Origin of the sequence: Mammaliicoccus sp. B-M6, assembly GCF_022386965.1 — a bacterium.
Lineage (GTDB): Bacteria > Bacillota > Bacilli > Staphylococcales > Staphylococcaceae > Mammaliicoccus > Mammaliicoccus sciuri_A.
Window position 1 is genome coordinate 1 of sequence record NZ_JAJNHJ010000004.1, and the last position, 57,671, is coordinate 57,671.

57 protein-coding genes and 1 rRNA gene (1 of these 58 running past the window's edge) are annotated in these 57,671 nt (G+C 32.1%); 15 read left to right on the forward strand and 43 right to left on the reverse strand.

Annotated features, from left to right (window positions below):
* Positions 1 to 293 (reverse strand): 16S ribosomal RNA (locus LQ693_RS02120); the annotation flags it as partial.
* Between the two features lie 485 nt (positions 294 to 778).
* Between LQ693_RS02120 and LQ693_RS02125 the strand changes: the two genes are divergently transcribed.
* A complete protein-coding gene (locus tag LQ693_RS02125; RefSeq protein WP_037590543.1) occupies positions 779 to 1,219 on the forward strand; it encodes a YgzB family protein in 441 nt (146 codons plus the stop codon).
* Between the two features lie 25 nt (positions 1,220 to 1,244).
* Here LQ693_RS02125 and perR read toward each other — a convergent pair whose 3' ends face one another.
* The 3 genes from perR to bcp form a co-directional block, all read right to left on the reverse strand.
* Positions 1,245 to 1,697 (reverse strand): peroxide-responsive transcriptional repressor PerR, encoded by a 453-nt coding sequence (gene perR, locus LQ693_RS02130; RefSeq protein ID WP_239743611.1) that lies wholly within the window; start codon positions 1,695 to 1,697, stop codon positions 1,245 to 1,247.
* A gap of 78 nt (positions 1,698 to 1,775) precedes the next feature.
* Positions 1,776 to 2,729, reverse strand: coding sequence for a phosphoglycerate dehydrogenase (locus LQ693_RS02135; RefSeq protein WP_107590906.1), 954 nt, complete (start codon positions 2,727 to 2,729; stop codon positions 1,776 to 1,778).
* Between the two features lie 5 nt (positions 2,730 to 2,734).
* The gene (gene bcp / locus LQ693_RS02140; RefSeq protein ID WP_037590541.1) at positions 2,735 to 3,193 is read right to left on the reverse strand and encodes a thioredoxin-dependent thiol peroxidase; all 459 of its coding nucleotides are present in this window, start codon (positions 3,191 to 3,193) and stop codon (positions 2,735 to 2,737) included.
* A gap of 84 nt (positions 3,194 to 3,277) precedes the next feature.
* Here bcp and LQ693_RS02145 point away from each other — a divergent pair, with 84 nt between their 5' ends.
* Together LQ693_RS02145 and LQ693_RS02150 are read left to right on the forward strand one after the other, a co-directional pair.
* Entirely contained in the window at positions 3,278 to 4,564 is a 1,287-nt protein-coding gene (locus LQ693_RS02145) for a glutamate-1-semialdehyde 2,1-aminomutase (RefSeq protein ID WP_107572617.1), read from the forward strand.
* A gap of 95 nt (positions 4,565 to 4,659) precedes the next feature.
* Positions 4,660 to 5,754, forward strand: a complete 1,095-nt coding sequence (locus LQ693_RS02150; RefSeq protein ID WP_103361888.1) for an FUSC family protein — start codon at positions 4,660 to 4,662, stop codon at positions 5,752 to 5,754.
* A 36-nt stretch (positions 5,755 to 5,790) separates the two neighbouring features.
* Here LQ693_RS02150 and LQ693_RS02155 read toward each other — a convergent pair whose 3' ends face one another.
* From LQ693_RS02155 to mutY, 4 genes are all read right to left on the reverse strand, one after another.
* On the reverse strand, positions 5,791 to 7,377 hold the full coding sequence (locus tag LQ693_RS02155) for an FMN-binding glutamate synthase family protein (RefSeq protein ID WP_119494904.1): 1,587 nt from the start codon (positions 7,375 to 7,377) through the stop codon (positions 5,791 to 5,793).
* A 66-nt stretch (positions 7,378 to 7,443) separates the two neighbouring features.
* Positions 7,444 to 9,183, reverse strand: a complete 1,740-nt coding sequence (locus tag LQ693_RS02160) for an ABC transporter ATP-binding protein (RefSeq protein WP_103360895.1) — start codon at positions 9,181 to 9,183, stop codon at positions 7,444 to 7,446.
* Between the two features lie 67 nt (positions 9,184 to 9,250).
* Positions 9,251 to 9,799, reverse strand: a complete 549-nt coding sequence (gene ntdP / locus LQ693_RS02165) for a nucleoside tri-diphosphate phosphatase (RefSeq protein WP_025907189.1) — start codon at positions 9,797 to 9,799, stop codon at positions 9,251 to 9,253.
* 79 nt (positions 9,800 to 9,878) lie between these two features.
* Positions 9,879 to 10,910, reverse strand: coding sequence for an A/G-specific adenine glycosylase (gene mutY, locus LQ693_RS02170; RefSeq protein ID WP_107596604.1), 1,032 nt, complete (start codon positions 10,908 to 10,910; stop codon positions 9,879 to 9,881).
* Positions 10,911 to 11,003: 93 nt separating this feature from the next.
* Between mutY and LQ693_RS02175 the strand changes: the two genes are divergently transcribed.
* Positions 11,004 to 11,978 (forward strand): metal-dependent hydrolase, encoded by a 975-nt coding sequence (locus tag LQ693_RS02175; protein ID WP_103360893.1) that lies wholly within the window; start codon positions 11,004 to 11,006, stop codon positions 11,976 to 11,978.
* 46 nt (positions 11,979 to 12,024) lie between these two features.
* On the opposite strand, the gene LQ693_RS02180 is transcribed toward LQ693_RS02175, so the two are convergent.
* The 5 genes from LQ693_RS02180 to sgtB form a co-directional block, all read right to left on the reverse strand.
* On the reverse strand, positions 12,025 to 12,795 hold the full coding sequence (locus LQ693_RS02180; RefSeq protein WP_239703051.1) for an ABC transporter permease: 771 nt from the start codon (positions 12,793 to 12,795) through the stop codon (positions 12,025 to 12,027).
* A 9-nt stretch (positions 12,796 to 12,804) separates the two neighbouring features.
* Positions 12,805 to 14,352 (reverse strand): ABC transporter ATP-binding protein, encoded by a 1,548-nt coding sequence (locus tag LQ693_RS02185; protein ID WP_107565626.1) that lies wholly within the window; start codon positions 14,350 to 14,352, stop codon positions 12,805 to 12,807.
* 12 nt (positions 14,353 to 14,364) lie between these two features.
* Positions 14,365 to 14,682 (reverse strand): YfhH family protein, encoded by a 318-nt coding sequence (locus tag LQ693_RS02190; protein WP_025905625.1) that lies wholly within the window; start codon positions 14,680 to 14,682, stop codon positions 14,365 to 14,367.
* Entirely contained in the window at positions 14,675 to 15,478 is an 804-nt protein-coding gene (gene recX / locus LQ693_RS02195) for a recombination regulator RecX (protein WP_107572622.1), read from the reverse strand. Before recX ends, LQ693_RS02190 begins: the two co-directional genes overlap by 8 nt.
* Positions 15,479 to 15,560: 82 nt before the next feature.
* A complete protein-coding gene (gene sgtB / locus LQ693_RS02200; protein WP_103360890.1) occupies positions 15,561 to 16,376 on the reverse strand; it encodes a monofunctional peptidoglycan glycosyltransferase SgtB in 816 nt (271 codons plus the stop codon).
* 161 nt (positions 16,377 to 16,537) lie between these two features.
* Between sgtB and LQ693_RS02205 the strand changes: the two genes are divergently transcribed.
* Positions 16,538 to 18,271 carry a pyruvate oxidase gene (locus tag LQ693_RS02205; RefSeq protein ID WP_119475432.1) on the forward strand — a complete coding sequence of 578 codons (1,734 nt, stop codon included), beginning with the start codon at positions 16,538 to 16,540 and terminating at the stop codon, positions 18,269 to 18,271.
* A gap of 438 nt (positions 18,272 to 18,709) precedes the next feature.
* Here LQ693_RS02205 and LQ693_RS02210 read toward each other — a convergent pair whose 3' ends face one another.
* From LQ693_RS02210 to LQ693_RS02225, 4 genes are all read right to left on the reverse strand, one after another.
* The gene (locus LQ693_RS02210; RefSeq protein ID WP_119475430.1) at positions 18,710 to 19,375 is read right to left on the reverse strand and encodes a nuclease-related domain-containing protein; all 666 of its coding nucleotides are present in this window, start codon (positions 19,373 to 19,375) and stop codon (positions 18,710 to 18,712) included.
* Positions 19,376 to 19,466: 91 nt separating this feature from the next.
* Positions 19,467 to 19,982 (reverse strand): type 1 glutamine amidotransferase domain-containing protein, encoded by a 516-nt coding sequence (locus tag LQ693_RS02215; protein WP_025905630.1) that lies wholly within the window; start codon positions 19,980 to 19,982, stop codon positions 19,467 to 19,469.
* 65 nt (positions 19,983 to 20,047) lie between these two features.
* A complete protein-coding gene (rlmD, locus tag LQ693_RS02220) occupies positions 20,048 to 21,409 on the reverse strand; it encodes a 23S rRNA (uracil(1939)-C(5))-methyltransferase RlmD (RefSeq protein WP_103360887.1) in 1,362 nt (453 codons plus the stop codon).
* A gap of 12 nt (positions 21,410 to 21,421) precedes the next feature.
* Complete coding sequence (locus LQ693_RS02225) at positions 21,422 to 21,583, reverse strand: SE1561 family protein (RefSeq protein ID WP_049320382.1); 162 nt, start codon at positions 21,581 to 21,583, stop codon at positions 21,422 to 21,424.
* A 136-nt stretch (positions 21,584 to 21,719) separates the two neighbouring features.
* Between LQ693_RS02225 and yfkAB the strand changes: the two genes are divergently transcribed.
* Complete coding sequence (yfkAB, locus tag LQ693_RS02230) at positions 21,720 to 22,847, forward strand: radical SAM/CxCxxxxC motif protein YfkAB (RefSeq protein WP_103360886.1); 1,128 nt, start codon at positions 21,720 to 21,722, stop codon at positions 22,845 to 22,847.
* 49 nt (positions 22,848 to 22,896) lie between these two features.
* Here yfkAB and LQ693_RS02235 read toward each other — a convergent pair whose 3' ends face one another.
* The 4 genes from LQ693_RS02235 to LQ693_RS02250 all read right to left on the reverse strand — a co-directional run bounded on the left by LQ693_RS02235 (position 22,897) and on the right by LQ693_RS02250 (position 25,190).
* Positions 22,897 to 23,409, reverse strand: a complete 513-nt coding sequence (locus tag LQ693_RS02235) for an acyl-CoA thioesterase (RefSeq protein ID WP_103360885.1) — start codon at positions 23,407 to 23,409, stop codon at positions 22,897 to 22,899.
* Between the two features lie 72 nt (positions 23,410 to 23,481).
* Entirely contained in the window at positions 23,482 to 23,661 is a 180-nt protein-coding gene (locus LQ693_RS02240) for a hypothetical protein (RefSeq protein WP_048540679.1), read from the reverse strand.
* Between the two features lie 77 nt (positions 23,662 to 23,738).
* Positions 23,739 to 24,968, reverse strand: a complete 1,230-nt coding sequence (locus LQ693_RS02245) for an aminopeptidase (RefSeq protein WP_107565622.1) — start codon at positions 24,966 to 24,968, stop codon at positions 23,739 to 23,741.
* A gap of 18 nt (positions 24,969 to 24,986) precedes the next feature.
* Positions 24,987 to 25,190: a DUF1128 family protein gene (locus LQ693_RS02250; RefSeq protein WP_025905159.1), complete on the reverse strand. Its 204-nt coding sequence runs from the start codon at positions 25,188 to 25,190 to the stop codon at positions 24,987 to 24,989.
* A 137-nt stretch (positions 25,191 to 25,327) separates the two neighbouring features.
* On the opposite strand from LQ693_RS02250, the gene LQ693_RS02255 reads away from it, so the two are divergent.
* From LQ693_RS02255 to LQ693_RS02270, 4 genes are all read left to right on the forward strand, one after another.
* A complete protein-coding gene (locus tag LQ693_RS02255; protein WP_103360883.1) occupies positions 25,328 to 25,693 on the forward strand; it encodes a PH domain-containing protein in 366 nt (121 codons plus the stop codon).
* 162 nt (positions 25,694 to 25,855) lie between these two features.
* Complete coding sequence (locus tag LQ693_RS02260) at positions 25,856 to 26,155, forward strand: YtxH domain-containing protein (protein ID WP_025905157.1); 300 nt, start codon at positions 25,856 to 25,858, stop codon at positions 26,153 to 26,155.
* A 72-nt stretch (positions 26,156 to 26,227) separates the two neighbouring features.
* On the forward strand, positions 26,228 to 27,295 hold the full coding sequence (locus LQ693_RS02265; protein WP_025905156.1) for a YihY/virulence factor BrkB family protein: 1,068 nt from the start codon (positions 26,228 to 26,230) through the stop codon (positions 27,293 to 27,295).
* Positions 27,279 to 27,848, forward strand: a complete 570-nt coding sequence (locus LQ693_RS02270; protein ID WP_103360882.1) for a beta-class carbonic anhydrase — start codon at positions 27,279 to 27,281, stop codon at positions 27,846 to 27,848. Before LQ693_RS02265 ends, LQ693_RS02270 begins: the two co-directional genes overlap by 17 nt.
* 39 nt (positions 27,849 to 27,887) lie before the next feature.
* On the opposite strand, the gene LQ693_RS02275 is transcribed toward LQ693_RS02270, so the two are convergent.
* The 5 genes from LQ693_RS02275 to map all read right to left on the reverse strand — a co-directional run bounded on the left by LQ693_RS02275 (position 27,888) and on the right by map (position 31,584).
* A complete protein-coding gene (locus tag LQ693_RS02275) occupies positions 27,888 to 28,517 on the reverse strand; it encodes a response regulator transcription factor (RefSeq protein WP_025905154.1) in 630 nt (209 codons plus the stop codon).
* A complete protein-coding gene (locus LQ693_RS02280; protein ID WP_037590451.1) occupies positions 28,507 to 29,550 on the reverse strand; it encodes a sensor histidine kinase in 1,044 nt (347 codons plus the stop codon). Before LQ693_RS02280 ends, LQ693_RS02275 begins: the two co-directional genes overlap by 11 nt.
* Positions 29,547 to 30,257: a cell wall-active antibiotics response protein LiaF gene (gene liaF, locus LQ693_RS02285; protein ID WP_025905152.1), complete on the reverse strand. Its 711-nt coding sequence runs from the start codon at positions 30,255 to 30,257 to the stop codon at positions 29,547 to 29,549. The genes LQ693_RS02280 and liaF overlap by 4 nt, the downstream gene beginning before the upstream one ends.
* A 15-nt stretch (positions 30,258 to 30,272) precedes the next feature.
* Entirely contained in the window at positions 30,273 to 30,683 is a 411-nt protein-coding gene (locus LQ693_RS02290) for a hypothetical protein (protein ID WP_233670693.1), read from the reverse strand.
* 145 nt (positions 30,684 to 30,828) lie between these two features.
* Entirely contained in the window at positions 30,829 to 31,584 is a 756-nt protein-coding gene (gene map, locus LQ693_RS02295) for a type I methionyl aminopeptidase (RefSeq protein WP_025905150.1), read from the reverse strand.
* A 97-nt stretch (positions 31,585 to 31,681) separates the two neighbouring features.
* Between map and LQ693_RS02300 the strand changes: the two genes are divergently transcribed.
* The gene (locus LQ693_RS02300) at positions 31,682 to 32,677 is read left to right on the forward strand and encodes an FUSC family protein (protein WP_239703052.1); all 996 of its coding nucleotides are present in this window, start codon (positions 31,682 to 31,684) and stop codon (positions 32,675 to 32,677) included.
* Positions 32,678 to 32,810: 133 nt separating this feature from the next.
* Here LQ693_RS02300 and gatD read toward each other — a convergent pair whose 3' ends face one another.
* Both gatD and murT read right to left on the reverse strand, forming a co-directional pair.
* Entirely contained in the window at positions 32,811 to 33,533 is a 723-nt protein-coding gene (gene gatD / locus LQ693_RS02305) for a lipid II isoglutaminyl synthase subunit GatD (RefSeq protein WP_025905148.1), read from the reverse strand.
* Positions 33,533 to 34,843 (reverse strand): lipid II isoglutaminyl synthase subunit MurT, encoded by a 1,311-nt coding sequence (murT, locus tag LQ693_RS02310; protein WP_103360879.1) that lies wholly within the window; start codon positions 34,841 to 34,843, stop codon positions 33,533 to 33,535. The genes gatD and murT overlap by 1 nt, the downstream gene beginning before the upstream one ends.
* Before the next feature lie 146 nt (positions 34,844 to 34,989).
* Between murT and LQ693_RS02315 the strand changes: the two genes are divergently transcribed.
* Positions 34,990 to 35,496, forward strand: coding sequence for a ferritin (locus tag LQ693_RS02315; protein ID WP_025905146.1), 507 nt, complete (start codon positions 34,990 to 34,992; stop codon positions 35,494 to 35,496).
* A gap of 144 nt (positions 35,497 to 35,640) precedes the next feature.
* On the forward strand, positions 35,641 to 36,195 hold the full coding sequence (locus LQ693_RS02320; protein WP_103360878.1) for a 3'-5' exonuclease: 555 nt from the start codon (positions 35,641 to 35,643) through the stop codon (positions 36,193 to 36,195).
* Positions 36,196 to 36,248: 53 nt separating this feature from the next.
* Here the strand turns inward: LQ693_RS02320 and LQ693_RS02325 are convergent, their stop codons facing one another.
* From LQ693_RS02325 to gatC, 10 genes are all read right to left on the reverse strand, one after another.
* Complete coding sequence (locus tag LQ693_RS02325) at positions 36,249 to 36,464, reverse strand: hypothetical protein (protein WP_048540669.1); 216 nt, start codon at positions 36,462 to 36,464, stop codon at positions 36,249 to 36,251.
* Between the two features lie 118 nt (positions 36,465 to 36,582).
* Positions 36,583 to 37,650 (reverse strand): DNA polymerase IV, encoded by a 1,068-nt coding sequence (gene dinB / locus LQ693_RS02330; protein ID WP_103360877.1) that lies wholly within the window; start codon positions 37,648 to 37,650, stop codon positions 36,583 to 36,585.
* Between the two features lie 69 nt (positions 37,651 to 37,719).
* Positions 37,720 to 38,265 carry a DUF3267 domain-containing protein gene (locus LQ693_RS02335; RefSeq protein ID WP_058591878.1) on the reverse strand — a complete coding sequence of 182 codons (546 nt, stop codon included), beginning with the start codon at positions 38,263 to 38,265 and terminating at the stop codon, positions 37,720 to 37,722.
* 95 nt (positions 38,266 to 38,360) lie between these two features.
* Complete coding sequence (locus tag LQ693_RS02340) at positions 38,361 to 39,485, reverse strand: PQQ-dependent sugar dehydrogenase (protein ID WP_107572627.1); 1,125 nt, start codon at positions 39,483 to 39,485, stop codon at positions 38,361 to 38,363.
* A gap of 106 nt (positions 39,486 to 39,591) precedes the next feature.
* The gene (rlmD, locus tag LQ693_RS02345) at positions 39,592 to 40,965 is read right to left on the reverse strand and encodes a 23S rRNA (uracil(1939)-C(5))-methyltransferase RlmD (RefSeq protein ID WP_103360874.1); all 1,374 of its coding nucleotides are present in this window, start codon (positions 40,963 to 40,965) and stop codon (positions 39,592 to 39,594) included.
* A 60-nt stretch (positions 40,966 to 41,025) separates the two neighbouring features.
* Complete coding sequence (locus tag LQ693_RS02350; RefSeq protein ID WP_025905139.1) at positions 41,026 to 41,991, reverse strand: diacylglycerol kinase; 966 nt, start codon at positions 41,989 to 41,991, stop codon at positions 41,026 to 41,028.
* A gap of 71 nt (positions 41,992 to 42,062) precedes the next feature.
* Positions 42,063 to 43,514: a helicase HerA-like domain-containing protein gene (locus LQ693_RS02355; protein ID WP_103360873.1), complete on the reverse strand. Its 1,452-nt coding sequence runs from the start codon at positions 43,512 to 43,514 to the stop codon at positions 42,063 to 42,065.
* Positions 43,515 to 43,786: 272 nt separating this feature from the next.
* Entirely contained in the window at positions 43,787 to 45,214 is a 1,428-nt protein-coding gene (gene gatB, locus LQ693_RS02360; RefSeq protein ID WP_037590579.1) for an Asp-tRNA(Asn)/Glu-tRNA(Gln) amidotransferase subunit GatB, read from the reverse strand.
* A 6-nt stretch (positions 45,215 to 45,220) separates the two neighbouring features.
* The gene (gene gatA, locus LQ693_RS02365; protein ID WP_107565481.1) at positions 45,221 to 46,687 is read right to left on the reverse strand and encodes an Asp-tRNA(Asn)/Glu-tRNA(Gln) amidotransferase subunit GatA; all 1,467 of its coding nucleotides are present in this window, start codon (positions 46,685 to 46,687) and stop codon (positions 45,221 to 45,223) included.
* Between the two features lie 3 nt (positions 46,688 to 46,690).
* A complete protein-coding gene (gene gatC, locus LQ693_RS02370) occupies positions 46,691 to 46,990 on the reverse strand; it encodes an Asp-tRNA(Asn)/Glu-tRNA(Gln) amidotransferase subunit GatC (RefSeq protein ID WP_025905135.1) in 300 nt (99 codons plus the stop codon).
* 165 nt (positions 46,991 to 47,155) lie between these two features.
* On the opposite strand from gatC, the gene putP (LQ693_RS02375) reads away from it, so the two are divergent.
* Positions 47,156 to 48,685: a sodium/proline symporter PutP gene (putP, locus tag LQ693_RS02375; protein ID WP_107565482.1), complete on the forward strand. Its 1,530-nt coding sequence runs from the start codon at positions 47,156 to 47,158 to the stop codon at positions 48,683 to 48,685.
* Between the two features lie 243 nt (positions 48,686 to 48,928).
* Positions 48,929 to 50,461 (forward strand): sodium/proline symporter PutP, encoded by a 1,533-nt coding sequence (gene putP / locus LQ693_RS02380; protein WP_025905133.1) that lies wholly within the window; start codon positions 48,929 to 48,931, stop codon positions 50,459 to 50,461.
* A 591-nt stretch (positions 50,462 to 51,052) separates the two neighbouring features.
* Here putP (LQ693_RS02380) and LQ693_RS02385 read toward each other — a convergent pair.
* From LQ693_RS02385 to LQ693_RS02405, 5 genes are all read right to left on the reverse strand, one after another.
* On the reverse strand, positions 51,053 to 52,240 hold the full coding sequence (locus tag LQ693_RS02385; RefSeq protein WP_025905132.1) for a CamS family sex pheromone protein: 1,188 nt from the start codon (positions 52,238 to 52,240) through the stop codon (positions 51,053 to 51,055).
* An 11-nt stretch (positions 52,241 to 52,251) separates the two neighbouring features.
* Positions 52,252 to 54,255: an NAD-dependent DNA ligase LigA gene (gene ligA / locus LQ693_RS02390; protein ID WP_025905131.1), complete on the reverse strand. Its 2,004-nt coding sequence runs from the start codon at positions 54,253 to 54,255 to the stop codon at positions 52,252 to 52,254.
* Positions 54,256 to 54,258: 3 nt separating this feature from the next.
* The gene (gene pcrA, locus LQ693_RS02395; protein ID WP_107565483.1) at positions 54,259 to 56,439 is read right to left on the reverse strand and encodes a DNA helicase PcrA; all 2,181 of its coding nucleotides are present in this window, start codon (positions 56,437 to 56,439) and stop codon (positions 54,259 to 54,261) included.
* 12 nt (positions 56,440 to 56,451) lie between these two features.
* Positions 56,452 to 57,135, reverse strand: coding sequence for a heptaprenylglyceryl phosphate synthase (pcrB, locus tag LQ693_RS02400; protein ID WP_107565484.1), 684 nt, complete (start codon positions 57,133 to 57,135; stop codon positions 56,452 to 56,454).
* 312 nt (positions 57,136 to 57,447) lie between these two features.
* Positions 57,448 to 57,671, reverse strand: the end of a protein-coding gene (locus LQ693_RS02405; protein WP_025905128.1) for a M15 family metallopeptidase. Its footprint extends 475 nt past the window's final position; the window shows 224 of its 699 coding nt (coding positions 476-699); its start codon lies beyond the right edge, outside the window; it ends in the stop codon at positions 57,448 to 57,450.

A 57,671-nucleotide genomic window follows, 5' to 3' on the forward strand; every position in this document is an offset into this window, starting at 1 on the left:
GTATCGTCGCCTTGGTAAGCCGTTACCTTACCAACTAGCTAATACGGCGCGGGTCCATCTATAAGTGACAGCCGAAACCGTCTTTCACTATCGAACCATGCGGTTCAAAATATTATCCGGTATTAGCCCCGGTTTCCCGGAGTTATCCCAGTCTTATAGGTAGGTTACCCACGTGTTACTCACCCGTCCGCCGCTAACATCAGAGAAGCAAGCTTCTCATCTGTTCGCTCGACTTGCATGTATTAGGCACGCCGCCAGCGTTCATCCTGAGCCAGGATCAAACTCTCCATAAAAGAAGTAAGCTTGATAAGCTCATTTTTGATTGGTTAAGCCAATCACTCTGAAGTACTTTCAGTACTCAATTATTGGAATTAACGTTGACATATTGTCATTCAGTTTTCAATGTTCATTTTAATCGCTACAAGAAACAATTATACTAGTTATTAAATATCAAGTCAAGTATTATTTTTAAAAAATAATAATTTGTTTTGTTCGGTTTGACTCAGCTTTTCAAGTGGTCGTTTCCGTTTCAATCAACTTGCATAATTTATATTACATTGTTATTTAGTTAATTTCAAGCGTTAAATTTACACTTTATTAACCTTTTTAACAATCGTTTTATTTTGCGATGTCTGTCTGTTTTGACGACTTTTATATAATATCAAGATATATACTATACGTCAACGATTTATATAAACAAAATTGTGTATTATTTCGCTTTATTAGGGACTATATATTTTAATAGAAATTATGCTATACTTTATCAGTATTAATAAGTATGGAGGGAATAGATTTGAAGCTATTTCGCAAAAAACCTACTAGTAAAATAAATAGAATTAGATCTTTTGCATTAGGATTAATCTTCTTAGGTATGATTGTTATGTACATAGGTGTATTCTTCTTTTACTATTTTAAGAGCCAAATTGTATTTAGTATATTCTTAGTTTTAGGAATGTTAGCTCTTGGTCTTTCATTTATAGTTTACTTTTGGATTGGCATGTTGAGTTCTCGGACTATACAAGTGCAATGTCCAAACTGTGATCATTATACAAAAATGTTAGGACGAGCAGATATTTGTGCTAATTGTAATCAACCTCTTACATTAGATAAGAATTTAGAGGGTAAAGCCTTTAATCAAGATTATAATAATAAGCGCAAATCTAAGAAACTAGAAGAGCAGCAAACTGAAGAACATACTGAAGAAAAGAAAAAAAGCTAAAGGCATCCGCCTTTAGCTTTTTGTTTTATTTATTCTTGTTTTGACATTCTGGACAAACACCATATATTTCCATTCTGTGGTGCGTTACTGAAAAACTAGTGACATGTTGTGCCAATTGTTCTACTTCATCTAATCGTGGATAATGAAAATCAGATATCTTACCACATTGATCACAGATAATATGATAGTGATTATGTGTTTCAAAATCAAAACGACTTGAAGCGTCACCGTATGTTAATTCTTTAACAAGCCCAGTTTCTTTAAAAACTTTTAAGTTATTATAAACTGTAGCAACACTCATATTTGGAAATTGTGGTGAAAGTGACTGATAAATTTCATCAGCAGTAGGATGACTATCTGTTTCGATTAAATATTGAAGTATCGATTGACGTTGTGGTGTAATTCTAACACCAGTACTTCTTAAAGTACCAATTGCATCGTCTAACATATGTTCAACATTCTCAATATTTTTTTGCATCCTTACACCCACCTTCTAATTTATAATGATTATTATTTATAATATATCCCTTTTAGTAGCATTTTGTCAAACAATTAATCAGTATCCCGCTTCTGAGTTAACAATGTTTATTAACTTATCTGACTCATCATTTTCAATATGTTTGAGATTTTCAATTAGAATATCTGTACTTCTCTTTAAATTGTTAAGATCATTACCTGTAATATGAGCTGTGATAAACACATTATCTAAATCATATAGTCTAGAATTTTCAGGTAATGGTTCCTCTTCAAATACATCTAAAGATGCATATCTAATTTCTTTACTATCCAATGCTTCATATAAGACACTTTCTGATACGACAGTACCTCTACCTACATTTATAAAATGTGTATCTTCATTCATATGTTTAAAGTCTTCTTTCTGTAATAAATGTATCGTATCTTCTGTTTCAGGTAATACATTCACAACAAAGTCAGCTTTATGATATACATGACGTCTTTCTTCTATAGAATAAACTTCATCAAACCCAGGAACATCATGTCCAGTTATATTTATACCAATAACCTTCATATTAAATGCTTTAGCAACTTCAGCAGTTCTTTGCGGAATCTTGCCTGTACCTAAAAATAGAATCGTCTTTTCATTTATTGAATCAGGTTTAAGCTTATGATTAAATTCACGTTTCTTTTGAGACTCATATGAAGTACTGAATAATTTAATATCATTTAGAATATATGCAAAAATAAATTCAGCGATTTGAATGGCGTGTACCCCTCTTGCATTAGTCAGTTTAATTCCTCTATCTTGAATATAACCTAGAGGTAATTGATTCACCCCTGTAGCAAACCATGTGATTAGTTTGATATTCTTACATTTATCTAAAAATGAAGGATTCACTTCTCCATGATAACTAACTAATACATCAACATCTTCTAAATCTTCATCACGTGCTTCATTCGGATGCTTATAAAATTTAAAATCTACATTAGGAAATGTTTCTTTTAGTCTCTCTTCTTGTTCTTTTAGCCTCATTAAAGTAACGACTTTCATTTATATCATTCCTTTATAAAGTTTTTTAAGTCTTCAATCTGAGTTTTAACTTTTACTTTGTCAATTTTATGTATGACAGTACCTTCTTCATCTAACACAAAAGTCGTTCTAACAATCCCCATTGATTCTTTACCAAATGATTTCTTCAATTGATATACCCCTACTTCTTCAGAAAGCTTATAATCTTCATCTACTAGTAAATCAAAATTCAAATTATGTTTATTAGAAAAATTAGCATGTTTCTTTTCACTATCTCCACTAATACCATAAACTTTCGTATTTAATTCATTAAAATCTTCTAAATTATCTCTAAAATCACATGCTTCTGTCGTACATGTCGGTGTGTTATCTCTAGGGTAAAAATAAACAACGACTTTAGATCCTTTTAAGTCCTCATTACTAATTAATTCACCATTTTGATTCTTTAACTTGAAATCCGGAAATTTTTCACCAATTTGTATCATATTTTACACTCCTTATAAACGATAGATGTTTAATTTTATGATACGATATAAATGAAAATAATTAAATTAAAAGAGGTTGATAATATGGAATTTACAAAAAGTGAGTACTTACAAACACTTTCAAATGAATATATTCTTGGTGGTGTCAATTCACCATCTCGTTCATATAAAGCTGTAGGTGGTGGCGCACCTTTAGTTATGCAAAAAGGTAAAGGTGCGTATTTTTACGATGTTGATGGCAATAAATATATTGACTATCTTCAAGCATATGGACCAATCATAGCTGGACATGCACATCCACATATAACGGAAGCTATAAAAGCTGCAGCTGAAGATGGTGTATTATTCGGTACACCTACTGAATATGAAATTACGTTTGCTAAAAAACTACGAAATGCTATTCCATCATTAGAAAAAATTAGATTTGTAAACTCTGGTACTGAAGCTGTTATGACAACAATTAGAGTTGCACGCGCTTATACTAAGCGAGATAAAATCATTAAATTCGCTGGATGTTATCACGGACATTCTGACTTAGTGCTTGTTGCTGCAGGAAGTGGCCCATCTCAACTTGGCACACCTGATTCTGCTGGTGTACCGAAAAGTGTAGCACAAGAAGTTATTACAGTTCCTTTTAATGATATAGATTCATTTAAAGAAGCTATGAAACATTGGGGCGATCAAGTTGCTGGTGTTTTAGTAGAACCAATCGTTGGAAACTTTGGTATGGTTGAGCCTAAAGAAGGCTTTTTAGAAGCAGTAAATGAAGTAACACATCAATACGGTGGTTTAGTTATTTATGATGAAGTTATTACAGCATTTAGATTCCATTACGGTGCTGCACAAGATTTATTAGGCGTTTATCCTGACTTAACTGCATTTGGTAAAGTTATTGGAGGCGGCTTACCAATCGGTGCATATGGTGGACGTCAAGAAATCATGGAACATGTTGCACCACTTGGTCCAGCATACCAAGCAGGTACAATGGCGGGTAACCCACTTTCAATGAGAGCTGGAATTGCTTTATTAGAAATATTGGAACAACCTGGTGTTTACGATAAATTGGATCAATTAGGTCAACAATTAGAAGAAGGTTTATTGGAATTAATTAAAAAGCATAACGTTAAAGCAACAGTTAATCGAATCAAAGGTGCTTTAACACTTTACTTTACAGACGAAAAAGTTGAAAACTATGTTCAAGCGGAAAATACTGACGGTGAACAGTTCGCAAAATTCTTTAAGTTAATGTTAAATCAAGGTATTAATTTAGCACCTTCTAAATATGAAGCATGGTTCTTAACAACTGAACATACTGAAGAAGACATAAATCAAACATTAAATGCAGTTGATTACGCTTTCTCTCAATTATAAACTTGAAAAGTTAGCCAAAACGTTGTATAACCAATATATACTAGGCTTGTGATATTTGTTACAACCCTGTTTTAAAAACAAAAAGGAATGGTTCTATGAAATTTGGGGCAAGAATATTTAAAACTGGTATCGCGATTGTCCTAGCAATATTTATAGCTAATTTACTCCCAGGACCGGCAATGATAACATCAATAGCTGGTGTTGCTGCAATGGTCGCCATGCAACCAAGTGTCTATCGTTCGTTCAAAACGATTGTAGAACAATTTCAAGGTAATGTTATTGGTGCGATTACAGCTGTTGCCATATTCTCTATATTTGGTAACAATGTTGTATTTATAGGCTTAACAGCGATTATCATTATTTCAATACTTTACAAATTTAATCTACAACATGTTTCTAACTTAGCAGTTGTAACAGCTTTAATCATACTTGGACATCACGAAGGAGATTTCTATATCTCTGCGTTCTATCGTTTCGTCTTAGTTATGATTGGTGTGTTAAGTGCTTTCCTTGTTAACTTTACGTTTTTACCACCGAAATTCGAAACTAAAATGTATTATAACTCACTTAATATTTCTACTGATATATTTAAATGGTTTAGATTAGTGTTAAATAGTACAACTGAGTTTCACTACGTAAAGCAAGATTTAGAAACAATCAGAACACGTATCGTAAAGCTTGAACAATTTTATTTATATTATAAAGAAGAAAGAGCTTACACTAAGAAACAAGCTTTTAGTCAAATGCGTAAGAAGATTCTTTTCAAAGAGATTATTGCATCAACACGTAGAGCATATGAAGTATTAAGGAAAATGAATCGTTACGAAAACGATATTCATAACTTAAATGATGATCTCAAAGTACAAATGAAGTTTGAACTGGATGAACTGATGGCACAGCATGAACAAATATTAGTAAGGATATCACAAAAAGCTAAACACGAAATTGATCAAGTTCCTGATTATTTAGTAGAACCTTATAAAGAAGATTTAATGGAAATATTCATTAAAGATATTATGGAAAATCCTGATCAAGAAGATTACTATATTGAGAACGTCATGCAAGTTATTTCAGCAATGTTAGATTATAAAGCGACTATTTTACATTTAGACAAATTATCTTCTAGTTATTTCAAATTTCATCCAGAAGATAGCGACATACAAATTGAAGATGAAGATTTTGATTTATAAAAGTAGACCTGAACAGATAACTGTTCAGGTCTATTTTTAATTCTCTTTATATATGGTTTTTTTATATTGATTAACATTCATGACATTTCCATTAGCACTTCTATATAATAAATGGTTTTCATTTATTTGATTAGGACTTTTCACACCTACTGCTGCTGCTAAATTAAATAACCCTTCATGTAAACTCACAATATAATTTGAAACTCTGTATTCTTTTTCTGATACAACTAAAGCAGATTCTTTTTTTGGATCTGTAGTAGCTACACCTACTGGACAATTATTTGTATGACATTGTTGAGCCATAATACAACCTACATTAATCATTAAACTTCTTGCTACATTAACGAGGTCTGCACCTAACGCTAAAGCAATAGCAATTTGATCAGGTGTGATAAGTTTTCCAGATGCAAATACTTTCACTTTATCCCTTATTTTAAATTTTTTAAGTTCTACATCTAATATTGGTAATGCAGAAAATAATGGCAAACCAACTGTATCGACAAGTTCTTGATAAGTCGCACCTGTTCCACCTTCTCCACCGTCGACTGTAATAAAATCAGGAATAATGTTTGATGATACCATTTCATGTATTAATTTCTTTAAATCATTTATGTTTCCGACAACTATTTTTATGCCAACTGGTTTGTCAGATAGTTCTCTTAACCTCTGTACAAATTGTAACAACTCTTTATTATTATGAAGAAATTCAAACCTATTAGGTGAGTTAACTGTTTCAAAAGGCGTTACATTTCTAATTTCAGCAATTTCTTCTGTTACTTTTGCCCCTTCAATATGTCCACCTCTCGTTTTGGCACCTTGCGCTAACTTTAATTCAAATGCCTTCACTTGTTTCATGTTAGCTTTTTCAAAAAATTCTTTCTCATCAAAATTCCCTTCTTTATCTCGAACGCCAAATAAACCTGGTCCTATTTGAAAGATGATATCACAATCTCCACTTAAATGATGATTGCTTAATCCTCCTTCTCCTGTATTCATCCATGAACCGCTTCTGCCCAAACCTTTTGACAATGCAGTAATTGCATTTTTACCTAGTGCACCATAGCTCATACCTGATTGTCCAACCAACCTATTAACGATAAATGGATGTTTTAAGTCACCACCTATAATTATCTGGTTATCTGTTGTTAATTTATATGGATCAACATCTTTTTGTTTTTGTTCTTCTTTACGATCAAAAAGTCCTTCATTAGAAATTTCATAGATAAAAGTAGACATTTGTTCATCTTGGTTAATTTCTAATTCGTCATGGTCTACTGGAAACATTGTATTTTGTAAATAAAATCCTGGCTCTTCAAATTTTCTCAACGACCCAAAACTTTCGATTCTATTTTTATATTTACCTGGCATGACGATATTTAAATATTGTTTTCTTGAAAATGGTTTTCCAGCATTATCATTTAATATTAAATACTGTCTAAGTTCTGGTCCTATACTTTCTAAAAAGTATCTCACTCTACCAAGTACAGGGTAATTTCTTAATACACTATGATGCTTTTGCCTTTTATCTATAACATACAAAGAAATACAGGCAATAATACCACCAATAATGATGACAAAGAATAAAATATTCACAATCAATTGTAGTATGCTTAAAAAAGTCATAAAAATTCCCCCTCAGTCTATCTCTATTAAATTAATAATAGCATAGAATGAGGGGGTGTTGTAATTTTACCCGAACGATTGAATATTATATAAGTTGTAATAACTTCCTTGTGCTGCCATTAATTCTTTGTGTGAACCAACTTCTTCAATTTGTCCATTTTGAATAACAACTATTTTATCCGCATGTGTAATCGTTGATAATCTATGCGCAACGATTAAAGTCGTTCTTTCAGTACTTAATATTTCAAGTGCATCTTGGATGATTTTTTCACTTTCTAAATCAAGTGCACTCGTCGCTTCATCAAGTACTAACACAGGAGGATTATTCAAGAATATTCTTGCAATAGATACTCTTTGTTTTTGTCCACCTGATAATTTCACACCACGTTCGCCGACTTCTGTATCATAACCATTTGGTAATGACATAATAAAGTCATGTGCATTTGCTTTTTTACTTGCCTCTATAACTTCTTCGTCAGTTGCATTTGGTTTTCCTAATAAAATATTTTCTTTAATAGAATCAGAGAATAAAATATTATCTTGCTCAACCATACCTACTTGATTTCTGAGACTTTCAGTTGTGAAATCTTTAACGTTATGATTATCAATACTAATGCTACCTTTCGTCACATCATAGAATCTTGGCAGTAAACTAATAAGTGTTGATTTACCGCCACCACTCATACCTACAAATGCGACCGTTTCACCTTTATTAATATCTAAGTTAATATGTTTGAGCACTTCATCTTCATAATCATTATATTTAAAAGATACGTCATCAAACGTAATGTGCCCTTCTTTAATGACAATGTCTCGTGCGTCATCTTCATTTTTGACATCATATTTTTCATCAAACAAATGAAATACTCTGTCCATTGAAGCGATACTTTGCGTTAAAGTTGTAGATGATGAAACCAATCTTCTTAAAGGTCCGTATAACTGTTCAAGATATGCTACAAATGCTGCTAATGTCCCAACAGTTAAATTCCCTTGAATAACAAGAAAACCACCGATACCTACTACCAATAATGGACCAATATCTGTGACTGTATTAATAACTGCAAATGATTTGGCATTCCATTTCGTATGATCAGTTGCTTTAGTTAAGAAGTTTTGGTTCCTTTTATCAAATCGTTTTTCTTCATTTTTTTCTATAGCAAAACTTTTTATAACAGACATCCCTGAAACACGTTCATGAAGAAATCCTTGAAGTTCTGCTAAACTTTGCGATCTTCTTCTCGTTAAACTACGTAATTTTCCGAAGAAGTAATAAATACTAAATATAAATACTGGGAAAATCGCAATTGCCGTAAATGTTAATTTAATATCTAAAACAAACATAATACTTAATGCGATGACGATTGTTACTAAATCTAACCAAACATTCATAAGTCCTGTAAGGATAAAGTCTTTAGTTTGTTCAACATCATTAATTACTCTTGATATAACTTCCCCTGCTTTATTATTAGCATAAAATCTTGAGCTTAATGCCTGTAGATGTGTGTATAATTTTTTACGAATATCATACAGAATTTTATTAGATGTCCATTGTGCTAAATATTGTCTGAAGTATTCTATAGGTGGTCTTAGTACAACAAATATAAATCCCATAATTAACATTGCATATGTTAATTTTTCTGTTTTTTGTCCAATTGATAGTGCACCATTATTAATGACATCATCGATTACATATTTAATCAGTAATGGAAGTAATAATGGGATACCAAATTTCAAAATTCCAATGATAATCGTACCTACAATATGCCATTTGTATGGTTTTACAAATTGTAAATACCTTTTAATCATTATTGTTCCCCCAATCTTAGTCCAAACGAAACAGCCTAGCTTTAGCTAGGCTGTGATATTTTCATTCTCAAGAATTACGTCTATCAATTGAATGAAATCTTTCTTGCCAAACTTTAATAAAGTCTGGCGCAAATGGTCCTTTCTTGCGTTCAATCCATTGTTGTAGAATATCAACATTTCTTCTAAGTATTACATCAATGTCTTTAGGATAATTCATTTGTTTCATATGTTGTTTATATTCATCTTCATCCAACAAATGATATTTGCCGCTTGGATAAACTTTAATGTCTAAATCATAATCGATATATTTAATCGCTTCTTCATCACAAACAAATGGTGATGATAAATTACAATAATAATAAACACCGTCTTCGCGGAACATACAAATGACGTTAAACCAATATTCTGAATGGAAATAAACAATCGCTGGTTCCCTTGTTACCCAAGTTCTACCATCACTTTCTGTTACGAGTGTACGATTATTCCCACCGATAATAACATGACTCGTACCTTTAAGAATTGTTGTTTCAGACCACACACGATGTATATTACCATCATGTTTATAACTTTGTATTTTAATTACTTGGCCTTCTTTTGGTATGGATTCTTTGACCATGTTCCACACCACCTTTTAAATATTTACCAAGTTATTATATCATATTTAAATAAATAAGCTAAAATTATGTTTCTTGTCATTATCCATTGAGCTGATTAAAAATTTTACTCATAGATGTTGAAAATGATAACTGGTCTTTTTCTTCTTTTTTTATCCATTTATATGGGTAATTAAAATCACTTTTTTGAGTATGCGCTCGGTATACATTCATATTCCATGTCATATGTGTAAAAACATGCTTAGTTGTAAATTCAGGCGTTTGATCGATATCCATGACTGCATCTAATGTTTCTTCAATGCTGTGTATACTTTCATCAGCTTCAAACATTGGAAATTCCCACATGCCATTTAATAATTTTGTATCTCTTTGGCGTACTAATATCTCGCCAGAACGATTCGTGATATATAATACGTTAAAATCAATTGTCTTTTTCTTTATTTTTTTCTTTTTAACTGGTAATTCATCCACTACACCATTAGCAAATGCATAACAATGTTTTTGAACAGGACACATAATACATAAAGTCTTTTTAGGTGTACAAATGGTTGCTCCTAATTCCATCATTGCTTGATTAAAATCTCCTGAATGGTCTTCTACAAATGGCTGTAATTCATCTTCATATAATTTTTTCGTCTTCGGTGCAGCTATATCACTGTCATTACCAGTCAATCTACTCCACACTCTTAACACATTACCATCAACTGCTGGTATCGGATGATTATGCACGATACTCATAACTGCTGCATTTGTATATGGTCCAACACCTTTTAACTTTTTAAAATCATCAGGGTTATCTGGTACTAATCCGTGAAAACTATGGTGAACTTCTTTAACCGCTTCTTGAAAATTTCTAACCCTAGAATAATAACCTAAACCTTCCCAATATTTAAGTACATCTTCTTCGTTTGCTTCACTCAAACTTTCTATAGTTGGGAAACGCTCAATAAATGCTTTGTAATATGGTCGAACCGTATTAACCTGTGTTTGTTGCAACATTACTTCACTTAACCAAATATAATATGGATTTGATGTTTCTCTCCACGGCATTTGTCGTTTATTTTTATGAAACCAATTAAGCAAATCGTCTTTAAATTGTTTCGTTTCTATCATTTATGACACTACTTTCTTGTGAATTGCTTTCAGATTACTATGCATATGCTATATAATATATATCATATAGATTAAAGTAAAGTGGTGATTTTTATGGATACTGGTACACACGTTGTCATGGGTGTTGCGTTAACTGGTCTTGCGACATTAGATCCACATGTTACACCTACATTTGCTGCAGTGGCAACTGGTATAATGGTTGGATCACAAATACCTGATATTGATACAGTATTAAAATTAAAAAATAATGCGATATATGTTAAAAACCATAGAGGTATCACTCATTCTATACCTTTTACATTATTATGGCCTTTAATATTAACGTTTCTAATATTCGTTATCTTTCCAGGAGTAGATGTCTTGCATATTTGGTTATGGACGCAATTTGCCGTATTCTTTCATGTTTTTGTAGATATTTTTAATTCATATGGTACACAGGCGCTTAGACCGATATCTAATAAATGGATTCAATTAAGTATTATTAATACGTTTGACCCCATTATCTTTGTAGCACACTTAGTTGCCATACTGCTCTGGACACTCGGTGTTAATGCTGGCATTGCCTTTGGTACATTATACTTCTTGTTAATATTCTATTATATTGTGCGATTTATATTACAAAAAGCGATAAAAGACCAAGCTTTAAAACAAATACAACAAGAAGATAATCCCGTTAAAATATTTGTTGCACCGACAATACGATTTATGGAATGGCGAATTGCTATTCAAACTGAAACACATGATTATGTTGGACGTAGTTATGGTCGTAACGTAGCATTTAATGATGTATTCAAAAGACAAGCATTCCCGAATGACCATATAATGGCTTATGCTAAATATGATGAGAATTTAAGATCTTTCTTAAGTTTCAGTTCTATTTATCGATGGGAAGTTACAAGAATAGATAAAAAAACAACAGAACTAAGATTTATTGATTTAAGATATTTGAAGAATGGTCATTACCCATTTGTAGCTATACTACATTTAGATGATGATATGAAAGTGACAAACTCATATATCGGCTGGGTATTTACCGAGGAGAAATTAATGAAAAAACTTGAAGCATAGAAACACAAATAAGGCTGAGACGGTTAGATCGTCTCAGCCTTATTTTTTATTTAAAGTATTCAGTTTTATAAGCTTTATTAATATTGATCCAAGCTAAATAGATAAATGCTACTTCAAAATAGAACAGAATATGATATGGCAAATTCGTAACGGATGCGTTACCTAACACCATTGATTGTTGGAACCCATTAATAATATAGAATAATGGATTGAGTTTTAAAACATTAACCCAAACTGCATACATATTATTAGGTACGTACAATATCGGTACGACAAATAATAATACAATCAATAATCCGAAAACGATAAACCGTGCAGAATATACATATTTACCAAACACACCAATAATCGATGCTACTGGTACAAGTAATATGTATGCCATTACTAAATAATAGAAAAATCCTAAATGGTTAATTTCGATTAAATTTGATGTCGAAAATGTTGAAACAATCCCAATAAGCGTTACAACAATCAAGAATATGATCATTGTTAAAAATACTTGTGAAGAAGCGCCAACATAGTACGGTACTGATAATCTATTATAAAGTGCCCCTTGTTTTCTGACTGTCTTTTCAGAATTAAAAAGTGATAAAAAGACCCACATGTAAGCGAAAAAGCCAATCAACTTATAATAAGACGTTGATTGTTGTACATCTATCGCATCAGTAATCCATAACTTCAAATATGTGAAGATCAATAATACTAACATGATAGCAAAAGCAGATACATAATATTTATAATGAGTTTTAACTTCATAGAAGCAATATTTAAGCATATGTGGAAAATGTTTAATATGTTGTTCAAATAATTCGTTCATATTGACCTCCTATAATTGTATAAAAATCCATTTGTTTTCTGCTAAGTCTGCTATCATAAAGCCATCTCTTGATTTAACGACCCAAGTGTCACTTGAAATATTGTATTTCTTAACTAATTTAGCTTTGTTTTTCATATCAAATGTAAAACCAGTTAATTGATTGTCACTGTTGAAAACCATATGTACTTTTTGGCCTTCCATTTGTTCATTAAATCGGTTTGCTTTATCAGCTGTAATGGTCTCAGAAACTTTCTTATGTGATTTATGCATAAAGCTGTTATAAAAATCAATATAATTTAAATAACTATCATCAACATAATCTTCTAAATCTGACCAATCAACGTCTTCATATAGTCCTGCCGGATTGAAAAAGTACAAGTTATTCTTTTTAGAGATATAAGTCTTGTCATCTACTTCAAGTCTATAATTAGATTGATTTTCACCTGTTACATCTACAAAACTATATTGAGGTAATTTCAACTTTGAGCCTTTGGATGAAGGTGTGAGTTCTGTATCATGTTTTAGCGATAGGACATAAGCTGACTTATCTATGTATTTAGGTTCACTATTTGTTGTGATGACCTGTTTTGATGTAACTTCTTTTTCTGTAGGAGAGCTCCCTACACCTATAAACATAAATAGTGCTGCTAATGTAGCACCAAAGATAAATGTTAAGCCATAAAATATCATTTTCTCAATAGATTTCGGCACTCTACCGTATTGATATTTACGCATTCTTTTATAACCTTCGCCGTGCGCTATAGGAAGTTCTTGCTGAGACATCTTCCATTTAAGATCGTAAAGTTCTTTTTGGTCTTTATCTTGAATTTGATTATATTTCTTATGATATTCTCGGTAATGACCTAATACTTCTTTAACGGTACCTTCTTTTCTAACTTGACCATAAGTTAACCAGATAAGATAGTTACTCATCTTCTCAATTGAGTGTATATGGTCATCGATTACGACAGCAGCACGATCATATTCTTTTTGTTCATTTAAAAATTCATGGAACTTCTTCTGAAATGATTCGTCTAAGTATTGAATGATATTAGTAAAAATTGCAACGGTAGGTCTCATATATTTGGCTATACTAACTAATAATTGAGCATATTCCGCTTCATTAATATCTTGGCACGTCTTTGAAGCTTTATCCGATAATTTAGCAAAGCTTAATATTTGTCTTTGAATCGTCGTAATGTCTCTAATTTCTACACCGGATAAACTCAAAGTACGAATAATCATTTCATTCAATGTTTGATGATCATCAGCTTTATGCCTAACATCCGCTAAAAATGTTTGCGCATGATTTGTTACTTTACCTAAATTAGGTGCAACTTCTTTAATCATTAATTTACTGATCATTTCTTTACCAGACTGATCATCGCCGATAATGCCCAGCACTTCACCTCTATAAAGATGCACGGTAACATTTTTAAGTACAATGTCCTTGTTAAGGTGCTTTAACTTAAATAATGATTTAAATTTATTCTGTTCTTTACTTATATAATAATATTTAGTTGCGTTAACAACTCTCAGTAATATTTGCTGTGTCATTCTGCACCACCATTATAGTTGTAGAAGACTTACAGGAATGCCTTCTTCAATTTTTGATCCTTTTAATCTAAATCCCCAAGCAAATACACCATTAATGCGTTCTACTTTAAAGTAACTAGGTGTGTCACCTATTAAGCCATATACTTTTCCTACTTCTATTTTTGAAGTGTCGACAAGGTAACTTTCTGCTATGAGCGCTTTTCTCTTATATACTTCATATTCATTTAGTATACCCATCATTTCTGATTTTCTCATCTTTTCGCGATATTCAGCAATTGCGTTTTTTAGTTCATATTCTGTCATTTCAACAAATTTTTTATCATTATTCATCTACAATACCACTTTCTACTAATTTGTCATTAATCATTTCAAATGTATACCCTTTTCTTACGAGTGCTTGAATAACATGTGACTTAAGTTCATATCCATTATATTTCTTTTGATATTTATTATATACCTTTTCCAAATCTTTCATCAAAATATTTTCAACATCATCAGATGTCGGTTCAATATTCAAATCTGTTAGATGTTCATTGATTAATGAAAAAGCATAGCCTCTTTGTTGAAGTGTTTGGACAATCGTTTGTTTTAAACGGTTAGGAGGTTGTTTCTTTTTTTGCATAATCTTTTTTGCGATATTCGGAATTCGATCTTCCGACATTTCCATTTCAAACTTTTCTTTGAATTCGTATACTAAATCTTGTTCTATACCTTTTTCTTTAGCTACTCTTTCAAAATGGTCAGGACCTTTATCCGTTGTTTTTAAAATGGTGTTTTTTAAACTTTCAATATAATCTTTATGGTCTATGTATTTATTAGATTGACAATACTCTATCACTCTATCAATTAAGTCACTGCCATATTCTTTGTCAGTTAAATATTTTTCTACTTCATATTTCGTACGCTTTTTATGAGATAAATAGACAATCGCTTGATTAAGTGCCTGTCTATATTGATCGTAGTCCTTAATTTCTTGTAACTTACTTTTTGTAATTTCTAAATCTTTTCTTAAATTAAAGTAGATGTATGTTGCTTGATCAATACCCATTTCAAATTCATTATTAATAAATAAATTTAAACGTTCTTTGTTTTTCTTTTGTACTTCAAGTTTAGTTATTTTAAGCATTTTACATCCCTCCACACATATATATAGGATACAATAAAACACACTGAGTTTAAAAGTTTAATCTCTTAACTCAGTGTGTTTATTATTGATTTAATTCATTTATAGCTTCAGTATACTCTGATTCAGTAATATAATTCTGTTGTTTCATTTTTTCAAGTGTTGTTTTGATACGTGTCATATAACTATCACTAATATTATTAATATCAAAATTGGATGGTGCATTTACGACACTAGCTAAAATTGCACTTTGTAATACCGTTACTTGAGGAAGGTTTGGATTATTTTTATCGACTGTCGCACCGAAGTAATAATTTGCCGCTTCCTCAATCGTATAATTATTTTGACCGAAATAGATATTATTGACATAATAACTCAAAATATCATTCTTACTATATTTATCTTCAACACGTTTCGCCACAAACATCTCTTTCACTTTTCTTGTCAGTTGCGTTTCATTCGTATAGAAATAGTTTTTAACGACTTGTTGTGTAATCGTACTTCCACCTTGTGTAAGTTCACCATTTTTCAAACTTACAGCAAGCGCACGTGATACACCTCTTAAGTCAATTCCATCATGATCATAAAATCGTTTATCTTCAACTGCTACAAAAGCATTTTTAGTATAATCAGGCATATCTTCAACTTGAACATAAGATTGTTTATCTTCAATTTTTACTAAATCATCAACATCAGATGTTCTTGACCACATATACATAACTGCTAAATAAAAAACAATCGAAAGTATAATAAGTATTGTTACAAGACCAAATAGCTTTGAAATTCTTTTTCTCTTTCTCGGCTGTACAGGTTCTTGATAATAATGTTGATATCTTCTATATTGAACTTCTTCTGAATTAGGTTGTGGTATTTCATTCTTCTTATTCTTAAATAGCCCCATCTGTATTCTCCCTTATTCATATTTCTTACATCATTATAGCTTGTAATAATGAATTTAAACACTTCTTTTTACTGAAAAACAACAAAATCAGTCCTGAGTCTTATTTATAAGTATAACTTTTAGCGTATTTGGGTATAGATAACGATAAGGAGGAATTTTAAATGGCAAAAATTAAAGCAAACAAAGCACTCGTACAAGTCTTAAAGAATTGGCAAATTGACCACGTATATGGCATACCTGGTGATTCAATAGATAAAGTCGTAGATGCACTTAAAACAGAAGAAGATAACATTAAATTCTATGATGTAAGACACGAAGAAGTTGCAACTTTAGCTGCTAGTAGTTATGCCAAATTAACAGGCAAGATAGCAGTAGCATTAAGTATTGGTGGTCCTGGCGCAATACATATGTTAAATGGTATGTATGACGCTAAAATGGATAATGTCCCTATGCTCGTTTTAGCAGGTCAAACAGATTCGAAATTATTGGGCACGAAATTCTTCCAAGAAGTTAATTTGACAGCCCTATTCGAAGATGTAGCCGTTTATAATAAACAATTAGAATCAGCTGAAAATGTACATGAAATTGTAGATGAAGCTATCAAAACTGCATATGCTAAAAAAGGCGTTGCAGTATTAACGATTCCAAGTGATGTTCTAGGTGAGAAAATTGAAGACAATGTCCCTAGAGAAACGTATAAATTTGAAAATGCAGTAACTTACGCTAAAGATGAAGATGTTAAAAAAGCTGCAGAACTTATAAATAAAAGTGAAAAACCGGTCGTCCTAACTGGTGTTGGTGCTAAAGATGCTAAGGAAGAATTACTTAACTTCTTAGATCATATCGATGCACCTGGTTTAATTACATTACCAGCAAAAGGTATCATACCGGATAAACATCCTAATTTCATGGGTAACTTAGGTAAAATTGGTACTAAACCAGCATTTGAAGCGTCTAAAGATGCTGATTTATTAATTTTAGTTGGTACGAATTATCCATATGTAGATTATTTACCTGATAAGGATATACCATGTATACAAATTGATATTAATCAAACAAATATTGGCAAACGTTTTAATGTCGATGTCGGCTTAATAGGCGATACAAAAAATGTATTAGCTGCTTTAACAGAAGCATCTGAAAAAGTAACTGGTCGTAAATTCTTAAAAGCATGCCAAGAAAATATGAAAGCATGGAACAGATGGTTAGAAGAAGATAGAAATAATGACAGCAAACCAATCAGACCAGAATTACTAATGTCTGAAATCGAAAAAATTTCAACAGATGACACAGTATTTTCAGTTGACGTCGGCACTTCAACAGTATGGAGCACACGATATTTACAACTCGGTCACAACCATAAATTTATCACGTCATCTTGGTTAGGTACGATGGGCTGTGCATTACCAGGAGCGATTGCAAGTAAAGTCGCAAATCCAGATAAGCAAGCAATTGCTATCACTGGTGACGGTGGATTTGCAATGGTTATGCAAGACTTCGTTACAGCGGTACAATATAAACTACCAATTATCGTCGTCGTATTAAATAACCAAGAATTAGCATTCATAAAATATGAACAACAAGCAGCTGGTGAGTTAGAATATGCTATTGATTTAGGCGATATCGACTTTGCTAAATTTGCAGATAGCTGTGGCGGTATAGGCTATAATGTTGTAGATGTAGAAGATATCGCCCCTACACTTGAAAAAGCTAAAAATGCAAATAAACCTGTAGTTGTAAACGTAAAAGTAGATCCAGATGCTGCCCCATTACCAGGTAAAATAATATGGGACGAGGCAAAAGGATATGCAAAATTCGAAATAAGAACAGCATTAGAAGAAAACAGACTCGAAAAAATGCCATCACTCAAAACACTAATAAGAAGATTCTTCTAATAAAAATAAAAAAGCAGTGAAGTTTATGACGAACTTCACTGCTTTTTCTATTGGGTTAAAATTAAGTATTTTCAATAAAATTTTTAAAATAGCGTGCTGAGATGTGGAATTTTGTAAATTGTGATGGGAGTTGTTAAGTGCATTTTTAGGAATTGTAGTAATTAGAACGCTGTAACTTCCATTATTCTGAATTCTGGTAATTAGCTAACTCATCTAAATCTAAATATAGAATTTCTTATACCTTTTACCTATACTTTTGAAGTTTTGTTCACATACTCTTCGAATTGTAGTTTTACTATTCCCTCCTAACCACCATACTGCTTCGGTGATTGTGAATGGCTCTTGTTTTAAATAATACAGTTCTTGCAAATTATATTCATAAAGATATTTTTTATCCATGACAGACTCACAATATTGGCATGTACATTTCTGTTTGTCTTATTCAATTTTTACTGTGAACATGCGATGACATCGAGGACATTTGATACCTGGCTTGATTTGTTCAAACGGTATTGTCACACCTTTACTGTATTGTGCATCAAATGAATTTCTTACTGATAATAGTTTCTGTTTAATTCTTATATTTTCTGATTGATTTTGATTTTTAAAAAGTTGGGTAATGGAGCCTAATTCTGAGGGTAAGATAACTTGATCTTTTAATATGTTTCTATTTTTAAAGTTAAAGTAAGGATTGGTAAAGACTAATTTTGAAATGACGGGTTTACCAATTTCTAGATAGTGACATAGTTTATTGAATTCATTTCTAGCTCGTTCCATTTGTATGAACGGTGAGGTAAATGAACTTCCAAAATTATTTTTTAACAACGTGTCTTCTAAATAATAAATGCCTTTATAATTCTTTATCTCGAATAAATATATTGCATAATCATCGATGACGATTGTATCTATTTGAACTTGACTATTGTATGCAAATTGAAAGTCATTCAAATATACGATATCCGTAACACAATCTAAAATGGCACTAAAATAATTTTCGCCATCGTTTCCACTTGATTTATTTTGGATTGATTTCAAAATATTTTCGGTTAATTCAGCGCGCCCTATTAATGATTGAAAATACTTTGTATCATGCTTACTTTCCATAAACCACGCTCCTTACATATTATAAAAAAATTATATAATAGCCTGCACAAAAAAACCACTCACTATAAAAGTGAGTGGCTCATCAAAGCATCTATTGAAGCAATGCAAGTGATTCACGGTTAAAGTCTTCTAAGTCGTCTGGAGTTCGACTTGTGACGATGCCATTGTCAACGACTACAGATTCGTCAACGACTTTTGCACCTGCATTTTGTAAGTCTTTTCTAACTGACAAGAAACTAGTAACAGTTCTGCCATTTAATAAATCTGTATCAATTAATAATTGAGGTCCGTGGCAAATTGCAAATGAAGGTTTTTCATTTTGTACGAAATGTTTAACAAATTCGCCAAAACGTCCTTGTTCATCTCCACGTAATAAATCTGGTGAAAATCCGCCAGGAATTAAGACTGCATCATAATCTGCAGCATTTGCTTCATCAATACCAACTTCTACTGTAACTTTTTCGCCTTTTTTACCAGTGATTTCTTTACCTTTTTCTTCACCAATAATAACAACTTCATGTCCAGCATCAGTTAATGCTTTTTGTGGACTTGTTAATTCAACGTCCTCGAATAAATCTGTTACAACTGCTGCTACTTTTTTACTCATAATATCAATCTCTTCCTTTCATAGTATGTCTAATATTTATATACCACTTTTGAAAGGTTTTAAACTTATTTTGCAACTAATTTTGCTACGACTTCTACTTGTGCTGTTTGTGGAAACATATCAATAGGTTGCATGCTTACGACTTTATATTTTTTAGATAAGTGTGCTAAATCTTTCGCTAAAGTTGATGGATTACAACTTGTATACACAAATGTTTTTGGATGAACGGATTTAATAAGTTCAACAGCTTTAATACCTAATCCAGTTCTTGGCGGATCAACTGTTATCACGTCTGGTTTAAAGCCTTCTTTAATCCATTTATCCATAACTTTATATGCATCACCAACTTCATAGTGTACATTATGACGATTATTGAGTTCAGCATTTTTCTTAGCGTCATCAATACCTTCTTTAATGATATCCATACCTCTTACTTCTTTCGCATTTTGAGAAAGCCAAATACCTATTGTACCTGTTCCGCAAAATGCATCTACAACTGATTCATTACCTGTTAAATTCGCTTGAGCTTCAATTTCACCGTACATTTTTGTAGCTTGTTCCGGATTTAATTGGAAAAATGAATCTGGCGATAAATCATAATAGTATTGACCAAGCGTTTCTGTAATTTGTTGTTTACCACTTACATGAATTGTTTGACTGCCTAGTACTCGTGATGTCTTCTCTTTATTAATATTGATGGATAAACTTTCAACGAAAGACAAATTCATGATTTGATCAATAAGAGACTGATTATACTTCAATTGATCATCCGTACAAACTAACGTAACTTGTATTTGTTGACTATGCTTTGCCACTCTCGTAACAATATATCTTAGCCCTTGTTCTTTATTTGGATTTCTACATACTTTAACTTGTAAATTCATCAAAATATTTCTCAGTTCATTCGTAACTTGAATCGTACGTTTGTCTTGAACTGGACATTTTTTAATATCAATTAATTGATGACTGTCTTTTTCATAAAGGCCTGCAATGAGTTGATTTCCTTTCTTCTGAACAGGAAATTGATTTTTATTACGGTATCCCCAAGGATTATCCATACCGATTGTAGGTTTTACAATTTTTGTTGGGATATTTTTTGCATATTTAGTTAACGCATCTTTTACAATTTGTGATTTGAATAAAAGTTGCGCATCATAATTTAAATGTTGCAGTTGGCATCCACCACAAATATCATAAACTTTACATTTAGGTTTAACCCTTTCTTTACTACGTTCACGGATTTTGACTACTTTCGCTTCTATAAAATTTGGTTTCGCTTTTACGACTTGGACAAGTCCAACTTCTCCCGGCAATAAACCTTCTACAAATGTTATCTTCTTCTTATAATAGCCAATACCTTCACCATTAATACCTAATCGTTTGATCGTTAAAGGAAACTTCTGTCCTACTTTTACTGAAACATTCATCTATGGTCACCATTAATCATGCATAGCTTGAACTTTTTTCTCAAGTTCATCAAGCAAAGCAATCCATTCATCTACATCAGATACTTCCATATCTTCAGGATTCATTGCTTCCATTTCATCTAAAAAGTCTGATAACCTTTGTTTGATTTCATTAAGTGATGTTTTTTTACTCATTTTAATACTCCTTTATTTTTAATAATATTATTATGAATGATAACAAGTATAAAAACAATCATAAATCAGTATTGGAAAATTTGATAACAAGTGTTACGCTCATAGATAGGAAAAAAATCAGAAAGAAGGATATATCATGATATACGACTTGAAAAGTCCTATTTCAATAAAAAACGACCCGTGGGAGGCCTATAACGATATAGACGAACACGGTTCATTACAACTGAGTAATATAGAATTTACAACGACTACACTCTGTAATATGCGTTGTGCACATTGTGCAGTAGGTTATACGTTACAATTACGAGACCCTGACACATTACCGATGGATTTAATTTTAAAGAGACTTGATGAAGTCCCTCATTTAAAAACAATCTCAATTACTGGCGGAGAACCAATGTTCAGTAAAAAATCAATTCGAGAAACTGTCGTTCCTTTATTAAAATATGCACACAAACGAGGCATTTACACGCAAATGAATTCTAATTTAACGTTACCACTTGATCGTTATTTAGAAATTGCTGAGTATATTGATGTTATGCACATTTCACATAACTGGGGAACAATCGATGAATTCAGTGAAGTTGGTTTCCATGTAATGGACAAGAAACCTCCTTTAAAAGTAAGATATCGACTATACGAACAAATGATTCAAAACTCTGCCACACTATCAGAACAAGGTATGTTTGTATCTGCTGAAACGATGTTAAATAAAAGTACTAAACCTTATTTACAAAAAATCCATAATGAAATTGTTCATGATATGAAATGTAGTCGTCATGAAATACATCCTATGTACCCTTCTGACTTTGCAAGTCAGTTAAATATTATGAGTTTAGATGAAATGAAAGATACTATTCATGAGATTTTAGACTTTAGAGATGAAGATACTTGGATGTTATTTGGAACGTTACCTTTTTACCCTTGTTTCATGAATGAATCAGACCAAAACTTATTATCTAGATTAAAATCATCTAAAAATGTAAGTTTAAGAAATGATCCAGATGGAAGAAGTAGATTAAACGTAAATGTATTTTCTGGAGATGTAATCGTTACAGACTTCGGCGATGAAACAGGATCTATCGCAAATATTAAACAAGATAAACTTGAAGATGTTTATCAAACATGGATGAATTCATCTTTAGCAAAATCACTTAACTGTCACTGTCCTAAAGTGAGATGTTTAGGTCCAAATTTACTCGTAAAAGATATGTACTATAAAGATGTCGACTTTAAAGCAAACGAATTAAGAATGAATCAATAATATAATAAAGGGCTAGGACAACAATTGTTGTCCTAGCCCTTTATTTAAATTAGATATATAGTTTTGTAGACATGAATTCTAATGTTTTCTTACTTTCTTTTCTTCTTTCTTGGCGTAGTTTCACTCTATCTTGCGCACTTTCATAGAACCATTTTTCATCATCTGTTTCAGGATATATTGCTGGAACTTCTGCTTTATTTCCTTCTTTATCTAAAGCTACAAATGTTAAAAAGCTATACGCTGCTAAATGTTTCTTTTGATTAATATTGTCTTCACTAATGACTTTTACGCAAATCTCCATAGATGATTTACCTGCATAAGTGACAAAAGAAACTAACGATATCACTTCACCTGTTCCGATTGGTTGTAAGAAGTCTACTGAATCCGTAGATGCTGTTACAACTGAGTTCCCACTATGTCTCATCGCTGCGATTGCTGCGATTTCATCAATTTCCGCCATTAATTTACCACCGAACATCGTATTGTGGTGATTTGTGTCCTCTGGAAATATTTGAATGGATTTGACACTTCTTGATTCTTTCATTGGTTTCTTCGTTTTCATATTATAACCCCGTCCAGTTTTGCTTATTTTTATTGAAAAAAATAGCCAGGTTTCCCTGGCTATTCATTCTTATTAATGATAATGTTCCTCATCATCAAAGACTTTCTTCTCTAGTGCTTCTTCAGCAGTATCAATTCGTACAGACTCTCTACTATCGAATGTTTGAACAAGATACATCATTAATGCACCGCCAAATGTAAAAATTGCGAACACAAATGCGATCATTACACTCCATTCCATTGGTGTACTCATGATATCCCCTCCTTTGAATGGCTATAAAGACTTTATTTATCTTTATTATACATGATGTATTCTTAAATGGCTATCTTTTAAAATGCCCAATTACCATCTCTAAATACTGGTTCTTTTTCACCATTTTCCAAAATACCATCAATTGATAAATCTTTGCTACCAATCATAAAGTCAACATGTGTTGTGGAATCATTTAAACCATTTTCAGCTAATTGTTCAGCAGTCATATCTTTGCCACCTTCGATACAAAATGCATAAGCAGATCCTAATGCAATATGACAAGAAGCATTTTCATCAAATAATGTATTATAGAATAACGTGTTCATGTTAGAAATTGGTGAATCAACAGGTACTAATGCTACCTCACCTAGTCGTTTTGAACCTTCATCTGTTTCTAGAATCGATTTCAAAATTTCTTCACCAACACCTGCTTTGTAGTCTACTACTTCACCATCTTTAAATGTTAAAGTAAAGTCATCAATAATATTACCTGAATAACTTAAAGGTAATGTATTACTTACTGTTCCATTAACACCATTTTTATGTGGTGCAGTAAATACTTCTTCAGTAGGCATATTCGCTACAAAGCTGTTGCCTTTTGAGTTTACAGAACTAGCACCCGACCAATATTGACCGTTTGGTAATTCAATTGTTAAGTCAGTACCTTCTGATTTGTAATGCAATGCTTTATATTTTTTGTTATTTAAATAATCTGCTTTTTCATGTAATAAGTGATCATGTTCTTCCCAAGCTTTCACTGGGTCTTCTTGATCAACTCTTACTGTTTTTAAAATTGTTTCAAGTAATTTATTGACCGCTTCATCATCACTTAATTCAGGGAACATCATTTTAGCCCAACCAACCGATGGATATGAAGCTACACACCAACTCATGCGATCACTTTGAACAGCAACCATATAGTCTTTAAATGCTTTTCCGTTTGCTGCCATAGATTTGCGAATTTTATTAGGATCAGCATCTTTCAAACTATCTGGACTAGATGAAACAATTGATAAGAACGCTGCTTTTCTATCTAAATAATCCATTTTTTCATCAATATCATATTGTTTAACATTCTCAAAAAATGATTCAGGTTCATATTGATATTTAAGCTGTGCAATTCTATCATCTTTGTAACTAACTTTTACGTCTTCTGCCCCTATTTTGTATGCTTCCTCAACAACTAAATGTACAAATTCACTTGCATCAATTGAAGCTTGAATATATACAGGCTCTTTTTCCTGAACATTCAAACCAACTTTAACTAATAACTCTGCATATTTTTGAAGCTGTTTTTCATAACCCATTTGTTTAACCACCTTTGTTTATTTTCTAAGGTCACCTAAAGCTTGTGTAATAGCTGTCATTTCACTAGCTGATATGTTTTTTCTAGACATGACCATAGTATGTATTTCTTTCAATTCTTCTTTCTTTTCTTCAGGTATTGCATCTTTATTCAATACACTTGTATTTACTAATCGTAGCTTGCCTTTTAAATCATCTACCATTTGTTCTATTGATTCAGTCATATTTTTTATCATCCTTTCAAAATTTAGTTTAGCAAAAAGTAATTATAATTAAAACTATCAAACTTATATATTCACTTTACAATTTATATGAATATTTTATACAATAAACATGAATTATAAGGTGAGGAGTGATTCTAGTGGCTGTTCAAGATATACTTTCATGGACGCTTTTCGAACAAGTTGCAGTACCAGATAATATTTCGCAATATCTCGTTGAAGGCGAAGAAGCTTATAGTGCTTTTAAGACATTCAGAGATACTGCCGTATTTACAAATAAACGAATTATCATTCGTGATATGCAAGGTATCACCGGTAAGAAAATAGAAACTTACTCTATACCTTATAACATTATACTCATGTGGTCTACTGAGAATGCTGGTAAACTACTTGATTTAAACGGTGAAATCACATTATGGACAAGAGCTGGCCATTTTAAAATTAAAATAGGCAGAAATTTAGATATTATGCCTTTTGAAAAGCTATTGTCTAATGCACTATTATAAACTACAATTGTGTTTATATCTCTAAATTTATGGGAATAAACAACATTAGTGATATTTATAACATATATTAATGCCTATATTCTCTAATTTGAGATTCATATGTGATATGATATGTAGGTCAATGTTAATTTAAAGTTATATTCTTGAAAGGGGAAAAACATTATGCAAAACAAATTAGTTCCTGCTATTTTAATAGGTGGTACAATTGGCGCAATTATTGCATTAGCTGATAAAAACACTCGCCAATCGTTATCAAACCAAGTGCAAAACATTAAAGAAGGCAACACTTCAAGAGAACCTTCTAAATTAGATCAAATTAAAGATGAAGTTCTATACTGGAAAGATGTAATCGAAGAAATTCGTCGTAAAAATCCAGAATTAGAGCAATCAATTATGGATGCTAAAGATACATTCATTGAGAAAAAGAATCAAAGACAAATCTCAGGTTCAAACCATTCATAATTTATATTAAAGACTAGGCTTATTCATCTAACCTAGTCTTTTTTAACATCATATTAAATTAGGAGAATTTATATGGGAAATGATAAATCGAGCTCAAAATTTTTAGAACAAGCTAAAAACTTTAAAGACGAACAAAAAAAGTCTATTAAGAAAGAATATTATATTCCACCACAAAAATTTGAATCTAAGACAGCAAAGAAAGATAACCAAATATTTTATGTTTCAAAAATTAATAAGCCAGCTAAATTTACGAAAGACGGTAATATTTTATCAACTTTAATTTACAGAATTGGTAAGGATAATGCTACAGGACTTGCAGCACAGCTTTCATATTACTTCTTACTTGCGTTATTCCCTACTCTAATATTTGTGTTAACGTTGATACCACTATTCCAAGTCAATCCTGATACAATTACAAATATGATATCAGAGAATGCACCTGGTGATACGGCAAAGTTAATTACTGGCATAATTGATGACGTTATGAATAATGCTAGTGGTGGCTTATTCTCATTCGGTTTAATCGCAGCATTATGGTCTGCATCAAATGGTATGACTGCTTTAATGAACGCATTTAATGTCGCTTATGATGTTGAAGATGGAAGAAATGCTATCATACTTAAAATCATGAGTGTCTTCTTCACAGTTATTATGGTTGTTGTATTCGGTATTGCAATAGCACTACCTATATTTGGTCAACAAATCGGCAATTTATTATTTGGTCCTTTAGGATTAGAATCTGAATTACGTTGGATATTTAGTTTAATAAAAGTCGTACTACCATTAATTGTGACGTTTATCGTATTTATCACACTATATACGCTTGCACCAAACATTAAAATCAAATTATTATCAGTTGTTCCTGGTGCAGCTTTTACAACAATTGCATGGTTAGGTTCAAGTGCTTTATTTGGTGTTTATGTTAATAATTTCGCTAACTACTCTAAAACATACGGTAGTATCGGAGGTATTATCGTATTGATGATTTGGTTATTCTTAACTGGATTAATTATTATCATCGGTGCAGAAATAAACGCAGTACTACATCAGAAGAAAATGCTTAAAAATGGATCACCAGAAGAACAAGCATTTAATAACTTAACAGAAAACGGTGATATGACTAATGCCTCTATTGAATGATATTTTAGAATATAATGCAGCTTTTATAGAAAATAAGGAATATAAAAATCTTATAACAACAAAGACACCTAACGCTAAAGCAGTATTGCTCACGTGTATGGATACGCGATTAACAGAACTTTCTACGCGTGCATTAGGCTTTAAAAATGGCGATATCAAAGTTGTTAAAAACGCTGGCGCAACTATTTCTCATCCATATGGTTCTACAATGCGAAGTTTATTAGTAGCGATTTATGCACTTGGCGCTGAAGAAATCATTATCATGGGTCATAAAGACTGTGGTATGGGGAATTTGGATGTGGATTCAGTAATAGATACAATGAAAAGTCGTGGTATCACAGATGATACACTAAATACAATCGAACATTCAGGTATTAATATCCATCAATTCTTAAGAGGATTCGATGATGTAACTGAAAATGTTCAAACAAATATACAAAAAGTATATAACCATCCATTATTTGATCAATCTGTTCCGATACATGGACTCGTAATTGATCCACATAATGGTGATTTAGAAGTTATACAAAATGGATATGAATTTACTAAATAAAAGAAGTTGAGCTCCTTTATGGAAGCTCAACTTCTTTTATTATGATATTAAATTATGTTGAAAGGCATATATAACAGCCTGTGTTCTATCTTGTACTTCTAATTTACTTAATATATTACTAACGTGCGTTTTAACTGTCTTAATCGTAATATGTGAGGCACTTGCTATTTCTTGGTTTGAATAACCTTTAGCGATTAATAATAATATTTCCATTTCACGTTCAGTCAACATTTCGAATAATTCAGCTTTTTGATTCATTCTATTTCTCATTTTTACAAGTACTTCTGGTTCAAAAATAGACTCTTTGTTGTACGTCTTACGTATAGCATTTGCGATATCATCTGCAGAAGTCGTCTTTAATATATAACTATCAACACCTGCATCTAAGGCTTGGTAGACTTCATTATCTTCAATGAAACTTGTTAACATGACGATTTTAACACTTGGTTGATGCTTTTTTATATGTTGTGTTGCTTCTATACCATTCATATCATCCATCACTAAATCCATTAAAATGACATCGGGTTCTAATTCTTCAGCTTTTTCAATACCTTCTCTTCCTGATGCTGCTTCCCCTATGACGGATATATCTTCTTGTGTAGATAAATAACTAGAGATTCCGATTCGAACCATTTCATGATCATCTACAAATAATACTCTAATTGTCATATTGTTCCTCCTTATTATTTGGTACCTTAACTTCAATACGCGTTCCCGATTCAGGCATTGAAATAATATTGAGAGTGGCTCCAATTTCTAATGCACGTTCGTTCATAGTATTTAGCCCATAACTCTGTGGATCTCTTTTAGATGTGTCAAAACCTACCCCATCATCTTGTATACGTAATATAACATAATCATTCGTATCTATTAACTCTATTGAAACTTTTGTACCTTTAGAATGACGTAACGTATTAGATATGGCTTCTTGAGTTATACGGAATAGATGGTCTTCCGTACCTTTGGCTATTTCTATATCTTCTATATCATAAACAACTTTCATTGGTATTTTTTGTTTCAAGTCGACTACTAAATCTTTAATACCTTCACCAAGAGATTTATTTTTTAATCCTAAAGGTCTTAAATGTAATAATAAAGCACGCATTTCTAATTGCGAATCTTGTATCATTTTTTCTAATAAGTCTACTTGTTTAGCTAATGGCTCTTTTAATTCTGATGATTTAATTGCAGATAACATCATACTTGCCGCAAATAATTGCTGACTTACTGAGTCATGTAATTCTCTTGCTAATCTTTGTCGCTCATCTTCTATGATTTTTTTAACGACGGAATCTTGCATTTGATACGATTCATTAATAATTTGTTGAGACTTTAATCTCAACGTGTATAGTTCTTCATGCAACGGAATTAATGTTTGATAAATTTCTAAAGTTTCTTTGTGCAAATCAATTTCATGGTGATTCACACCTAACATTTCTCCTTGAAAAGATCTTTCGATTTGTTCTTTAATCCAATGGTGCTGTTGATTAATTTTGTAAGCTACTGCAGTCCCTATTATGATACATAGTAAAATTACTACAATATTAATAAACAGGAATGCTGGTACACCTAATATTTGTGTGTAAAATAAACCTTGAAAATATATAATATTAATAAAAATTCGATCTAAGAAAAATAAAATGCCGACAATTGTATAAACAAGAATAAGCATTGAACCGATAATTCTTGTGTAGTTATTCATCGATAAATCACCTCAACATCTCCCATAAATGTTGAGAAGAATATATTAACTTTAAATGAATTTTTATGACTATTTTCCTCATAATGTACTGTTTCATTTTTTACTCTGTACACTTGATCATTCATATATAATCTGCCATATAAAGCAGTTATATGTACATGTACATGGTAATTATATGGAACAATAATTTGCGTCTTTCCAATATATTGTCTCACGACAATAACATTATGCTCAGATAAATTAGCAGCTAAAGATAAATCTAATTCAATATCTCCAATTGCTTGTTGAATTTGTATATCTTCCCATTTATAAATATAGTGTGGTGTCTTTTGTGGAGAGAACCATCGCTGTTTTATAAATGATTCGTTAATATTTTCATTTGATGTTTGATCGACATGTTCTACTCTTAATGGTTTCTTACGATATAAAAGATATCTAATAACTAAAAATACTAAGAATAAAAATAAAATGGCAAGCATGTATGGATTAGAAAGTAATGCATAAATCATTAAAATGGCGCCTATCCAAAATATAATTAATCCCCGTAATTTATGAAAATATAAATATCCTACATATATAAATATCGTACCCATTACAACAACGAGTAATAAGCCTATTTTCTCAAAGAAAATATAGTAAATGTTTGATAACAAAATCAATACAGATAATACGATCAACAATTCCGTTGATATAAATTTATTCTTCAACATACCACTCCTTTTTTAGAGAAGTGAATTCATCTGAGTAAGCATCGTACGCTCAGCTATAGTATCAGCAATTTTATCAAAAGTACTTTTCATAGCTTCGTCAATTTTCGCTAATTCACTTTCTAACATATTAATTTGCTTTTGTAACCATTGTAAATCATGATCTTCTAACTTTTTAGCACATTTAATTTTAAAATCTTCAATCTTGTCCATATACTTATTGTCTAATTCTAAAGTATATTTATCAATTAATTTACTTAATTGACAACGTTTTTGTTCAAGATACGTTAAGTACTGCTTCATAGCTTTAATTTTAACATCTAAGCGCTTAGCACATGTATCTAAACTTTCATAATATGAAACAAGAATTAATTGTTTTAATTGATCTGAAACAACATTAAACATAGAATCACCTACTTCTGTCATATTAAACTCTATTATAAAATGTTATTTCAAATCTAAAAATGGACCTAGGATTGAATTTTCAATAGGACCTTAGTCTTAGAAAAATAAAAAGGAGTAGTATAGAATCTTGTATGTTTAATCAATTCTATCCACTCCTCTTATATTTTTAGTCTTCTAATTTAGTTAATAATAATGGTCCTTCTTTAGTTACAACAATTGTGTGCTCAATTTGAGCGACGAAACTTTTATCTTTCGTTTCAAATGCCCAATCATTTTTACCGTCGCTAACGATTGTCGCGTTTGATGAGATAAATGGTTCTACTGCAAGTACCATACCTTCTTTAAGCAATTGTTTTTCTAATGGATCATAATAGTTCATAACATGTTGTGGTGAATCGTGTAATGAACGTCCAACACCATGTCCTGTTAAGTTTTTAATAACTTTTAAGCCATTTTTACGTGCAGTAGCATTTACTGCTCTACCAATTTGAGATAATTTAGCACCTGGCTTAACTTTCTTCATTGCTTCTTCAAAAGCCATAGCTGCTACATCAACTACTAATTGTTTTTTCGGATCATCTGCATTACCAACAACAAATGAAATACCTGTATCTGCATAATAGCCATTTTTACGAGCTGAAACGTCTATATTTACAAGATCGCCTTCGTTAATCACACGTTTACCAGGTATACCGTGCGCAACCTCTTCATTTACACTTATACATGTGTAACCAGGAAAATCATACTCTGCAATAGGTGCTGATTCTGCTTCTAACTCTTCAAATCTTTCCTTTGCGATGTTATCTAATTCTTTAGTTGTAATTCCGGGTTTAGTTGCTTCTTTTAACTCATCACGAATTATTGCACAAATTTTACCTATTTCTTTTAGGCCTTCAAGTTCTTCATTGTTTTGAATTATCATTTAAATCCCGTTCTTTCTTTTAAAATTTTTTTGTCGTTTATCATTATATCAGAAAATGCATGTTATACTATAAAAAAATGATTTCGGAGTTTTGAATATGAAAGAAAATTGGTTATCTCGAATTATCGGTGCAAGAATTATTAAAACTGGATTAGCAACTTTTTTAACTGCTTTAATATGTATGTCTTTAAATTTAAATCCTATATTTGCGGTTATCACATCTATTGTGACAATTGAACCTACAGCTAAAGCATCCTTAAAGAAAGCATTTGTGAGGTTCCCCGCTTCTATACTTGGTGCATTTATAGCCGTTATTAGTACATACTTCTTTGGAGAATCACCTTTAAGTTATTCATTAGCAGCAACCGTCACGATTTTAATATGTTATAAACTTAAATTATTTGATGGTATGTTAGTAGCTGCCATTACAGCTGTCGCAATGGTTCCGGTTATCCATGAAGCATTCGTATATAATTTCGTATCACGATTAGCGACGACTACAATTGGTCTTGCAACAGCAGGCATCGTCAACTTCATTATTTTGCCACCTAAATATATAAATCAAATAGAAGACATCAATCATAAGATGGATCAAAGCATTTTAGAAATATACATAGCTAGACTTAAAGAACTCTTACTAGGTGAATACGAATCTACTTTATCCATGAAAAAAGTATCAACATTGCAACAACAAGCTACTAAAATTGAACAACTTATAAAATATCAAAAAGAAGAATACGATTACCATAGAGCAAAGAAAGAATCTAAATCTCACATTAGAAAAGTCGAAATGAAATATCACATTAACCGACTACTAAATGCACATTTATTAAACTTAGTATATTTACCAGAGAATACGCACATCGTCTTTACCGAAAAAGAACGCACAGCAATCTCAAATTTCATCAAATCCTATGAACATTTAATAAAAGCAAATGAATATAAAAAACAAAAAAATGCAGCATCCACATTAAAAAATAGTGTTAAAGGACTAAACGAATTTGATGAAAACCAAATCAAAAGTCACATTATTTATGAAATACTCATGATTAATAAAATTTTAAACGATAGATATTCAAGATTAACAAAATAACTATGCTAAAACATAAATAGCGGCCAGGACATTAAAATATGTCCCAGCCGCTTTTTATGTTTTAATGATGTGAGTTACTTATTATGATTTTTAGTGAACTCGTGAGTTTACTACCTCTTTAACTCACATCTTATTATTTTGCTTTTAACAATCGTTTAATAATAGCTTGTTTTGCCGCTTCTTCAACTGTATTGTCTAATTGTTCTGGTTCGAATGTTATACCTTTTCGGATACATGCTTGTTTTAATAAGTAATCGGTGATTTCGTGGTTTTTAGGTAATATTGGTCCATGTAAATATGTACCTAATAAATTCTTATAATGGATACCCTCTTTCTTATCCGTATCATTATTACCATAACCATCAACGACTTTACCTAATGTAGGATATTCGTGATATGTTCTACCACCATGATTCTCAAAACCGACAATTTGTCCAAATGTTTCTGATTCAATTACAATATCTCCTATTAGACGGTCTTTCTTAGATTCTGTATAAATATCAAGAATGTTTAAACCTTCTAATCTTGTACCATCTGGTGTTACATATTCAGATCCTAAAAATTGATAGCCTCCACATATTGTTAAGGTTGGCATGCCGTCTTCAATTGCATCTTTGAGTTGTGTTTTAATTTTCTTTAATTGTTCTGTTGCTAAACTTTGTTCTCTATCACTTCCACCGCCAATAAAGAAAATGTCACAATCATCTAAACTTAATTGATCAGTATCTGTTATATCTATTACTTCTACTTCTATATTACGCCATTTCGCACGTTGCTTCAGTGCAATAATATTGCCAATATCGCCGTATAAATTTAATTTATCTGGCATAAAATGAAATATTTTTATTGCTGACATTATGCTTCCTCCTTGAAGGCTTTATTCAATGTTCGATGCATTGGTGATAAAGATGTATAGTTTGGAATTGCAACTGTAAACTGATTGTAAGTCATCGATAGTTCCGTTGCCTTTTCTATTGAATGTTCTATAATAACTTCCGCTTCAACTTCAGCATATTTCAGTCTTAATGCTAATTCTTCAGCTCTTTGTCCTGTACAGATGATGGTTTTGATATTCTGTCTAGATAATTTTTCAAAGTCTGCATCATAAATCCATGAAATATCTCTTCCATCTGCACCATTATCATTCAAACTGATTAAATAAACTTTTTCTCCATCAATTTGTTCACCTACAGACAAACTTGCATTCAGACCTGCAGGGTTTTTAGCTAAGTTAATAAGCGCTTCTTTTTTACTATTTCTATAGTATTGCATACGTCCATTATCAGAAGTATATGTTTCAAATCCAATTTTAATAGATTGATCATATAAACCTAATTCTCTTAATACTGAATAAGCTGCAATGACATTAAATACATTAAAATCACCGGCAATCTTCATATCAAAATGAGCATCATTTAAGCCTACATGTATGAATGGTTCTTGTTTAAATGCTGTCACTTCATATTGTGGTGTTGCTCTATTGAATCCACATTCACATGTATAATGACCAATTTGATTGTAATGAATATGACTATAATTTAATAATCTTCCACAATTAGGACAGTATTTACTTTCAACCATTGAACTTTGTTCAAAGTCGTGTATCCCTTTTTGCATACCATAATATACGATGTCATCACTTGCTATTTTTAATCGACTAACGAAAGGATCATCTGCATTCAGTAATAGTTTGATCCCTTTATCTTTGATTGAGTTGGCAATATTATCTACCATCGTATCGATTTCACCAAATCTATCCATTTGGTCTCTAAAGAAGTTTGTCACTACCATCATAGAAGGTGTCATTTCTTTTAACACTCTTGGTATAGAACCCTCATCTATTTCTATAACAGCAATTTTAGTATTTTTATTAGATTGAACAATAAAGCTTGAAGTAATCCCAGCTGCCATATTGGCACCTTCAGTATTATGTATAATTTCAATATTGTTCTTCTTTAATGTATAACCTATTAAATTCGATGTCGTCGTTTTACCGTTCGTACCACTAATCATCACGATTTCATCTACTTCATTTGCTAACTTTCTTAAAATAAGCGGGTCTATTTTTCGAGCTATTTGTCCCGGAAGATCCGTACCTTGTTTACCTACTTTTCTACTAGCATATCGAGCTAGCTTTGCTATATTTTTCGCAACATACTTCTTCATACGTTACCTCCTTGTTCTGTCACATCATTATACCACGTTCAAAAGCTTTAAAAAAAGTGTTTAACTGTATCAAATCGTTGGTTTCATTTTGTTGTTATTGTATAATAAAAATGTAAGTTAAAATTATTATAGAAGGGAAGATTTCTATGTTATCTAAAAATATTTTAGATGCTTTAAACAATCAGTTGAATCATGAATTTTACGCAGCACATGCATATATGGCAATGGCAGCTTATTGTGCAGATAAGAGTTACGATGGATTTGCAAACTTCTATATTCAACAAGCTAAAGAAGAACGTTTCCATGGTATGAAAATATATGACTATATTAACGATCGTGGTGAAAAAGCTATTTTCACAGCTTTAGATGCTCCTAAGACTGAATTCAGTTCTTTATTAGAGACATTTAAAGATGGATTAGCTCAAGAACAAGATGTTACACGTCGATTCTATAATTTATCTGAAATTGCTAAAGAAGAAAAAGACTTTGCTACAATTTCATTCTTAAACTGGTTCTTAGATGAGCAAGTTGAAGAAGAGTCTATGTTTGAAACACATATTGACTACTTAGAAAGAATTCAAGAAGACAATAACGCATTATTTATCTATGAAAAAGATTTAGCTTCTCGTCACTTCGATGAAGATGCTGAATAATTTATAGTCTTACTATACTTAAATGAAGACCATCACCGTGAGCTACTCATGGTGGATGGTCTTTATTCATTCTATCTTACATACCATCATCATTTACATTATTCCAACAAATGTTTATAATAACTTTCTAAAGGAAGTGATGGTATGTCTTCATTTGTAGCACTTGATTTTGAAACAGCAAATGGAAGTCCGGAAAGTATTTGTTCTGTCGGAATGGTCAAAGTAATTGATCATCAAATTACAGAAACTTTTTACACATTAGTGAATCCCGAAGATTATTTTTCAAATATAAATATTAAAATTCATAAAATTAAACCTTCTGATGTGACAAATTCACCTACTTTCGATGTCGTGTTTCCATATATGATGGATTTCATCGGTACACTACCAGTTGTAGCACATAATGCTAAATTTGATATGACTGTATTGTTTAAATCTCTCATTAAACACCAAATCGAAATTCCTGAATTAACGTATTTTTGTTCATGTATATTAGCTAGAAAAACAGTCAACAATCATAGATATGGACTTGCGCCAATGATGGATTATTATAATATTGATTTTAAAGGTCACCATCATGCGTTAAATGATGCTAAAGCATGTGCGATTATTACGTATCGATTGTTAAAACATTACCCAGACTTAGATTCTGTATTAGATATTTACGGCAAAACGTTAACCGATAAAAAATATGTATAAATAAAAAGCTTCTAGGATATCATGACGCATCCTAGAAGCTTTTATTCTTTTATTTACTCTTTGTGTTGGAATTCTTTTTTTATGTCTCTTTTTAAACTCGCTTTATTAACAGGTCTTTCTAATTTTCTATCAACCCAGAATAATAATATTGCTATCGCAATAATACCTAGTAATTTGATAATATCGAATGAACCTGTTTCAATGGAACTTTTAATAAATAAAATGATTAATAATACTGTAATTGCAATAATTGAAAATTTAAATTTCATATCAATCTCTACTTTCTTATTATAAGTATTAATAAATACCCACTTCTCATGTAGCCGAAACGCGCATTCAACAATATTCAGAATACTAAGGATACATGATGATATCAAGTAAATCGGTTTAAATAAAATCATATATTGTTAAATTACGATACGTTCTTGAAACTAAATTCCCGATTGATACACCTACTAAACGTATAGAAGTCTCGGGGTCTTTTAATGAATTATATAAATCATATGCTATATTATATATTTCAACTTCGTCATAGACGGGTGTATGACTACTTGTTTGTTTAGATAATGTTTCAAAGTTATGTGTCTTAAGTTTAACTGTTATCGTTCGTCCTGCTAGTTCATGTTTATCTGCTCTATTAGCAACTTCAGTACTCAATTTTCTAATTGTATTGAGTATAAAGTCATCATCATTTTGATCTGTTTCAAATGTTGTTTCTCGACCGATTGATTTTCTAACACGTGTTGGTTTCACTGGAGAATGATCAATACCGCGTACTTTATTATAAAAGCTTACACCACGTTTACCGAATAATTGAATCAATTCCATTTGGTCATATGCGTATAAATCTTTACCACTATTGATCCCCAATGATTTCATCTTTTCTTCTGTTACTTTTCCAATACCCGCGAAATCTCCTATAGGCAACGACATCAACAAATCATGTACATTCTCATAATCTATCACTGTACGACCACTCGGTTTATTCATACCGCTAGCGAGCTTTGCTAAAAATTTATTATAAGAAACACCCGCTGAAGAAGTTAGATGCGTCTTATCATAAATATCTCGTTGAATGTATTGTGCAATCGTTGACGCAGGTAAGTCTTTTCTCACAAGTTCAGTAACGTCTAAATAAGCTTCATCTAACGATAAAGGTTCTACAATATCTGTATAACTTTTAAATATTGCCATTATATCATTCGACACTTCTCGATAATAATTAATTCTTGGGCGTACATAATAACCATCCGGACAAAGTTGATGTGCTTGAGCCATGGGCATAGCTGAATGAACACCAAATTTACGAGCTTCATAACTAGCTGTCGAAACAACCCCTCTACCTGAAGCACGTCCACCTATAATCACTGGTTTTCCTTTTAATTTTGGATTATCTCTTATTTCTACTTGAGCAAAGAAAGCATCCATATCAATGTGAATGATTCGCCGTTCCATTCTAAACACCTCTACAAAAAAATAGGAAGTTGGTTGCCCAAATTCCTATATATTATATCAAAAATCTTATTAACTTGTTGATTGAACGTCTTTATTATCCGTAAATAAATTAATACCTACTTCTGTATCTTCTACATAATTCATCTGCTTATTACTATAAATCACTTGCGCCATGTAAAAATCACCGATACATGCTGCACCATGAAAAGCAAATACATAAATAATAGAAGTGACTTGAAGCCATAATAATACAATTAATAATCCTATACTAATTAAAACAAATGGTGCTAATAATATGATATAAAATTGTTTTCTTGTAAAAATAGCATGTGGCATCGTTGCATAAAACATGCCTTTCATATATCCATATTTAACCTTTCCCTTTGGGTTAAATATTTTAAAACAAATACCGTGTATTAACTCATGGATAAACACTAATATAATTAAACCAACTAACCCGACTATAATATTTCTTACAAAGCCTTCTTCATAAATATATATGATATTCGCAATTAACTTAAAACTAATTAATATTAATGAAAGAAATAAAACAAATTGTAAAAGTGCTAACCTTTTTAATACAGATATATTGTTAACTAAGTCAATTTTAAGCATCCAATACCCCCGTGAAACCATTTCTTAATAACCTTTACATAATGATTATAAAATATAAATTCAATTTATACTAATGATTTTATGCTCGGTTTGAATTATGAATTTAATTGACTTAGTGAAACTTTATACATCTTATCATCATTTTGAGAAGGATTACCCCTACCATCTGTATTATTACTTACAAAATACAAATCATCATTTACAATGTAAACATCTCTAATTCTTCCATATTTAGTCGCCACTTTTTTCATTTCATCTTTTTCTACATCAAATTTCATAATACCTTCTCCACGCAACGCAGCTGAATAAATGATACCGTCTTTAAATGCGATGCCTGAAGGTGCCCATGTATCATCTGATCCTGAAGTAAATATCGGTGTTTCCATATTATTATTTTCTTCATTGCCTTCAATCACTGGCCAACCGTAATTATGACCTTCTTTAATCTCATTTATTTCATCATTAGCCTGATTACCATGTTCACTCGCATACATCTGTCCATCAGGGGTCCATACAATTCCTTGTAGATTTCTGTGACCATAACTATAAACATATGAATTAGAAATCGGATTATCTTTAGGCTTACTACCATCAAGATTAATTCTTAAAATTTTACCACCTAAAGTATCTTTATCTTGTGCATTTTGTTCGTCTGAAGCATCTCCAGTTGTCGCGTATAATTTATCATCCGGTCCAATTTTTAAACGACCACCATGATGATATTGACCACTCGGAATTTTATCAATTAATACCTCTTCTTCTTTCCACGTATCATTTTCTAATTTTAATTTTACGATACGATTAAACTGGCCATTATCTTCATATGTGTAATACGCATATGCTTCTTGAGAATCTTTAAAATCAGGTGCAAGAACGAATCCTAATAAACCCGCTTCAGCAGCTGTAGAAACTTCCTTATCTAAATCCACTTGTTGCTCATTCTTTTTATTGCCATCGATTTTAATAATTTTGCCAGGACGTTCTGATAAATAAAACACATCATTTGATTTCGCAATACTCCACGGTGTATCTAAACCTTGAGCTACCGTTTCAATACCTTTAGTCTCTTTACGATCTTGGTTGTCATCTGACTGACTCTGTTCATGTTCCATTTCATTCTGAGTTTGCTTACCTTTATCTTCAGTTTCATCACGCGAATCATTACTACAAGCAGATAAAATAAAACTAGCAGAAATTGCACTAATCATTAGTCGTTTCATAAACAACCCTCCTTACATTATTTATACAGTTGTAAACACTTTCACACAAACATAACGCTCAAAAACCCAAGCCAACGTATAAGTTGGCTTGGGTTTTTGGTGAATTCTATTCTTTTATTTTTTCGATTAAAGCTACTGTTTCGACATGTGTTGTATGTGGAAACATATCCACTGGTGTGATTTCTTTTAGTTGATAACCGCTATTTTTCAACAATTCTACATCTCTCACCTGTGTTGCTGGGTTACATGAAATATACACGATTCTTTTTGGTGATAATTCGATTAATGTTTCAATAAATGTTTGATCGCATCCTTTTCTTGGTGGATCGACCATTACAACTTCTGGTTTAATACCTTCTTGTTGCCATTTTAAGATAATTTCTTCTGCTTTTCCTGCTTCCCATGTCGCATTGTCTATATGGTTGATTTGCGCATTTTCTTTTGCGTTTTCTATAGCTTGTTCTACGACTTCCACGCCATAAACGTGTTTTGCTTTTTGTGACATGTATGAACCGATTGTCCCAATACCACAATACGCATCAATGACAGTTTCTTCTCCATCTAATTGTGCATATTCTAGCGCTTTATGATAAAGTTTTTCTGTTTGTGTTGGATTGATTTGATAGAAAGAAGTGTCGGATATTTTAAATTCATATTCAGAAAGTTTATCTGTAATTGTATCTTTCCCGTATAAAGTATGTGACGTATGTCCCATAATAACATTTGATTTTTCTAAATTAATATTATGTTTAATGCTGACCACATTTTCAAATTCTGTTTGTATAAAATCAATAATTTTATTTTTATGGCTAAGTTGTTTACTATTCGTCACGAATATAACCATTGTTTCTCCAGTATAATAACCAGTTCTCAAGATGATATGTCTTAATTCACCTTTATGCTTTTGTTCATTATAAATACTGATGTTTGTTTCATCTAAAAGTTTCTTAAGTTTCTTCATAATTAAATCATGCTTTTCATCTTGAATCATGCAATGATCTATATTCACAATATCGTGACTTCTTTGTCTATAGAATCCTAGTTCAATTTCACCAGATTTATTTTTCCCCACTGGTATTTGGGATTTATTACGATAATGCCAAGGATTTTCCATGCCAACTGTATCGTGAATAATTGTATCTTCAAAATGTGATTTTCTCTTGAATAGATTAATCACTTGTTCTTTTTTCATTTCTAATTGCGCATTGTAACTTAAATGTTGAAGTTGACATCCACCACAAACTTTATAATATTCACATGGTGGTTCAATTCTGTCCTTTGATGCTTCTTCAATGGAGATTAATTTACCAATAGCAAATTGCTTTTTCACTTTGATGACTTTAAATGAAATGGTTTCATCTTTAATTGCATTTGGTACGAAAATTGGATAACGATCGAATTTTACAACACCATGCCCTTCATGTGTAAAATCGATAACCTCTCCAGTATATATTTCATTCTTATTTACGACTCCTGCCATATTAACTCCCTCTTTCACGATAAACATAGAAAAAAGGGACAAAATAATGTCCCTATGTATTTATTCTTCTGTTTGTTCTTCGTGTAGTCTTTCTCGTTCTCTTTCTACTGTTTCAATTCCGTGCTCTCTCTTAACCCTTTCAAGTTTAGAAAAGACTTGTATATGTTGTTTTAAGTTTAAGAAATTAGCAGGTAATACGCCACCAAATTCACCATCAACATTTAATTGAATTTGCTCAAATGATGAGACATTAATTGTTTTAGCTTTTGTGTAATGTACTTTCGGATGATTGATATGATCACCTCTAGAAGCCAATGTCATAATATGTCCAAGTTCTGCTATATTCACTTTCTCTAATATAAGCAAAGTAAAATTACCATCATTAATATCAGCATCTGGTACAAGCTTTTCAAAGCCGCCTATTGAATTCGTTAAGCCAATTAAAAACATCATCGCTTCGCCTTGGAATACATTACCATCATATTCGATACGTATATCAGTCGCTTTAATTTGTGGTAACATCTCTAAGCCTTTAATGTAATAAGCGAGTGGTCCAACCATTGTTTTCAATTTACTTGGCGCTTCATAAGAAACTTCTGTTATTTTACCGCCACCAGCAATGTTAATAAAATAGCGATTGTTCATTTTACCAACATCTACAGGTACAAGATCACCTTTGATGATTGTATCTACAGCTTCCATTATATTGTTTGGAATAAGAAGTGCTCTACCAAAATCGTTAACTGTCCCCATAGGAATTAACCCTAGTTTAGGTCGCTTCTTTGCTTCTGCTATACCATTGATAACTTCATTTAAAGTACCATCTCCACCAGCAGCAATGATTACATCATAATCATATTTTAGAGCTTCCCTAGCAGCATGTGTCGCATCTCCAGCACTTGTTGTAGCATGAGCGCTTGTCTCATAACCAGCCTGTTCTAACTTAATTAATACATCAGGTAATGCTCTTTTAAATAACTCTCTTCCTGATGTTGGGTTGTAAATGATTCTAGCTTTTTTCTTCATTATGATCCCTCTTGTTTATTCTTATATCTTTATATTAAAGCATATACTAAATATAAGAAAGCAAAAAATAATTAGCGTCTTTTCGTTCCAAATATATTACGTACTATTTCTCTACCAATTTGTCTTCCAACTGTTGATAAGAATTTAGATGTTTCTTTTTGGAATTGTGAAGGTTTTTCTTTCTTCTTAGATGTTGTTTCTTTCTTAGTTGACTGTGATTTCTTAGTTTTTTGTTCTTCTTCAGGTTGCTTTTCAATCTTATTTTGTAACATTTCATATGCACTTTCACGATCAAATGTTTCTTTATACGTTTCATTTAATGGTGCATTATCAATTAAATCTTTTTTAACAGATTCATCGATTACACCAATTTTACTTTCAGGTGGACGAATAAATGCGCGTTCAACAACATTTGGTTGGCCTTCATCATTTAAGAATGAAATCAATGCTTCCCCTGTTTTCAATTCTCCGATTACTTGAGCAGTGTCAAAGCTTTCATTTTGACGGAAAGTTTGTGCAGCACTTTTAATCGCTTTTTGATCTTTAGGTGTGTAACTTCTAAGTGCATGTTGCACTCTATTACCTAGTTGTCCAAGCACTGATTCTGGAATATCAATTGGATTTTGAGTTACGAAATAAATACCTACACCTTTAGATCGGATTAAACGTACAACTTGTTCAACTTTTTCAATTAACTCTTTTGAACTATCATTAAATAAAAGATGAGCTTCATCAAAGAAGAAGACAATTTTTGGTTTTTCAGGATCGCCTACTTCTGGAAGACTTTCAAATAACTCCGATAATAACCATAATAAGAACGTTGCATATAATTTAGGCTTTTGATATAAAACAGATGCATCAAGTACATTGATCATACCTCTGCCTGATTCATCAAACTTAATAAAATCTTCTAATTGTAACGCAGGTTCTCCGAAGAATGTTTCAGCACCTTCAGATTCTAATCTTAATAATGCACGCTGAATTGCACCAATTGATGCAGAAGAAATATTTCCATACTTTTCAGCATACTCTGCTCTATTTTCATTAATTTCTTTTAAAAGTGCTTTAAAATCTTTCATATCAATTAGAAGCAGACCACTTTCATCAGCAACTTTAAATACAATATCTAACACACCTAATTGAGTATTATTTAAATCTAATAATTTACCGATTAATAGTGGACCCATTTCTGTAATTGTTGTACGAACAGGTACACCCGTTTTTTGAAATACATCAAACAACGTTACAGGAAAAGCATTATTTTTGTAATCGTCAATTTTCATCATATCAATACGTTCTTGAATCTTATCATTGATAGAGGCAGCCTCTGCAATACTTGAGATGTCCCCTTTAACATCTGACATAAAGACTGGAACACCAGCTTTAGAAAATTGTTCAGCCAATACTTTTAAAGTAATTGTTTTACCAGTACCAGTAGCACCAGCAATCAAACCATGTCTATTAGCTTGGCCTAACTCTAAATTGATTTCATTTTCATTTTTAGCTATTTTAATTTGTGTCATATGTAGTTACTCCTCCATCATCATTATGATTTAATACTATTGTACTTCAACACACCAACCATGCAAGTAATTAGATATAGAATTTGCAATTTAATAAGATCAAGAATTAATGGAGGTGTATCTTCCATTATTCTGAATTCTGGTAATTAGGTGGGCGCTCTCTTACGGACATTTCTCAGAATTCTGTCCCTAACAGCCACGCCACCATCTCATTCAACAAAAAAATCTCGTCACGAGTACTTCACTCTGTGACGAGATTTTCATAATATTTATTATCTTTTTTCTAATTCTGATTTTAGTAATTGGTTCACGATTTGTGGGTTTGCTTGGCCTTTTGAAATTTTCATAATTTGACCTACTAAGAAGCCCATCGCTTTGCCTTTACCATTTTTGAAGTCTTCTACTGATTGTGGATTATTGTCTAATGCTTCTGTAACGAATCCTAATAGTGTTGCTTCATCAGATATTTGTACAAGACCTTTGTCTTTCATAATTTGATGTGCGTCTCCACCGTTTTCAGCTAATTCAGGGAATACTTTCTTAGCAATTTTACTACTCATTGTGCCATCTTCAATAAGTTTAATCATACCTGCTAAGTTTTCTGGTGTTAATGCAGTATCTTGTAATTCGATTTGATTTTTATTTAAGTATTCATTAACGCCACCCATTAACCAGTTAGATGTTAATTTAACGTCTGCACCATGTTCAATTGCTGCTTCAAAGAAATCTGACATTTCTTTAGTTAATGTTAATACATGTGCATCATAAGCTGGTAATCCTAATTCATTAACATAACGTTCTTTACGTACGTCTGGTAAATCTGGGATTGTTTGACGTACACGTTCTTTCCACTCATCATCAACATATAATGGTACTAAATCTGGCTCTGGGAAGTAACGATAGTCATCTGAACCTTCTTTAACACGCATTAAAATTGTTTCACCTGTTGATTCGTTGAAACGACGTGTTTCTTGTAAAATTTCGCCACCAGCTAATAATACTTCTGCTTGGCGTTTTTCTTCATGTTCAAGACCTTTACGGACATAGTTAAATGAGTTTAAGTTTTTAAGCTCAGCTTTTGTACCGAATTCTTCTTGACCATATGGACGTAATGAAATGTTGGCATCACAACGTAATGAACCTTCTTCCATTTTACAATCTGATACGCCTGTATATTGAATAATTGCACGTAATTTTTCTAAGTAAGCATATGCTTCTTTAGGAGAACGAATATCAGGTTCAGAAACGATTTCGATTAAAGGTGTTCCTTGACGGTTTAAATCAACTAAAGAATATCCATCTTTATGTGTTAATTTCCCTGCATCTTCTTCCATGTGTAAACGTGTGATACCAATACGTTTAGTTTCTCCATCTACTTCAATATCAATCCAACCATTTTCACCAATTGGTTGATCGAATTGAGAAATTTGATAAGCTTTTGGATTATCTGGGTAGAAATAGTTTTTTCTATCAAATTTAGATTCTTTCGCAATATCCATATTTAATGCCATTGCAGCACGCATAGCCCAATCAACAGCTGTCTTGTTTACAACTGGTAATACGCCTGGATATGCTAAGTCAATAACGTTTGTATTTGTATTAGGTTCCGCACCGAAATGAGCGGGTGATGGTGAAAACATTTTTGATTCTGTTTTTAATTCGACGTGAACTTCTAAGCCGATAATTGTTTCAAAATGCATTCAGTTTCACACTCCTTGTAAAGTTTTATAGTCATCATGTAAGTTATATTGTGTTTCATATTGATAAGCAACTTTGTATATCGTTTTTTCATCGAATGGTTTACCAACAATTTGTAAACCAATTGGACGACCATTTGATTTACCACAAGGAATAGAGATTGATGGTACACCTGCTAAGTTAACTGGAATCGTTAAAATATCATTAGCGTACATTGTTAATGGATCATCAATTTGTTCACCAATATTGAATGCTGTCGTTGGTGCAGTTGGTCCTACGATAACATCATAGTCTTCAAATACTTTTTCGAAGTCTTGTTTGATTAATGTACGAACTTTTTGAGCTTTTTTGTAGTAAGCATCGTAATAACCAGAACTTAATGCGAATGTTCCAAGCATAATACGACGTTTAACTTCATCTCCAAAGCCTTCACCACGAGATTTTTTGTATAGTTCTTCTAGTGTATTTGCTGATTTTGAATGATAACCATAACGGATACCATCAAATCTAGCTAAGTTAGCTGATGCTTCAGAAGATGCAATAATATAGTAACTTGCTACACCGTATTTAGTATTTGGTAATGATACGCGATCAACTGTAGCACCTAAAGATTCTAAAGTTTTAACCGCTTCATTTACTGAATTCTTAACTTCTTCAGATACACCAGAGCCAATGAACTCTTCTGGTACAGCTACTTTTAAGCCTTTAATATCTTTACCAATTTCAGACGTAAAGTCTACATCTTCAATCGGAGCACTTGTTGAATCTTGTGCGTCATGTCCAGAAATCGTTTCTAAAATTAACGCATTATCTTTAACACTACGTGTAATAGGTCCAATTTGATCTAATGAAGAAGCAAATGCTACTAGACCAAAACGAGATACACGACCATATGTAGGTTTCATACCAACAACACCACAGTATGATGCTGGTTGACGGATTGAACCACCAGTATCTGAACCTAATGCAAATGGTACTAAGCTTGCTGCAACAGCTGCTGCTGAACCACCTGATGAACCACCTGGTACGGCTTTATGGTCAAATGGATTAACAGTTGTCTTGAAATAAGAGTTCTCATTTGAACCACCCATTGCAAATTCATCCATGTTAAGTTTACCAACTAAAATACCATTTTCAGCATTTAATTTATTCATAACTGTTGATTCATATATAGGAATAAAGCCTTCTAACATTTTACTTGCACATGTAGTTTCTACACCTTCAGTAATAATATTGTCTTTGATACCCATCGGAATACCAAATAGCTTACCTTCCATTTTACCTTCAGCTTGTAATTTATCTTGTTCTTCAGCTTTTTTAATTGCTTGTTCTTTATCTAAAGCTAAGAATGCTTTAATATTTGCGTCGTTTGCTTCTATCGCATCAAAAATATCTCTAACAATTTCAGATGGCTTAATTTCATTATTTTTAATCATTTCTGATAAACGTTCAATTGTTTCATAACGAATTGTCATGCTTTAGTCCTCCTCGTTCATAATTGCTGGAACTTTAAATTGCCCCGCTTCTTTTTCTTTCGCATTAAGTAATGCTTGTTCTTGAGGAATTCCTGATTCACTCTTATCTTCTCTTAGAACATTTTGTAAGTCTAATACGTGGAATGTTGGTTCAACATTTTCAGTATCAACTTCATCTAATTGTCCTGCAAAGTTTAAGATCTTTTCTAAAGATTGTGTGAATTCATTGACTTCGTCTTGTGAAACTTCAAGTCTAGCTAAATTAGCAACATGTTCAACTTGTTCAGATGTTACCTTCGTCATGTGCGACGCCTCCTTAGTTAATCTAACATCATATAATTTTAACAAATTTTCATATAAAAATCTAAAGTTATTAAAAATTAACTACATGAAAGCGCATACATTGTGTATAATAAATTATCAGAATTTTTTCTGAATTTTATGTCAATGAGTGAGAGGTGGTTTTTCATGTTTATACTTGGAAATACTTTTAAGAATGTTAAAGTCGAAACTTCTTGGGAAACATATGTCATGATTGCTATTTATTTTGCCATTTTATTAGCAATTGGATTTTATGCTTACAAACGTTCGACAAGTACGCTTGATGAATATATGTTAGGCGGCAGAGATTTAGGTGCACTTGTTACTGCCCTATCAGCAGGTGCTTCAGACATGAGTGGTTGGATGATTATGGGCTTGCCGGGATCTGTATATAGTATCGGTCTATCAGCAACTTGGATTGCGATTGGACTTACAATTGGTGCTTGGCTTAATTACATACTCGTCGCTTCACGTTTGAGAATTTATACTGAACTGACTGATAACGCTATTACTTTACCTGACTTTTTTGAAAAAAGATTATCCGATCATACAAGAATCGTTAAAGTCATTTCGGGGTTAGTTATCGTTGTATTCTTTACGCTATACACACATTCTGGAATGGTAGCTGGTGGCGTACTATTTAATAGTGCATTTGGACTAGATTACCATGTTGGTTTATTTATAGCCGCTAGTATTGTTATTTTGTATACACTTTTCGGCGGTTATTTAGCTGTATCATTAACGGACTTCTTCCAAGGTGTCATTATGATCTTAGCATTGGTATTAGTACCTATCGTTGCGTTATTAAAGTTAAATGGTCTAGACACGTTTAGTGAAGTTGGTGATTTAAAACCTACGAATTTAGATTGGTTCAAAGGTACAACAACAGTTGGTATCATCAGTTTACTTGCTTGGGGATTAGGTTACTTCGGTCAACCACATATTATAGTACGTTTTATGTCTATCAAAACGCATAAACTAATGCCTAGAGCACGTAGAATTGGTATTTCATGGATGGCAATTTCTTTATTAGGTGCTTGTGTGACAGGATTAATTGGTATTGCTTTTGTTGAACACACTAATATAGAAGTTAAAAACCCAGAAACAATCTTTATCGTGATGAGTCAAATTTTATTCCATCCACTCATTGCAGGGTTCATCTTAGCAGCAATTTTAGCTGCGATTATGAGTACAATTTCATCACAGCTTCTTGTGACATCTAGTGCATTAACACAAGACTTTTACATGTTATTGCGCAGAAAAACGTTACAAGATAAAAGTCATGAAAAGGAATTTGTTCTTGTAGGACGCTTATCTGTTTTACTTGTATCAATCGTTGCGATGTACATCGCGTGGAATCCAAATGATACAATTTTAAATTTAGTTGGTAATGCTTGGGCTGGATTTGGCGCAGCATTTGGACCTTTAGTTTTATTATCACTATATTGGAAACGTCTAACTAAATACGGCGCGATTGCAGGAATTTTGACTGGTTCATTAGTCGTTATTTTCTGGATACTCATGAAAGATCATGGTGGCATTTTTGAATTTTATGAAATCATACCTGGATTTATTTCAAGTATAATCGTAACAGTTATTGTCAGCTTAATGACAAAACCACCTGTTGAATATGACCTTAAAAAGTTTGATGAAATGGAACAAATTTTAAAAAGCTAAAAATTTTTAAAAAAGTTTACATCGTAATTTTATGAGCAAAATAAGTCATATGCATATCCTTTGTAAACATTTACACCGCAAGGCATAGAGCAATATTAAATATGAACAAATTGTGACATCATTCTATATAAATGATAAACTGAATATACGGATAATTTACTTTTTACCCTTTGATTATTATTTCATTTGTGTATAATGGTCAACGTGCAACTTTAAAATACATAAAAATAAAGGAGCGGGATTATGTTTATTTTAGGACAAATTGATGCGAGTGCTGGAGTTGCTTCAGGCTGGCAAACTTATTTCATGATTATAGTCTATTTTGTTGTTCTATTAGCAATTGGTTATTATGCTTATAAACAATCAACAAGCAATTTAGATGAGTACATGTTAGGTGGCCGTAGTATAGGTCCTTATGTAACAGCATTATCCGCTGGTGCATCCGATATGAGTGGTTGGATGATTATGGGACTTCCTGGTGAAGTTTACAGTATTGGATTATCAGCAACTTGGCTTGCTATCGGTTTAACAGTAGGTGCATGGTTAAATTACATATTAGTCGCACCGAAATTACGTGTATATACTGAACATACTGGAAATGTTATTACTATTCCAGACTTCTTCGAGAAACGTGTTGCAGATAATACACATGCTTTAAAAATTATTTCAGGTATTATCATTGTAGTATTCTTTACGCTATATACTTCAGTTGGTATGGTATCAGGTGGTACTTTATTCGAAAGTGCATTCGGTATGGATTATCGTCTTGGTATTATCTTAACTGGTGGTATCGTTGTATTATATACATTCTTCGGAGGATATTTAGCTGTTTCTCTAACAGACTTCTTCCAAGGTGTGATCATGTTAATAGCGATGGTTATGGTACCTATCGCAGCATTATTAACATTAAACGGGTTAGATACTTTCCACACTGTAGCAGAAGTTAAACCAACTAACTTAGATTGGTTTAAAGGAACTTCAGTTGTAAGTATTATAGGATTAATTGCATGGGGACTTGGTTATTTTGGACAACCACATATTATCGTAAGATTTATGTCTATTAAATCACATAAACAATTACCAACAGCAAGAAGATTCGGTATTGGTTGGATGGCTATTTCATTATTAGGTGCATGTTTAGTTGGTTTAACTGGTATTGCATACATTCATGATACGAGCCAAACAATTGATAACCCAGAAACAATCTTTATCTTAATGAGTCAAGTGTTATTCCACCCATTAGTTGGCGGGTTCTTCTTAGCAGCAATTTTAGCAGCTATTATGAGTACAATTTCATCTCAATTACTCGTTACATCAAGTGCTTTAACACAAGACTTCTATAAAATCATAACTAAAAAACGTGGTTATGAGCCAAATAGAGATAAAGAATTTGTTATGGTAGGTAGATTTGCAGTATTAGCTGTAGCAGTCGTGGCAATATTACTTGCTTGGACTCCAAACGACACTATCCTTAACCTTGTAGGTAATGCTTGGGCAGGATTCGGTGCAGCATTTGGACCACTTGTATTAATGTCATTATACTGGAAAGGCTTAACGAAAAACGGTGCAATCGCAGGTATGGTTACGTCTTCAATCGTCGTACTATTCTGGATTATGATGAAAAGTCATGGCGGTATTTTCGAATTATACGAAATTATCCCAGGATTCTTCACAAACATCGTCGTTACAGTTATTGTAAGTTCATTTACTAAAAAACCAGACAAAGAAGTTATCGATAACTTAGATCGTATGAAACGTATATTAAAAGAAGATTAATATGGAAGAGGGAGCGGGACAGAAATCTAATTTATATAAAAAGATTTCGTAGTCCCGCCCCGGCAAGGATGACTAGAGTTGAAAAAAGCTTGGTACAAGCGCATTTTCAATTCAGACATCTACTGCCAAGATACTAAAAGAGTCTGAGACATTACATTATGTCCAGACTCTTTTCTTATGGAAAAATAGCTGTATATATGGGGGCTATGTTGCTTGTTTGGAGTGTCTTGCAACATACGAGTGTTCTATGTTGCTTGTTTGGTCAGTCTTGCAATATAGGAGAGCTCTATGTTGCTTGTTTGGGCAGTCTTGCAATATACGAGTGTTCTATGTTGCTTGTTTGAATAGTCTTGCAATATACGAGTGTTCTATGTTGCTAGATTGGACAGTCTTGCAATATACGAGAGCTCTATGTTGCTTGTTTGGGCAGTCTTGATAAATACAAAGCTCATATTTATCTTGTTTAGTCAGTCTTGATAAATACGAGGTCCTCCAACATTGCTTGTCGCACCCCACTTGCAATGTTCAAACCCATATTTCTGAAAATACGAAAAGAGTCTGGAACATTTCTGTTCCAGACTCTCTTTTTAATTATTTATAAATATGAATTTGTGGTTCGTCATCATCTTTAGTCTTTGTAATTAGTGCTTGTGGTTCTTCTCCGTCTACGATAGAGATTTCTAAATCATCTATACCTTTAAAGTATTTTTGAGATAGGTCTGCTACGTACTGAGTCACACCAATTACTTCTGCTTTTCCATAATAATCAAGTGGTACTTTTATTTCTAGTTCTGTCAGTTTATCGTCATCAAATTTACCTGTTCCTACTGATTGTGTAAAGTTAGGGAAGTATTTTTGTAAGTCTTGATTGAACTGTTCAAAATTAGAATTTAAATTTTCATCTAAATCTGCTGCATCGTTTGATGGGATTGTGACATATTTTTGGTTCATTTTTTCCCAACTTTTAACGTTACGCTTACCGCCTTCACTAGAAGCATAAGAAACGAATTTACCTGGTTTGATGTCACCTTCTCCAGATTGTATGAATATACCGAAGTTAATTGGAATATTTTTAAGGTCATCTCTTACACGAAGACGTGAAAGGATTTCTTCAGCCATCTCTTTACCTTTTTTCTCTACTTCTTTGTTATCCAGTTTCTTCGTATATGTTTCACCGTATTCTTCTTTTTGGTAAACATATTCACTATTCATGGCTAAACCAATTGTCATACCAGAAATCTTTTGTTTTTTAGCATCACTTTCTGTGAAGTAATCTTGTTCGATGATATGTGATAAATATGTAGGTGAATTCTCAGCTATTTTTTCAGGATCTGTTTCTCCTTTATGAGTTGGATTCAAACCTAAATTTTCTCTTGCATTATTTTGTTCTTTTTCGTCATCACTCATATCTTTGATTTCTGCTTTAGTATATTTAGGTGCTAAATATGCTCTCACAGTATCTTTATCTAAGAATTGGCCATCTCTGTATAAGTAATCATCAGGTGAAAATGTTTGTTTACTTATATCTAACAATCCACTTTCAAATGCTTCACTGTTATAACTAGAAATCATATTATCTTGTGTTAAACCTCTAGCAGCACTTACTTTAAACGGTAGTAATGTTCGATAATAATCACTGGAAATTTGCATACCTGTAGAAATTTGCTTTGTTTGCTCTTTTTCTTTATCTGATTTATCTTGATTATCTTTTTGGGTAGTATCTGATGAACATGCTGTAAGCAATATTACAGACGCTAAAATAAGAAATCCTTTTTTCATATCTTTAACCTCTATTCATTGATATTACGATATTTGTTTAACCAATCTTCTTCTGACCAAACTTCTATATTTAATTTTTCTGCTTTTTCAAGTTTGGATCCAGCATCTTCACCAGCAATAACAACATCTGTATTTTTAGTGACACTTCCTGTTACTTTTGCACCTAATGATTGGATTACTTTTGTTGCTTCAGGTCTTGTCATCTCTGTCATTTTACCAGTTAAGACGAATGTTTTTCCAGTAAAATCTGGATGACCTTCTATTTCAGATTGCTTAATACCTGTATAAGTCATGTTAACATTTTTCTGTTTAAGTTTATCGATTAATACTTTTATATCATCATTTTCCATATAAGTAACAAGTGATTGAGCCATCTTATGACCCACATCTGGAATTTCAGTTAAATCTTCTATCGTTACTTCGAATAAACGATCAATTGTTTCATATTTTTCAGCTATTACACGACTTGCTTTCGTACCTAAATGTCTTATACCTAAACCAAATAATAAATGTTCAAGTGATTTTTCTTTTGAAGCTTCGATTGCTGTTAATAATTTATGAACTTTCTTCTCACCCATTCTTTCCAATGGTAGTAAATCATCTTTAGTTAAATAATATAAATCCGCAACATCTTTAATTTTATCGTTTTGATAAAGTTGTTCGATGATTTTATCTCCTAAACCGTCGATATTCATTGCTTGTCGTGATACGAAATGAATCATACCTTCTACTAATTGAGCAGAACATTTAGGGTTAATACATCTTAATGCAACTTCACCTTCTATTCTAACCAATTCATGCTCACAACTTGGACAGTGTGTAGGCATATGATAAACTTCACTATCTTCGCTTCTTTCTTCAGCAATACTTTTAACGACTTCAGGTATAATATCACCTGCTTTTTTGATGACAACTTTATCTCCTATACGGATATCTTTTTCATGGATTAAGTCTTCGTTATGTAATGATGCACGAGAAACAGTAGTTCCTGCCACTTTAACAGGCTCTAATATCGCAGTTGGTGTCACAACACCCGTTCTACCTATACTTAATTCTATATCTGTTAATGTAGTTAAGACTTCTTCAGCTGGGAACTTGTACGCAATTGCCCATCTTGGTGATTTCTGAGTAAATCCTAATTCTTCTTGCTGACTTAAATCATCAACTTTAATCACAATGCCATCTATATCATATGATAAATTATTGCGTTGTTCAGTCCACTTACTTATAAAAGATAATACGCCTTCTATATCATCAAAAGTTTCTCTTTCTTTGTTTGTCTTAAAGCCTAGTTCATCTAAATTATTTAATGCCTCTGATTGACTATCCGCTTCAATTTCCGTTAAGTCATTAACGCTATATAAGAAAATATCGAGCTTTCTTTTAGCAGTTAATTTAGAATCAAGCTGTCTTAATGAACCAGCAGCAGCATTTCTAGGATTAGCAAATAGTTGTTCACCGTTTTGTTCTTTTTGTTCATTTAAAGAAACAAAAGATTTTCTTGGCATGTATGCTTCACCACGAACTTCAATAGAAAGAGGTTCTTTAATTGTTAAAGGAATGGCATGGATCGTTTTTAAATTTTCAGTGATATTCTCACCTGTTGTACCGTCTCCACGCGTTAATCCTTGAACAAATCGTCCGTTTAAATACTTTAACGATACCGCTAAACCATCAATTTTTAATTCACATGTGTATCGAACATTGTTTACTTTTTCTCTAACTCGTTGATCAAATCTTCTTAAATCTTCTTCGTTAAAAGCATTACCTAATGACAACATAGGTGTATCATGATTAATTTTTTCAAATTGAGATAACGGCGGTCCACCAACTCTAACTGTTGGTGAATCGTCCGTTTTTAGTTCAGGGTGCTTTTCTTCTATAGAGATTAACTCATGCAATAATTGATCATATTCACTGTCAGGAACAGTTGGATTATCTAACACATGATATTCATGGTTATAACGATGTAACAATTGATGAAGTTCTTTAACTCTTGATTTTAAATCTTCCATAGTTTACTCCCCTTTCTTCTCAATAGGTGCAAATTGTGCTAATAGACGTTTTGGTCCTTCTTTTTTGAAGATGATATCTAATTCAACAGAACCATTTTTATCATTTACGGCACTTACCATTCCTTCACCCCATGATTTATGAGTTACTTTATCCCCAACATTCCATGATGTTTCTGGTTTTTGCTTCGTATTCATACGACCTGCAAAACTACGTTTAGGTGTTGATGTTTGTTTTTGCTTGAATGATGTTTTTGGTTTCACGCCATCCAGTAAATCTTCTGGAATTTCTTTTAAAAATCTTGATTTTAAGTTCGCTTGAGATCTACCAAACAATGTACGAGTTGTCGCATGAGATAAGTGTAACTCTTCTTCAGCTCTCGTAATAGCCACATATGCAATTCGGCGTTCTTCTTCCATTTCGTGTTCTTCACCTGATTGAAGACTTCTAAAGTGTGGAAAAATACTTTCCTCCATACCAATGATAAATACAACTTTGAACTCTAGACCTTTCGCTGAGTGCATTGTCATTAATGTTACACCGGCTTCTAAATCTGCATCATCAACATCTGCAACAAGTGATAAATCTGTTAAGAAGTTCATCAATGATTGCTCTTCAACAGGTGTGTTTTTCTCATAGTCTCTTGGTACTGACAGGAACTCATCAATATTCTCAAGTCTACTTTGTGATTCAATCGTTTGTTCGTTCTCTAACATACGTCTATAACCAGATTTTTCTAATATTTGTTCTACAATTTCAGTTACAGATAAGAACTCTTGCTGTTGCATAAAGTTGTTCATCATTTCATAAAATGCTGCGCCTTCTTCAGTAACTTTTTTAGATAAACCGATAAAATCAACTTCTCCTAAAGCATCAAAGTAACTCAATTGATTCATCGCTGCATATTGAGCAATTTTTTGAACTGATGTCGGTCCAATACCTCTTTTAGGTACGTTAATGATTCTTTCAAAACTGATATCATCATTGCTATTTGAAATTAATCTTAAATAACTTAAAATATCTTTAATTTCTTTCCTGTCATAGAACTTTGTTCCACCAACCATTGTATAAGGAATATTAGATTTCAAGAACGTTTCTTCAAGTACACGTGATTGCGCATTTGTTCGATATAACACGGCTATATCTTGGTTTTTATAGCCTTCTTGTTTTTTCTTTAATATTTGACGAATAACATATTCTGCTTCATCTCTTTCAGTTGTTGCTTCATAATATTTTATCTTTTCGCCTGAGTTATTATCCGTCCATAATGCTTTAGGTTTACGTTCAGCATTATTGCGAATCACTTCGTTTGCTGCAGTTAAAATCGTCTTAGTTGATCTATAGTTACGCTCCAAGAAGATTGTTTGTGCATTTGGATAGTCTTCTTCAAATGATAAAATATTTTTAATGTCTGCCCCTCTCCAACCATAAATAGATTGGTCAGAGTCACCTACGACACATATATTTTCAAATTTACTTGCTAATAAATTAACGAGTGTATATTGTGCTTTGTTAGTATCTTGATATTCGTCGACATGAATATATTGGAATTTATTCTGATAGTACTCCAATAATTCAGGCACTCTATTAAATAATTGAATCGTCATCATGATTAAATCATCAAAGTCCAATGCGTGATTTCTAAGTAATTTTTCTTGGTAGCCTTTGTATACACTAGCGACCATATTGGCATGAAAATCACTTGCTTCTTTTTCAGCATATTCTGCTGTTTTTAATTCATTTTTTAAATTAGAAATCGCACCAATAAATGTTCTTGGGTCATATTTTTTACTGTCTATATTTTGTTTTTTCAATATTTCTTTAATAACTGATTTTTGGTCAGTCGGATCTATAATTGTAAAGTTTCTTTCAATTCCAATACGGTCAATGTCTCTTCTTAAGATTCTTACACACATTGAGTGGAATGTAGATATCCAAATACTTTCAGCTTCAGGACCAACTAAATGGCTAATTCTTTCTTTCATCTCTTTAGCTGCTTTATTAGTAAATGTAATCGCCAAAACATTATAAGGAGAAACATCTTTCTCATCTAATAAATACGCAATTCTATGCGTTAATACTCTCGTTTTACCACTACCTGCACCTGCCATAATCAGTAATGGCCCTTGAGTTGTTTTGACTGCTTGTTTCTGTTCGTCATTCATTCTATCTAACAATGCGTTCATAAAAACCTTCCTTTATTGTTTTACTTTTACTGTTTGTAAAGCTTTTTTCAAATCTTCATAAATGGCATTACCGACTACAATTATGTCAGCATATTCTGCCATTTCTTTCGCTTTTTCTAAATTATCTATACCGCCACCATAAATAAGTTGGGCGTTTTCTAAATGTTCTTTAACAGCTTTAACCTCTTCCACTTTTCCATACTTACCACTGTATTCTAAATAAAAAATAGGTAAATGATAAAGTTTATCCACCATTCTTGCATAACTGATTAAATCTTCTTCATCTAAATCTGTATTCGCACCTGTCAATTGCGCTACTTTACTGTCTTCATTCATGACAACATAGCCTTCTAAGAAAATTTCATCAAAATCCATCATATAGCCATATTCCTTAACAGCTTTTTGAAGCAGACCATTATGGAAGTCAACATTATTACTATTTAAAACACTCGGTACAAAATAAAAATCAAAACCAGGCACAACACTTTCAATATTAGAAATTTCAAGTGCGCAAGGTAGCGGATAACGTCTAATTCTACTCATTAAATTAAGTACATTATCTTCCGTAACATTATCAGTACCGCCAATTATAATAGCATCCGTACCAGATTCACATATTTTCATTAAGTCCTCATCTGATATAGATTTCGCTGGATCTAATTTAAATACGTGACTCCACAAATTTATATCGTACATACTTAAACTCCTTTAATTATCATAAGATTAATTATAGCATTTTTAAGATTAAATTCCGAAATGAAATAGGACAATTATCATAAAAAAAGAAGCGAAAAATTTCGCTTCTTACATTGTTCGAGATACGGTTAAGATGAAGTTGTATGTTTGTGAAGATGTGAGGTGTGAGTTTGGTGAACATGTTAGTTTACTGCCTCTTTAACTCACATCTTTTGCGATCTCGTGAGTTTACTGTCTCTTTAACTCACATGTTTTGCAATCTCGTGAGTTTACTCCTTCTTTAACTCACATGTTCAATTTCTCTCACAACTTCTACTTACCGTAATCAAAGTATTCTTCTAATGTTGTGTCTTGTTTATAAATTTTTTCTGCTAATTCTTTACCGACATATCTTAAATGCCATGGTTCATATTGGTATCCTGTTATTTTTTCTTTGCCTAATGGATATCTAATGATAAATCCATATTGATGTGCGTATGTTTTAATCCATTTTCCTTCGTTTGTATTACCGAATGACTTTCTAAAATCATCAGTTG

What these genes read in the sequence shown, in the direction of transcription:
- LQ693_RS02125 (WP_037590543.1), top strand. Translation starts at nt 779, where the DNA reads ATGGAGGGAATAGATTTGAAGCTATTTCGCAAAAAACCTACTAGTAAA.
- perR (WP_239743611.1), bottom strand. Translation starts at nt 1,697, where the DNA reads ATGCAAAAAAATATTGAGAATGTTGAACATATGTTAGACGATGCAATT.
- LQ693_RS02135 (WP_107590906.1), bottom strand. Translation starts at nt 2,729, where the DNA reads ATGAAAGTCGTTACTTTAATGAGGCTAAAAGAACAAGAAGAGAGACTA.
- bcp (WP_037590541.1), bottom strand. Translation starts at nt 3,193, where the DNA reads ATGATACAAATTGGTGAAAAATTTCCGGATTTCAAGTTAAAGAATCAA.
- LQ693_RS02145 (WP_107572617.1), top strand. Translation starts at nt 3,278, where the DNA reads ATGGAATTTACAAAAAGTGAGTACTTACAAACACTTTCAAATGAATAT.
- LQ693_RS02150 (WP_103361888.1), top strand. Translation starts at nt 4,660, where the DNA reads ATGAAATTTGGGGCAAGAATATTTAAAACTGGTATCGCGATTGTCCTA.
- LQ693_RS02155 (WP_119494904.1), bottom strand. Translation starts at nt 7,377, where the DNA reads ATGACTTTTTTAAGCATACTACAATTGATTGTGAATATTTTATTCTTT.
- LQ693_RS02160 (WP_103360895.1), bottom strand. Translation starts at nt 9,183, where the DNA reads ATGATTAAAAGGTATTTACAATTTGTAAAACCATACAAATGGCATATT.
- ntdP (WP_025907189.1), bottom strand. Translation starts at nt 9,799, where the DNA reads ATGGTCAAAGAATCCATACCAAAAGAAGGCCAAGTAATTAAAATACAA.
- mutY (WP_107596604.1), bottom strand. Translation starts at nt 10,910, where the DNA reads ATGATAGAAACGAAACAATTTAAAGACGATTTGCTTAATTGGTTTCAT.
- LQ693_RS02175 (WP_103360893.1), top strand. Translation starts at nt 11,004, where the DNA reads ATGGATACTGGTACACACGTTGTCATGGGTGTTGCGTTAACTGGTCTT.
- LQ693_RS02180 (WP_239703051.1), bottom strand. Translation starts at nt 12,795, where the DNA reads ATGAACGAATTATTTGAACAACATATTAAACATTTTCCACATATGCTT.
- LQ693_RS02185 (WP_107565626.1), bottom strand. Translation starts at nt 14,352, where the DNA reads ATGACACAGCAAATATTACTGAGAGTTGTTAACGCAACTAAATATTAT.
- LQ693_RS02190 (WP_025905625.1), bottom strand. Translation starts at nt 14,682, where the DNA reads ATGAATAATGATAAAAAATTTGTTGAAATGACAGAATATGAACTAAAA.
- recX (WP_107572622.1), bottom strand. Translation starts at nt 15,478, where the DNA reads ATGCTTAAAATAACTAAACTTGAAGTACAAAAGAAAAACAAAGAACGT.
- sgtB (WP_103360890.1), bottom strand. Translation starts at nt 16,376, where the DNA reads ATGGGGCTATTTAAGAATAAGAAGAATGAAATACCACAACCTAATTCA.
- LQ693_RS02205 (WP_119475432.1), top strand. Translation starts at nt 16,538, where the DNA reads ATGGCAAAAATTAAAGCAAACAAAGCACTCGTACAAGTCTTAAAGAAT.
- LQ693_RS02210 (WP_119475430.1), bottom strand. Translation starts at nt 19,375, where the DNA reads ATGGAAAGTAAGCATGATACAAAGTATTTTCAATCATTAATAGGGCGC.
- LQ693_RS02215 (WP_025905630.1), bottom strand. Translation starts at nt 19,982, where the DNA reads ATGAGTAAAAAAGTAGCAGCAGTTGTAACAGATTTATTCGAGGACGTT.
- rlmD (WP_103360887.1), bottom strand. Translation starts at nt 21,409, where the DNA reads ATGAATGTTTCAGTAAAAGTAGGACAGAAGTTTCCTTTAACGATCAAA.
- LQ693_RS02225 (WP_049320382.1), bottom strand. Translation starts at nt 21,583, where the DNA reads ATGAGTAAAAAAACATCACTTAATGAAATCAAACAAAGGTTATCAGAC.
- yfkAB (WP_103360886.1), top strand. Translation starts at nt 21,720, where the DNA reads ATGATATACGACTTGAAAAGTCCTATTTCAATAAAAAACGACCCGTGG.
- LQ693_RS02235 (WP_103360885.1), bottom strand. Translation starts at nt 23,409, where the DNA reads ATGAAAACGAAGAAACCAATGAAAGAATCAAGAAGTGTCAAATCCATT.
- LQ693_RS02240 (WP_048540679.1), bottom strand. Translation starts at nt 23,661, where the DNA reads ATGAGTACACCAATGGAATGGAGTGTAATGATCGCATTTGTGTTCGCA.
- LQ693_RS02245 (WP_107565622.1), bottom strand. Translation starts at nt 24,968, where the DNA reads ATGGGTTATGAAAAACAGCTTCAAAAATATGCAGAGTTATTAGTTAAA.
- LQ693_RS02250 (WP_025905159.1), bottom strand. Translation starts at nt 25,190, where the DNA reads ATGACTGAATCAATAGAACAAATGGTAGATGATTTAAAAGGCAAGCTA.
- LQ693_RS02260 (WP_025905157.1), top strand. Translation starts at nt 25,856, where the DNA reads ATGCAAAACAAATTAGTTCCTGCTATTTTAATAGGTGGTACAATTGGC.
- LQ693_RS02265 (WP_025905156.1), top strand. Translation starts at nt 26,228, where the DNA reads ATGGGAAATGATAAATCGAGCTCAAAATTTTTAGAACAAGCTAAAAAC.
- LQ693_RS02270 (WP_103360882.1), top strand. Translation starts at nt 27,279, where the DNA reads ATGCCTCTATTGAATGATATTTTAGAATATAATGCAGCTTTTATAGAA.
- LQ693_RS02275 (WP_025905154.1), bottom strand. Translation starts at nt 28,517, where the DNA reads ATGACAATTAGAGTATTATTTGTAGATGATCATGAAATGGTTCGAATC.
- LQ693_RS02280 (WP_037590451.1), bottom strand. Translation starts at nt 29,550, where the DNA reads ATGAATAACTACACAAGAATTATCGGTTCAATGCTTATTCTTGTTTAT.
- LQ693_RS02290 (WP_233670693.1), bottom strand. Translation starts at nt 30,683, where the DNA reads ATGACAGAAGTAGGTGATTCTATGTTTAATGTTGTTTCAGATCAATTA.
- map (WP_025905150.1), bottom strand. Translation starts at nt 31,584, where the DNA reads ATGATAATTCAAAACAATGAAGAACTTGAAGGCCTAAAAGAAATAGGT.
- LQ693_RS02300 (WP_239703052.1), top strand. Translation starts at nt 31,682, where the DNA reads ATGAAAGAAAATTGGTTATCTCGAATTATCGGTGCAAGAATTATTAAA.
- gatD (WP_025905148.1), bottom strand. Translation starts at nt 33,533, where the DNA reads ATGTCAGCAATAAAAATATTTCATTTTATGCCAGATAAATTAAATTTA.
- murT (WP_103360879.1), bottom strand. Translation starts at nt 34,843, where the DNA reads ATGAAGAAGTATGTTGCGAAAAATATAGCAAAGCTAGCTCGATATGCT.
- LQ693_RS02315 (WP_025905146.1), top strand. Translation starts at nt 34,990, where the DNA reads ATGTTATCTAAAAATATTTTAGATGCTTTAAACAATCAGTTGAATCAT.
- LQ693_RS02320 (WP_103360878.1), top strand. Translation starts at nt 35,641, where the DNA reads ATGTCTTCATTTGTAGCACTTGATTTTGAAACAGCAAATGGAAGTCCG.
- LQ693_RS02325 (WP_048540669.1), bottom strand. Translation starts at nt 36,464, where the DNA reads ATGAAATTTAAATTTTCAATTATTGCAATTACAGTATTATTAATCATT.
- dinB (WP_103360877.1), bottom strand. Translation starts at nt 37,650, where the DNA reads ATGGAACGGCGAATCATTCACATTGATATGGATGCTTTCTTTGCTCAA.
- LQ693_RS02335 (WP_058591878.1), bottom strand. Translation starts at nt 38,265, where the DNA reads ATGCTTAAAATTGACTTAGTTAACAATATATCTGTATTAAAAAGGTTA.
- LQ693_RS02340 (WP_107572627.1), bottom strand. Translation starts at nt 39,485, where the DNA reads ATGAAACGACTAATGATTAGTGCAATTTCTGCTAGTTTTATTTTATCT.
- rlmD (WP_103360874.1), bottom strand. Translation starts at nt 40,965, where the DNA reads ATGGCAGGAGTCGTAAATAAGAATGAAATATATACTGGAGAGGTTATC.
- LQ693_RS02350 (WP_025905139.1), bottom strand. Translation starts at nt 41,991, where the DNA reads ATGAAGAAAAAAGCTAGAATCATTTACAACCCAACATCAGGAAGAGAG.
- LQ693_RS02355 (WP_103360873.1), bottom strand. Translation starts at nt 43,514, where the DNA reads ATGACACAAATTAAAATAGCTAAAAATGAAAATGAAATCAATTTAGAG.
- gatB (WP_037590579.1), bottom strand. Translation starts at nt 45,214, where the DNA reads ATGCATTTTGAAACAATTATCGGCTTAGAAGTTCACGTCGAATTAAAA.
- gatA (WP_107565481.1), bottom strand. Translation starts at nt 46,687, where the DNA reads ATGACAATTCGTTATGAAACAATTGAACGTTTATCAGAAATGATTAAA.
- gatC (WP_025905135.1), bottom strand. Translation starts at nt 46,990, where the DNA reads ATGACGAAGGTAACATCTGAACAAGTTGAACATGTTGCTAATTTAGCT.
- putP (WP_107565482.1), top strand. Translation starts at nt 47,156, where the DNA reads ATGTTTATACTTGGAAATACTTTTAAGAATGTTAAAGTCGAAACTTCT.
- putP (WP_025905133.1), top strand. Translation starts at nt 48,929, where the DNA reads ATGTTTATTTTAGGACAAATTGATGCGAGTGCTGGAGTTGCTTCAGGC.
- LQ693_RS02385 (WP_025905132.1), bottom strand. Translation starts at nt 52,240, where the DNA reads ATGAAAAAAGGATTTCTTATTTTAGCGTCTGTAATATTGCTTACAGCA.
- ligA (WP_025905131.1), bottom strand. Translation starts at nt 54,255, where the DNA reads ATGGAAGATTTAAAATCAAGAGTTAAAGAACTTCATCAATTGTTACAT.
- pcrA (WP_107565483.1), bottom strand. Translation starts at nt 56,439, where the DNA reads ATGAACGCATTGTTAGATAGAATGAATGACGAACAGAAACAAGCAGTC.
- pcrB (WP_107565484.1), bottom strand. Translation starts at nt 57,135, where the DNA reads ATGTACGATATAAATTTGTGGAGTCACGTATTTAAATTAGATCCAGCG.